The 43,362-nt window shown below is 75.1% G+C and carries 36 protein-coding genes (1 of these 36 cut by a window edge); 17 read left to right on the top strand and 19 right to left on the bottom strand.

The features are described 5' to 3' along the window. Nucleotides 1–82 precede the first annotated feature (82 nt). Entirely contained in the window at nt 83–646 is a 564-nt protein-coding gene (locus ACFVVL_RS16940; protein WP_387675790.1) for a universal stress protein, read from the bottom strand. 131 nt (nt 647–777) lie between these two features. Next, nucleotides 778–1,464: a TetR/AcrR family transcriptional regulator gene (locus tag ACFVVL_RS16935; RefSeq protein WP_387675787.1), complete on the bottom strand. Its 687-nt coding sequence runs from the start codon at nt 1,462–1,464 to the stop codon at nt 778–780. Between the two features lie 70 nt (nt 1,465–1,534). Here ACFVVL_RS16935 and ACFVVL_RS16930 point away from each other — a divergent pair, with 70 nt between their 5' ends. The 8 genes from ACFVVL_RS16930 to ACFVVL_RS16895 all read left to right on the top strand — a co-directional run bounded on the left by ACFVVL_RS16930 (nt 1,535) and on the right by ACFVVL_RS16895 (nt 13,285). Further along, a complete protein-coding gene (locus ACFVVL_RS16930; protein WP_387675784.1) occupies nt 1,535–2,161 on the top strand; it encodes a DJ-1/PfpI family protein in 627 nt (208 codons plus the stop codon). A 188-nt stretch (nt 2,162–2,349) separates the two neighbouring features. Further along, nucleotides 2,350–3,444, top strand: coding sequence for a substrate-binding domain-containing protein (locus ACFVVL_RS16925; protein WP_387675781.1), 1,095 nt, complete (start codon nt 2,350–2,352; stop codon nt 3,442–3,444). Nucleotides 3,445–3,928: 484 nt separating this feature from the next. Further along, the gene (locus ACFVVL_RS16920) at nt 3,929–5,452 is read left to right on the top strand and encodes a carboxyl transferase domain-containing protein (RefSeq protein WP_387675778.1); all 1,524 of its coding nucleotides are present in this window, start codon (nt 3,929–3,931) and stop codon (nt 5,450–5,452) included. A gap of 332 nt (nt 5,453–5,784) precedes the next feature. Beyond that, complete coding sequence (locus ACFVVL_RS16915; protein WP_387675776.1) at nt 5,785–8,406, top strand: DUF6923 family protein; 2,622 nt, start codon at nt 5,785–5,787, stop codon at nt 8,404–8,406. A 625-nt stretch (nt 8,407–9,031) separates the two neighbouring features. Then, nucleotides 9,032–9,421: a transglycosylase SLT domain-containing protein gene (locus ACFVVL_RS16910; RefSeq protein ID WP_380287795.1), complete on the top strand. Its 390-nt coding sequence runs from the start codon at nt 9,032–9,034 to the stop codon at nt 9,419–9,421. 227 nt (nt 9,422–9,648) lie between these two features. Continuing rightward, entirely contained in the window at nt 9,649–10,869 is a 1,221-nt protein-coding gene (locus ACFVVL_RS16905) for an ROK family protein (protein ID WP_387675773.1), read from the top strand. 96 nt (nt 10,870–10,965) lie between these two features. After that, complete coding sequence (locus tag ACFVVL_RS16900) at nt 10,966–11,991, top strand: hydroxyacid dehydrogenase (protein ID WP_387675770.1); 1,026 nt, start codon at nt 10,966–10,968, stop codon at nt 11,989–11,991. A 1-nt stretch (nt 11,992) separates the two neighbouring features. Then, entirely contained in the window at nt 11,993–13,285 is a 1,293-nt protein-coding gene (locus ACFVVL_RS16895; RefSeq protein WP_387675767.1) for a sulfatase, read from the top strand. A 7-nt stretch (nt 13,286–13,292) separates the two neighbouring features. On the opposite strand, the gene ACFVVL_RS16890 is transcribed toward ACFVVL_RS16895, so the two are convergent. After that, the gene (locus ACFVVL_RS16890; RefSeq protein ID WP_380287787.1) at nt 13,293–13,748 is read right to left on the bottom strand and encodes an HD domain-containing protein; all 456 of its coding nucleotides are present in this window, start codon (nt 13,746–13,748) and stop codon (nt 13,293–13,295) included. Nucleotides 13,749–13,881: 133 nt separating this feature from the next. Between ACFVVL_RS16890 and ACFVVL_RS16885 the strand changes: the two genes are divergently transcribed. Then, on the top strand, nt 13,882–14,802 hold the full coding sequence (locus ACFVVL_RS16885) for an AEC family transporter (RefSeq protein ID WP_387675764.1): 921 nt from the start codon (nt 13,882–13,884) through the stop codon (nt 14,800–14,802). Between the two features lie 83 nt (nt 14,803–14,885). Here ACFVVL_RS16885 and ACFVVL_RS16880 read toward each other — a convergent pair whose 3' ends face one another. Beyond that, complete coding sequence (locus ACFVVL_RS16880) at nt 14,886–16,625, bottom strand: glycoside hydrolase family 3 protein (protein WP_387675761.1); 1,740 nt, start codon at nt 16,623–16,625, stop codon at nt 14,886–14,888. Nucleotides 16,626–16,719: 94 nt separating this feature from the next. Further along, nucleotides 16,720–18,009: an MFS transporter gene (locus ACFVVL_RS16875; RefSeq protein WP_387675758.1), complete on the bottom strand. Its 1,290-nt coding sequence runs from the start codon at nt 18,007–18,009 to the stop codon at nt 16,720–16,722. A 98-nt stretch (nt 18,010–18,107) separates the two neighbouring features. On the opposite strand from ACFVVL_RS16875, the gene ACFVVL_RS16870 reads away from it, so the two are divergent. Continuing rightward, a complete protein-coding gene (locus ACFVVL_RS16870) occupies nt 18,108–18,761 on the top strand; it encodes a TetR/AcrR family transcriptional regulator (RefSeq protein ID WP_387675755.1) in 654 nt (217 codons plus the stop codon). A 184-nt stretch (nt 18,762–18,945) separates the two neighbouring features. Here the strand turns inward: ACFVVL_RS16870 and ACFVVL_RS16865 are convergent, their stop codons facing one another. The 8 genes from ACFVVL_RS16865 to ACFVVL_RS16830 all read right to left on the bottom strand — a co-directional run bounded on the left by ACFVVL_RS16865 (nt 18,946) and on the right by ACFVVL_RS16830 (nt 29,111). Continuing rightward, nucleotides 18,946–19,194: a hypothetical protein gene (locus ACFVVL_RS16865; protein ID WP_387675752.1), complete on the bottom strand. Its 249-nt coding sequence runs from the start codon at nt 19,192–19,194 to the stop codon at nt 18,946–18,948. Between the two features lie 59 nt (nt 19,195–19,253). After that, nucleotides 19,254–21,275, bottom strand: coding sequence for a PQQ-binding-like beta-propeller repeat protein (locus ACFVVL_RS16860; protein WP_380287777.1), 2,022 nt, complete (start codon nt 21,273–21,275; stop codon nt 19,254–19,256). Then, a complete protein-coding gene (locus tag ACFVVL_RS16855) occupies nt 21,272–23,101 on the bottom strand; it encodes a dipeptide ABC transporter ATP-binding protein (RefSeq protein ID WP_387675749.1) in 1,830 nt (609 codons plus the stop codon). Before ACFVVL_RS16855 ends, ACFVVL_RS16860 begins: the two co-directional genes overlap by 4 nt. A 2-nt stretch (nt 23,102–23,103) precedes the next feature. After that, nucleotides 23,104–23,946, bottom strand: coding sequence for an ABC transporter permease (locus ACFVVL_RS16850; RefSeq protein ID WP_380287773.1), 843 nt, complete (start codon nt 23,944–23,946; stop codon nt 23,104–23,106). Beyond that, entirely contained in the window at nt 23,943–24,902 is a 960-nt protein-coding gene (locus ACFVVL_RS16845; protein WP_380287771.1) for an ABC transporter permease, read from the bottom strand. Before ACFVVL_RS16845 ends, ACFVVL_RS16850 begins: the two co-directional genes overlap by 4 nt. Nucleotides 24,903–25,007: 105 nt before the next feature. Further along, nucleotides 25,008–26,573 (bottom strand): ABC transporter substrate-binding protein, encoded by a 1,566-nt coding sequence (locus ACFVVL_RS16840; protein ID WP_387675745.1) that lies wholly within the window; start codon nt 26,571–26,573, stop codon nt 25,008–25,010. 39 nt (nt 26,574–26,612) lie between these two features. Then, nucleotides 26,613–27,437: a polysaccharide lyase gene (locus tag ACFVVL_RS16835; protein ID WP_387675742.1), complete on the bottom strand. Its 825-nt coding sequence runs from the start codon at nt 27,435–27,437 to the stop codon at nt 26,613–26,615. Nucleotides 27,438–27,521: 84 nt separating this feature from the next. Beyond that, nucleotides 27,522–29,111: a DUF3604 domain-containing protein gene (locus ACFVVL_RS16830; RefSeq protein WP_387675739.1), complete on the bottom strand. Its 1,590-nt coding sequence runs from the start codon at nt 29,109–29,111 to the stop codon at nt 27,522–27,524. A gap of 284 nt (nt 29,112–29,395) precedes the next feature. Between ACFVVL_RS16830 and ACFVVL_RS16825 the strand changes: the two genes are divergently transcribed. Further along, nucleotides 29,396–30,391: a hypothetical protein gene (locus ACFVVL_RS16825; protein ID WP_387675736.1), complete on the top strand. Its 996-nt coding sequence runs from the start codon at nt 29,396–29,398 to the stop codon at nt 30,389–30,391. A gap of 110 nt (nt 30,392–30,501) precedes the next feature. On the opposite strand, the gene ACFVVL_RS16820 is transcribed toward ACFVVL_RS16825, so the two are convergent. Then, entirely contained in the window at nt 30,502–30,936 is a 435-nt protein-coding gene (locus ACFVVL_RS16820; protein WP_387676005.1) for a MarR family winged helix-turn-helix transcriptional regulator, read from the bottom strand. A gap of 116 nt (nt 30,937–31,052) precedes the next feature. Between ACFVVL_RS16820 and ACFVVL_RS16815 the strand changes: the two genes are divergently transcribed. Beyond that, entirely contained in the window at nt 31,053–31,964 is a 912-nt protein-coding gene (locus ACFVVL_RS16815) for an alpha/beta fold hydrolase (protein ID WP_387675733.1), read from the top strand. Nucleotides 31,965–32,533: 569 nt separating this feature from the next. Here the strand turns inward: ACFVVL_RS16815 and ACFVVL_RS16810 are convergent. Continuing rightward, complete coding sequence (locus tag ACFVVL_RS16810; RefSeq protein WP_387675730.1) at nt 32,534–33,349, bottom strand: TetR/AcrR family transcriptional regulator; 816 nt, start codon at nt 33,347–33,349, stop codon at nt 32,534–32,536. Nucleotides 33,350–33,456: 107 nt separating this feature from the next. On the opposite strand from ACFVVL_RS16810, the gene ACFVVL_RS16805 reads away from it, so the two are divergent. Next, nucleotides 33,457–34,950, top strand: a complete 1,494-nt coding sequence (locus tag ACFVVL_RS16805) for an MFS transporter (protein WP_387675727.1) — start codon at nt 33,457–33,459, stop codon at nt 34,948–34,950. On the opposite strand, the gene ACFVVL_RS16800 is transcribed toward ACFVVL_RS16805, so the two are convergent. Next, entirely contained in the window at nt 34,944–35,207 is a 264-nt protein-coding gene (locus ACFVVL_RS16800; protein WP_376090492.1) for a dsRBD fold-containing protein, read from the bottom strand. The two genes, ACFVVL_RS16805 and ACFVVL_RS16800, sit on opposite strands and share 7 nt — an antisense overlap. A 388-nt stretch (nt 35,208–35,595) precedes the next feature. Between ACFVVL_RS16800 and ACFVVL_RS16795 the strand changes: the two genes are divergently transcribed. Next, nucleotides 35,596–36,603, top strand: a complete 1,008-nt coding sequence (locus ACFVVL_RS16795; protein WP_387675723.1) for a DMT family transporter — start codon at nt 35,596–35,598, stop codon at nt 36,601–36,603. Between the two features lie 18 nt (nt 36,604–36,621). After that, nucleotides 36,622–37,317: a DUF6629 family protein gene (locus ACFVVL_RS16790; RefSeq protein ID WP_387675720.1), complete on the top strand. Its 696-nt coding sequence runs from the start codon at nt 36,622–36,624 to the stop codon at nt 37,315–37,317. Between the two features lie 474 nt (nt 37,318–37,791). Here the strand turns inward: ACFVVL_RS16790 and ACFVVL_RS16785 are convergent, their stop codons facing one another. Beyond that, a complete protein-coding gene (locus ACFVVL_RS16785; RefSeq protein ID WP_380287753.1) occupies nt 37,792–39,195 on the bottom strand; it encodes an MFS transporter in 1,404 nt (467 codons plus the stop codon). Beyond that, nucleotides 39,192–39,824 (bottom strand): ArsR/SmtB family transcription factor, encoded by a 633-nt coding sequence (locus ACFVVL_RS16780; protein WP_387675716.1) that lies wholly within the window; start codon nt 39,822–39,824, stop codon nt 39,192–39,194. The genes ACFVVL_RS16785 and ACFVVL_RS16780 overlap by 4 nt, the downstream gene beginning before the upstream one ends. Before the next feature lie 377 nt (nt 39,825–40,201). Here ACFVVL_RS16780 and ACFVVL_RS16775 point away from each other — a divergent pair, with 377 nt between their 5' ends. Together ACFVVL_RS16775 and polX are read left to right on the top strand one after the other, a co-directional pair. Next, nucleotides 40,202–40,963, top strand: coding sequence for an ATP-binding protein (locus ACFVVL_RS16775; protein ID WP_380287751.1), 762 nt, complete (start codon nt 40,202–40,204; stop codon nt 40,961–40,963). A 167-nt stretch (nt 40,964–41,130) separates the two neighbouring features. Further along, on the top strand, nt 41,131–42,861 hold the full coding sequence (gene polX, locus ACFVVL_RS16770; protein WP_380287750.1) for a DNA polymerase/3'-5' exonuclease PolX: 1,731 nt from the start codon (nt 41,131–41,133) through the stop codon (nt 42,859–42,861). A 297-nt stretch (nt 42,862–43,158) separates the two neighbouring features. On the opposite strand, the gene ACFVVL_RS16765 is transcribed toward polX, so the two are convergent. After that, on the bottom strand, nt 43,159–43,362 hold the final stretch of the coding sequence (locus tag ACFVVL_RS16765; RefSeq protein WP_380287749.1) for a response regulator. It continues 480 nt past the right edge of the window; the window shows 204 of its 684 coding nt (coding positions 481–684); the start codon falls outside the window, past its right edge — the gene reads right to left on this strand; the stop codon is at nt 43,159–43,161.

The raw sequence follows: 43,362 nt of genomic DNA, 5'->3' as shown, positions 1-43,362 counted from the left end.
CGCCTGACGAGAGATCATCTCCCTCGCGACAGGAAGAACACTACCAGCTCAGAACGGGTGCCCGAACCGGACCGGGGCGCGGTCAGGCGGTGACCGTCAGGCGGGTGCGGGGGTGGCGCCGCAGGGCTTCCAGTTCGCGTTGGAGCGGCGGCTTGGGGACGGCGAGGACCGGGCAGCCGGCGTGCCGGGTGCAGTAGGCGGTGACGGAGGGACGCAGGGCGCGGGCGAGGGCGCCGCGGCTGCCGGCGCCGAGGACGAGGAGGTCGTCCGGCCGGTCGGCGCAGCGGACCAGGGCCTGGCCGGTCTCGCCGCGGACGGCGATGCTGCGCAGCCGCACGCCCGCCCAGGCGCCGCCGAAGGCGCGGTCCAGGGCGTCGCGCAGCCGGGCGGCGGCCGCGTCTCGGCAGGCGGAGAGGAGCGGCGGGCAGGGCGCGCGGCGGTAGCCGAACTCACCGCCGGCCGGGGTCCAGCAGTGCACGGCGAGGACCTCGGCGTCCAGCCGCCGGGCCTCGGCGACGGCGCGGTGCAGGGCGGCGAGGCTGCCGAGCGAACCGCTGACGCCGACGACGACGCGGCCGCGGCCGTCGTCCTCGGGCTCGCGGGGTGTGCCGGGGAGGTCTGTCCGCTCGGTCGGCTCGTCCGCCATGGTGCTGTCCGTCCTCAGGGGTGGTGGCCGGTGTCGTCGGGTCCAGCCAAGCCGGGGAGGACGGGGACGGGCGGTTCGTTGACGGAGCCCTGACGCGGGCGGGGCCGGTCCGTACGGGTTCCTGACGCGCCCTACGCCGTGCCGGGCCCGTCGGCCTCCCAGAGGTCGGCGAACATCCGGTCGAGGTGCTCCTCGCCGATCGGCGGGACGGGCAGCGGGTGGGCGGCCCGGGCGCGGAAGCCGTCGAGCAGCAGGGCGAGGTGGCGGCGCCACAGGTCGGGGCGCAGGTCGGCGGCGGCGGGCAGGGCGCGGCAGAGCGGGCCGAGCATGAACAGCAGGTCCATGGTGACCACGTCGGCGCGCATGCTGCCCTGCTCCTGCGCGCGGGCGACGAGCGCGCCGACCGTCACGGCGTTGCGCCGGCTGATCTCGATCATCCCGGGGACGGTCGGGATGGCCTGGGTGACCAGGTCGTTGATGCCCCGGTCGGCGGCGACCACTTCGAAGATCCGCGCGAAGTAGCGCTCGATCGCGCTCCAGGCGTCCTCGGCGGCCAGCGCCTCGGCGCCGGCCTCGTCCAGCAGGTGGGCGGCGTCCGCGAAGACCTCGCCGATCAGTGCCTCGCGGGTCGGGAAGTGCCGGTAGAGGGTGGCGTTGCCGACGCCCGCCTCCTTGGCGATCTGGTCGAGCGGCACGTCCAGCCCGTGGTCCGCGAACAGGGTGCGGGCGGTGGCGAGCAGCAGATCGCGGTTGCGCTGCGCGTCGCGCCGCAACCGCCCCGGGGGGTTCGGTCCGCCGCCCGTTCTGCTCGTCGCCATGCCCCGACCCTAGCAACCCGGGCGTTTATTCCCGGACGGAAGCACCGGGACCCTGCTTGAATCCGGAGCCATGGACACCAGCACCCAGGCCGACGGGCCGCCCGGCCGGCTCCGCCACATCGCGATCCTGTTGTTCCCCCGCGTCGAGGAGTTGGACGCCATCGGCCCGTGGGAGGTGCTCGCCTACTGGACGCGGAACTTCCCCGAGGACGGCTGGCGGGTGTCGTGCGTCTCCCGGGACGGCGGGCCGGTGGAGTGCGCCAAGGGACTCACCGTGCAGGCGCACCACTCGTGGGCGTCGATGCCCGCCCCGGACGTGGTGGTGCACCCGGGCGGGCAGGGCACCCGGCCACTGCTCGCCGACGAGGAGCACCTGGCGCGGGTGCGGGAGCTGGCCGCGTCGGTGCCGCTGATGACCAGCGTCTGCACCGGCGCGCTGGTGTACGCGAAGGCGGGTCTGCTGCGCGGGCGGCCGGTCACCACGCACCGGGCCTCGCTCGACCTGCTGGCCGAGCTGGAGCCGACCGCCGAGGTGCGGCGCGAGGACCGGTTCGTCGACGACGGGGACGTGATCACCTCGGCGGGGATCTCGGCGGGGATGGACATGTCCCTGCACCTGGTGGCCCGGCTCGCCTCGGTGGAGCGGGCCCGGCAGGTCCGGCACGGGATCCAGTACGACCCGCGGCCGCCGGTGTAGCCGGGCGCGGGCGGGGCAGTGGCCGCGGGGCCACCGGTGGAAGAACAGCCGGTGGCGCGAGGGTCCGGTCGGCGGGGTGACCTGCGGGGGCCGCGTACGCCGGATTCCCGGGCACTTCCGGGGGCGGGAGCGGTGGACCGAGGATGCCCGTGGTGCGACCGTCCGCCCTCACCCGCAAGGGAGTTCGCATGCTGATCCGCCTCACCGCCCGGGCCGTCCCGGCCCTCGCCGCCGCCTGCGCGCTGGCCCTGACCGCCACCGCCACCGCCGGGGCCGACCCGGTCACGCTGCCGGCCGCGACCGACGTCGTCGGTGTGGGAGCCGGCGTGACCGAGACCCTGTTCACCCAGTTCTCCACCGACTACAACGCCGCCCTGGCCGCCGCCGGCGACACCACCTCACCCCGCCTCCACAGCTGGGACACCGGCGGAACCGCGCAGATCACCCCCAAGGCGGGTGCGAGCCCGATCGCCCGCCCGGACCGCACCGGCGCGGCCCTGGCGGCGCTGAACACCACCACCAGCGGCACCGTCGACTTCGTCCGCACCAGCCGTGTCCCGAACACCACCGACCTCCCCGGCAACCTGTTCGTCGCCATGGCGTGGGACGCGGTCAGCTGGGCCGCGCCCGCCGGCGGCAACGCCCCGCAGAACCTGACCACGTCCGACCTCTCCAACATCTACAACTGCCGCGTCACCAAGTGGAAGCAGATCAACCCCGCGCTGCCCGACGCCACCATCGTCCCGGTTCTCGCCGGCCACCTCTCCGTCGACCGGTCGGGCGTCACCGGCACACCGATGGAGTCCTCGGACTTCTTCCTCAAGGCCATCAAGTACCCGCCCGCGGGCACGGACGGCCCGAGCGACCGCTCGTGCGTGCGCGTCGTCGCGCGGGGGGACCAGGGCTGGGACCCGATCCTGCACGACCCCAACGCGATCGTGCCCTACTCCGTCGGCCGCTTCGTCGGCCAGGTCTACGGCGGACACTCCGGCCCCGGCGACGACCCCGTCGTCCTCACCGTCCGCGACATCGACGGAATCGCCGCGGTGGACCCCGTCGCCCGTCAGATGGCCCTCGGGTTCTCGTCCTCGTCCTACGGACGGTGGCTCTTCAACGTGGTGCGCGAAGCCGACTGGACCAGGCTCCCCGCGACGAACACCCTGCGCAACGTCTTCGGCACCTACGGGTGGATCTGCAGGAGCCCCGTCGCCGCCGCCGCGATCAAGAGCTATGGCTTCCGGGTCCTGCCCGTCGGAGCCTGCGGCTCGACGCGCCACGCCTGACCCGCCCCGCCGCCGGCCCCGGGCGCGTGCCGCGTCCGGGGCCGGGGCCGGCGGGGAGTGCGGGAGGTCGGCCCGCGAGGCGGTGCGGGAGGCTCAGGCGCAGACGTCGCGCCCGTACTCCTCGCAGCTCGGCCGGAATTCGTCCGGCCGGTCGCGGCGGAGTTCCTCGTAGCGGCGCACGAAGACGTCCAGCGCCGCGTGGAGCGTGCAGCCGGACGCGTCCGTGATCGCCTTGACGGCGCGGACGATCCGGCGGTCGAGGATGTCGCGGTCGAGAACCTCGCGGTCCAGGCTCTCGGGCAGGTCGTCCAGGCGCCGACCGTACCCGCGGGCCCCGTTCCCGCGCCGCTCGATCTCGCCCGGGGCGCCGCGGCGAGGCTGTCGGTCTCCTCACACCCGGCGCCCAATCCCCCTGCCCGCTCCGCCCTCCGCCTAGGGTGATCTTCCTCGGCGCGGATCCGGATCGGGCGATGGGGTGGAACAGATGGGCGTTTCCCTGACGGCTCAGCAGTTGATCGGGCTGCTGGTCGACCCCGGCAGCTACCGGAGCCGGGACGAACCGGCGGCCGGCGACGCCGCTCCCGCCGACCCCGGCTACCGGGCGAGCCTCGCCCGGGCGCGGGAGCGCACCGGCGTGGACGAGGCGGTGCTCACCGGTGTCGGCCGGATCGGCGGGGAGCCGGTGGCCCTGGTCGCCTCCGAGTTCGGCTTCCTCGGCGGGTCCATCGGCGTGGCCACCGCCGAACGGATCACCCGCGCCGTGGAACGGGCCACCGCCGAACGCCTCCCCCTGATCTCCCTGCCGGTCTCCGGCGGGACCCGGATGCAGGAGGGGTCGGCCGCCTTCCTCTGCATGCTGCGGATCACCGCCGCCGTCCAGGCGCACCGGGCGGCGGGCCTGCCCTACCTCACCTATCTGCGCAACCCCACCATGGGCGGGGTGTTCGCGTCCTGGGGCACGCTCGGGCAGCTGGTCCTCGCCGAACCGGGGGCCCGGCTCGGCTTCCTCGGCCCGCGCGTGTACGAGGAACTGCGGGGCGTGGAGCTGCCGCCCGAGGTGCAGCGCGCCGAGACGCTGGCGGAGCGCGGGCTCGTCGACGCGGTGGTGGCACCGGAGGAACTGCGCGAGGTGCTGCGCCGCTCGCTGTCCGTCCTGACCCGCCGGTCGCTGCCCCCCGCCGGGCCCGCCGTCTCACCCGCCGCCGCGCCCGCCACCGCCGAACCGGCCGAGCGCCCCGACGCCTGGCAGGCCGTCCTCCGCACCCGCCGCCCCGACCGCCCGGGCACCCGCGAGCTGCTGCGCCGCACCGCCGAGGAGCTGGTGCTCCTCGACTCCCCCGGCGGCCGGGACGGCGCCCTGGTCCGCGCGCTCGCCGTGCTGGACGGGCAGCCCGCCGTGGTCGTCGGCCAGCAGCGCCGGACCGGCACCCAGGAGCGCCCCTTCACCGCCGCCGACCTGCGGGCCGTCCGCCGCACCGCCCGCCTCGCCGAACAGCTCGGCCTGCCCCTCGTCACGGTGGTCGACACGGCGGGCGCCGAGCTCTCCGTCCAGGCCGAGCTGGACGGCGTGGCCGTCGAGATCGCCTACTGCCTCACCACCCTGCTCGCGCTGCGCACCCCCGTCCTCGCGGTCCTCCTCGGCCAGGGCTCGGGCGGCGGCGCCCTGGCCCTCCTCCCCGCCGACCGCGTGCTCGCCGCCGCCAACGCCTGGCTCGCCCCGCTCCCCCCGGAGGGCGCCTCGGCCATCGTCCACCGCGACGGCGGCCACGCCCCCGACCTCGCCCGCAGCCAGGGCATCACCGCCCACGACCTCGCCGCCGTCGGCCTGGTCGACACCGTGGTCCCCGAACTCCCCGACGCCGCCGACGAACCCGCCGCCTTCTGCGCCCGCCTCGGCAGCGCCGTCGCCGCCGCCCTCACCACCCTCACCGCCACCCCCGAAGCCACCCGCCTCACCGCCCGCGCCACCCGCCACCGCCGCCTGGGGGACGTCCTGCCCCCGGCCTGACCGTCAGATGAACAGCTGGTCGGCCCCCACGTCGCCCCGCCGGGCCCACGCCCGGCGGGGCGACGTGCTGGGGGCGGGACCGGCGGTGGGCCGATGCCGGATCAACCACCCACATCAGACACATCGATAGTTTGTTCACACATACGACAAATTTCCATGATTCGGTGCTTAACTCCCCTCTCAGAATCAGGTCCCCACTGCCCTGATCCCGGTGCGTGCACGGAGGTCTGACGCCGTGCGCGCCGAAGCTTCCGACCTGGAGGGACGTCCGAAGTGAACTGGTCAAAGCGGATACCCGTATCCATACCGCCGCACGTGCCGGAGGGGATCGCGTGAGCGCCGTGACTCGCCGCCCGGGGCGGCCACGCCGCTCACTCATCGGGTTGCTGGTGATGGCCCTGCTGATCGGAGCAGGCTCCCTCACGATCCCGTTCCTCTCCGCGCCGCAGTCGCACGCGGCGGCGGGTGACCCGTTCAACCCGGCGGACCCCCAGGTCTTCATCGCGCAGGACATTCCCACCCGCCTCTACAAGGCAGTCACCGGCGCGTCCGGCAGTGTCACCTTCCAACCGGAGGGCACCGCCGCCGCGATGGGCTACAACGCCATCAGTTACAACCCGGCGGACAACTACCTGTACGGAATCGCCGCCGACAGCACGATCGTCCGCATCGGGCAGGGCGGCGTCGTCACCCGCTCGGGAACCGGCCTCGCGCAGGGCTGGCCGAACGTGGGCGCGTTCGCGCCGAACGGCAGCCTCTACGCCGCCTGGAGCGGGGGCGACACGGCCTGGCGGATCAATGTCACCACCGGCCAGATCATCGAGACGTTCAAGCTGCCCACGGTGGCGACCGTGTCCGACTTCACGTATGCGGGCGGATTCTTCTGGAGCGCCGCCCCCGACGGCACGATCATGCGGTTCGACCTCCTCGGTGCGACCAAGACGGTCACGGCCTCCCCCTCCCCCTCCCCCGTGAAGGCGAGTGCCTCGGGGTTCGGCGCCGCCTGGACGTTCGGCAACGGCAACATCGGCGTCTCCGACAACTCGTCCGGAACCGTGTACCAGGTCAAGATCACCAATCCGGCGGCGGCGAACCCCACGTTCACCCTCGTCTCCACGTCGCCCGGGCCGTCCAGCGGCAACAACGACGGTGCGGCCTCGGCCGGTCTGCCCACGGACTTCTCGCTCGTCAAGAGCGGACCGGACCTGGTGAAGCCGGGCACCGTCGTGACGTACACACTGAAGGTGAAGAACAACGGGCCCGGCAACGCCAGCGGCTACACCGTCTCCGACACCGTCCCCGCGCCGCTCACGAACGTGAAGACCGCGACGCCCGGCTGCACCGTGGCCGGCAACACGGTGACGTGTGTCGGCGGGCGGACCCTCGCGGGGGTCGAGAACACCATCACCATCACGGCGGACAGCCCCGCCACGATGACCGGCTGCGTCACCAACACCGGTTCGGTGCTGGCCAATGAGCAGGACCCGACGCCGGGCAACAACCAGTCCTCGGTGAAGACCTGCGCCGTGGCCCCGGCGCTGACGGTGAAGAAGTCGGCCGACCCGGGCACCGTGAGCAAGGTCGGCGACAGCGTGAAGTACTCCTTCGTGCTGACCAACACCGGCAACGTCGAGCTGTCGGACCCGGGTGTCACCGAAACGGCGTTCTCGGGCAGCACGCCGCCGGCCGTCGGCTGCCCGGCCGGTCCGCTGGCCCCGGGGGCGTCGCTGACCTGCACCGCCACCTACACCGTCGCCCAGACCGACCTGGACGCGGGCTCGATCAAGAACACCGCGACCGCGCACGGCACCGAGCCGGGGTCCACCACCCCGACCGTCTCCCCGCCGGACTCGGCGACGGTGACCGCGACGTCCGACCCCGGCCTGACGGTGGTCAAGTCCGCCACGACGAGCCGGCCGGACCAGCTCGTGCTCGGTGAGGAGATCGCGTACAGCTTCGTGGTCACCAACACCGGCAACGTCACCCTCAAGGACGTCAAGGTCGACGAGACCGCGTTCACCGGCACCGGCACCCCGCCGGCCGGACCGCCGCCGGTGTCCCCGCCGTCCGAGGTGGAGCTGCCGCAGGCGCCGAAGCCGGCGCTCGCGGTGGTCAAGTCCGCCGAGACCGAGAAGCCCGGCCGACTCGTCGCCGGGGAGAAGGTCACCTACACCTTCACCGTCACCAACACCGGCAACGTCACCGTCAAGGACGTCAAGGTCACCGAGGGCGAGTTCACCGGCACCGGCAAGCTCTCCCCCGTCATCTGCCCGAAGGAGACCACTGCGCTCGCGCCCGGCGCCACCGTCACCTGCACCGCGACCTACACGGTCACCCAGGCCGACGTCGACGCCGGAACGATCAGGAACACGGCCACGGCCACCGGCACCCCGCCCAAGGGCGAGCCCCCGGTCTCCCCGCCGTCCGGGGTCATCGTCCCGTCCGACGGGCGGGGCGCACTCGACCTCCGCAAGTCCGCCGAGGTCGTCGACGTCAACCGGAACGGGAGGACCGACACCGGCGACCGCATCGAGTGGAAGCTGACCGTGGCCAACCAGGGCACCGCCACCGTCACCGGCATCAAGGTCGACGACCCCACCGCCGGTGCGGTGACCTGCCCCGGGACCAGCCTGGCCCCGGGCGCGACGATGACGTGCACCACCCAGCCGCACACCGTCACGGCCGAGGACGCCCAGCGGGGCAAGGTCGTCAACACCGCCACCGCCACCGGCGCCGGGGCCGCCTCCGCCGAGGCCACCGCCACGGTGAAGGTCGAGCCCGGCAGCCCGGCGGCACCGGCGCCCGCGGTGCCCGCGGCGCCTAAGCCGTCCGGACCGACCGGCATCCTCGCCCGCACCGGCACCGCCGTCACGACGGTGGCGGGGATCGGAGGCGCCCTGCTGGTCGTCGGCGCACTCGTCCTCGCCCTGAGCAGGCACCGCCGCAACCACTGAACCGGCCAGGCCGGTGAGCCGGCGCGAGCGTAGAACCGGCTGACCGGCCCGCCCGAGCGGCGTGCCGCACCGATGCCCCGCCGGGTGCCGCGGAATCCATCCGCGGCCCTCGGCGGGGCATCGGCACGAGGGGCGCCGCCGCGCGACGTCGTGCGAGGTCGCCCGCAGTCGCGCGAAGTCCCCACCCCGGCACCCCCGTTGTGGTGCCGGTCTCAGATCCACCGCGACTCGGTGTGCAGCCGGCCATGGCGGTGGGTGACGTCCGGGGGCGGCGGGCGGTGAGTGCGCTCACAAGGATTCCCTCGGCACGACGGGCGGTAGTGCTCGGGCCGATACCGGGGCGGGGGTGGCGTAGCCGCAGGTCAGGGGCCTCGGCGGGGGGCCTTCGAATCGACGGCGCGCGAGATCGCTACGACCGGGCGTCGTAGCGGACGGGTCTTGGCAGCGGCCGAACCGGTCTGGCAACAATGGGTCTCGTCGCCGGCCGCACCCGGTACCTGTCCCACCGGGGTGCGGCTCTTCACCACGACTGTCCGGCGCACGCCCCGCGACCGTTACGGCCCCTGTCCGGCCACGGTCCGGGCGGGGCGAACGCCGGCCCAACCTGATTGAGGTCTTGTTCTTCATGCCCGCTTTCAAGCTTCGTATGCGTACCTCGGCCGCCGTTCTCGCCGGTGCCGCCGCCGTGACCGCCCTCGGTGCCGGCCTGGTGCCCGCCACCGCCTCGGCCGCGACGCCGCAGACGATCGCCGCACAGATCGTCCCGGCCAACCAGCTCAACTCGTTCAGCCAGATCATCGCCCACGAGTCCAGCTGGAACGTGACCGCGGTCAACCCGTCCTCGGGTGCGTACGGCCTGGCGCAGGCGCTGCCGGGTTCGAAGATGGCCTCGCACGGCGCCGACTGGAAGACCAACCCCACCACCCAGATCCGCTGGGCGCTGGACTACATGAACGAGCGCTACGGCAGCCCGAACAACGCCTGGGCGTTCTGGCAGACCCACCACTGGTACTAAGCCGACCAGGAGCAGTACCCGACTTCACCGGACCATCTGTCCCCCCTCACCCCGGGGTCGGACAGGGACCACCGGGGTGACCGACGGCCCGGCCGCGCGCAATCCGCGCGGCCGGGCCTTCGGGCGTTCCCGGGCCGGTCACGGCGGGGCCGCTCGGATATATTCGGGCCGAGACGAAGTCCCGCCCAGCGCTCGGGCTCCGCCCGGCCCCGCCCGAGGAGCATCCGGTGCCCCAGTCCCCCCGCACCCCGGCGACCGCCACCACGCAGACCGTGGCGCAGGTCAACCAGACCGTGCTGCTGGAGGTGCTGCGCCGGCACGGCTCGCTGTCCCGGCAGCGGCTGGCGGCCGAGAGCGGGCTGTCGACGGCGACCGTGCACCGGCTGGTCGAGGTGCTGCGGACGGCCGGCCTGGTGGTGGTCGAGGCCGAGCGGGCGCCGTCCAGCGGCGGCCGGCCGCCGCAGCTGATCCGGTACAACGCCGGGGCGCAGACCGTCCTGGCGGTGGCGATGCGCCCGCGCCGGATCGTCGGGGTGGTCACCGACCTGCACGGCGCCGTGCTGCACGAGGCCGAGCACCACTGGGCGGCGGGCCTCGGGCCGGAGCGCGGGCGCGAGCCGTCCGCCGAGGACCTCACCGGCCCGCTGCTCGCCCTGGTCGAGGGGCTGCGGACGTGGGCCGCCCGGCACGCGGGCGCGCCGCGCGCGCTGGTGGTCGGGGTGCCCGGGGTGGTCCGGGACCGGACCGGGCTGGTGGAGTTCGCCCCGGCGCTGGACTGGCCGGGGCTGCGGCTGCGCACCCTGCTCCAGGAGCGGCTGGGCGTCCCGGTGGCCGTGGAGAGCAACGTGGACCTGGTCGCCCTGGCCGTCCAGCACGGCGAGGCGGGCGCCGGGGTGGGCGACCTCGCCGCCGTGGTGGTCGGGATCGAGGTCGGCGCCGGGATCGTCCTGGGCGGCCGGCTGCACCGGGGCCGGCTGGGGTCGGCGGGGGCGCTGGGGTACCTGATGGGCGACCGCCGGGCGCTGGACCGCCCGCTCGGCCGCACCGGGGACACCCAGGCGCGGATCGGCGACCACGCCGTGGACCGGCGGATCGCCGAGGCCGGGCTCACCGTGTCGGGATCGTCCGCCGAGCGGGTGGCCGAGCTGTTCCGGCTGGCCCGCGAGGGCGTGCCGGCGGCGGTGCGGCTGGTGGACGAGTTCACCGACGACCTGGCCCTGCTGGTGGCCAATCTGACCAGCGTGCTGGGGCCCGAACTCGTCGCGCTGGGCGGGCGGTTGCTCTGGGAGAGCGGCGGCGAGATGCTGCCCGCGATCGAGTCCCGGCTGCAGGGCCGGGTGCCGGTGCTGCCGCGGCTGATGATGGTGCACTCGACCACCACCGAGCTGGTGGGCGCCGCCGCGGCGGCCGTCCGGCTCGTCGACGGGGCCACCTTCATCACCCGCTGAACCCACGGAACCCACGGAACCCACGGACCCGTCCGGGCCGGGCCGCCTCGGGGCCGCGCCCCGCCCCACTATTTCTCAGTGTGATAGAAACTCCTCGTGGCCACTCGACCCAAGGAGACCCGGATGTTCACGGCCGCCTTCGCCATGGACCCGGCCCGGTTCCCCGACGTCTACGGCCCCGAGGCGCGTGCCCGGGTGCTCGCACGCGCGGACCTCGTCGCGGACCCGGACGCCCCCGGCGGGGTCTGGTCCCCCGAGCGGCTCGCCGCGGCGCCGGACGCCCTGCGCGACGTCGAGGTGCTGTGCACCGGCTGGGGCGGGCCCGTGCTCGACGCGGCCGCACTGGAGCGGATGCCCCGGCTGGCCCTGGTGCTGTACGCGGCCGGATCGGTGCGCCGGATCGTCACCGAGGAGTTCTGGGCGGCCGGCATCCCGATCGTCACCGCCGCCCACGCCAACGCCGTACCGGTCGCCGAGTTCACCGTCGCGCAGATCGTCTACGCGCTCAAGGACGGCTGGCGGCACGTGCTCGCCGCCCGCGCCGCCCGCGCGCCCGTCCGGGTCGGCCGGGCCCCCGGCGCGTACGGCGCCACCGTCGGCGTGCTGTCGCTCGGCGCCATCGGGCGGCTGGTCTGCGAGCGGCTGCGCGGCTACGACCTGCGGGTGGTCGCCCACGACCCGTACGCCGCGCCGCCGCCCGGGGTGCGGGCGGTCGGCCTGGACGAACTCTTCGCCACCGCCGACGTGGTGAGCGTCCACACCCCGCTCGTCCCGGAGACCCGGGGGCTGGTCGGCCGGCGCCTGCTCACCTCGATGAAGCCCGGTGCCACGCTCGTCAACACCGCGCGCGGCGCCGTGCTCGACGAGCCGGCCCTGCTCGCCGTGCTCGCCGAACGGCCCGACCTGTTCGCCGTGCTGGACGTCACCGACCCCGAACCACCGCTGCCCGGCTCGCCGTTGTTCACCCTGCCGAACGTCGTGGTCACCCCGCACCTGGCCGGCAGCCAGGCCCTGGAGCGGCGGCGCCTCGGGGACCTCGTGACCGCCGAGTTCGAGCGGTGGGCCCTCGGCGGACCGCTCCACCGGGCCCTCGACCGCCACGGCTACGAACGGATGGCCTGACGTGGAGGACCGACGCCCCGACGTGCTGGTCGTCCTGACCGACCAGCAGACCGCCGACGCGATGAGCGCCGCCGGTAACCCGCACCTCGCCACCCCGCACATGGACGCGCTGGCCGCCGCCGGCACCCGCTACCGGCAGGCGTACTGCGCCCAGCCGCTCTGCGCACCCTCCCGGGCCAGCCTGCTCACCGGGCAGCTGCCCAGCGCGCTCGCCTTCACCGGCAACGAGGCCGCCGGCCCCGGCGGCGAAGCGCCGGAACCGCTGCTGGGCCGGGTGTTCGCCGAGGCCGGGTACGACTGCGCCTACGGCGGCAAGTGGCACCTCCCCGAACTCGACCTGCCCGCCGGCCGCGGCTTCCGCCGCATCCACCCGGCCGGTGACGACGCCGGACTCGCCCGCGCCGCGACCGGATTCCTGAGCCGGCCCCACCCCCGCCCGTTCCTGCTGGTGCTCTCCTTCCTGGAGCCGCACGGCATCTGCGAATGGGCGCGCGGCCAGCAGCCGAAGAGCGGCCCGCTGCCCGCCCCGCCGCCCGTCGCGCAGTGCCCGCCGCTGCCCGCCAACTTCCCGCCCGCGCCCTACGAGGCCCGGCTCCCCCGGCTCGCCCAGCGCGCCTGGGCGCACACCCACCCCACCGCCGAGTGGCGCGAGGACGACTGGCGGCGCTACCGGCAGGCCTACTACGCGCTGGTGGAACGGGTGGACGCGCACCTCGGCACCGTGCTGGACGCGCTGCGCGCGCACGAGCGCGCCACCGGCCGGGAGACCGTCGTGGTGTTCACCGCCGACCACGGCGACGGCGCCGGCGCGCACGGCTGGAACCAGAAGTGGGCGCTGTTCGAGGAGTCGGTGCGGGTGCCGTTCCTGGTCAGCGGCCCCGGCAGCACGCCGGGCGAGGTCAGCGACCGGCTGGTGTCGACCGGGCCCGACCTGCTGCCCACCCTCGGCGACCTCGCCGGGATCCCCCTGCCGCCGGGCCTGCCCGGGCGCAGCGTGCGCGCGCCGGAGCCCCGGGAGAGCGTGGTGGTGGAGACCCGCTGGGAGCTGCCCGGGTTCAACAACGCCCTCGGCCGGATGATCCGGGACGGGCGGCACAAGTACGTCTGCTACGCCTGGGGCGACCACCGGGAGCAGCTGTTCGACCTCGCCGGGGATCCGGGTGAGATGGTCAACCTGGCGGTGGACGCCCGGCATGCGGCCCTGCTCGACCGCTTCCGCACGCTGCTGGCCGGGCACTGTGCCCGGACCGGTGATCCGTTCGCGCGCTTCCTGCCGCCCGCCGAAGGGGATTGACGGTCCGTCAGTCGGAGGCGGGATCCAGCCCGAGCAGATCGCGGGTGCGGCGGTACTTGGCGGCGAGGCGTTCGGCGGTGGCCGGGTCCAGGCTCGCCAGCCGGGCCGGGTCGGAGTTGTGCGCGAGGTCGGCCCGCTTGACGACGAGCGCACCGGGGGTGGCCAGGATCCGCGCCGTGTACTCCTCCAGCGGCTCGCCGGGCCGCTTGGTGAGCGCGTCCACGATGGCCTTGGTGGTGTCGCTGAGGGCGGCGGCGGCCAGCCACTCGCGGGTCAGCGCGTCGTCCTCGATGGCGTCATGCAGCCAGCCGGCCGCGATCTGCTCCTCGCTGCCGCCGCGGCGCGCCACGCCGTGGGCGACCGCCGCCAGGTGCTCGGTGTAGGGGCGGCCGTTCTTGTCGGTCTGCCCCGCGTGTGCGCGCCGGGCGATCGTCTCGACCTCGGCCAGGCTCAGGTGATCCACGCCGCCATGGTAGGCCCTGTGCTCCGGGTCGCGCCGTCCGGCCGGGGGCCTGCCCGCGGCGGCCGTTCGCACGCCTGGTTGACTTCCGGCGTTCCGTCCGAGCCCCCGCACCGACGAACGCGCCGAGGAAGCCATGACGAGCCTGCACCCGCTGCTGTCCGGTTTCGCCCCGATCTGGGCGCTGACCGGCGTCGGCTACCTGCTCGGCCGCGGCGGGCTGCTCGGCGAGCACGCGGAGCAGGTCCTGAACCGGTTCGTCTTCCACGCCGCAATGCCCGCCGCGCTGTTCCTGCTGATCGGCCGCACCCCGCTGGACCGGTTCGCCAACGCCTCGATGGTCGCGTTCACCGCGAGCACGGTGGTGGCGGGCGGGCTCGGGCTGCTCGCCGCGCACCGGCTGTTCGGGCGCGGGGTGCCGGAGCGCACGCTCGGCGGCATGGCGGCCGGGTACGTCAACTCGGCCAACCTGGGCATCCCGGTGGCCACCCAGGTGCTCGGGGACGCCTCGTTCGTCGGCCCGGTGGTGCTGTTCCAGATCCTGGTGGTCACCCCGGCGGTGCTGACCGTGCTGGATTCCGGGCGGGCCGGCCTGCGGGCCGCGCTCACGCTGCCGCTGCGCAACCCGATCCTGCTGGCGGTGGGGCTCGGCGCCGTGGTGTCGGCGACCGGGTGGCACCCGCCCGCCGAGCTGCACCGGTCCTGCGAACTGCTCGGTGGCGCGGCCGTGCCGACCGCCCTGGTCGCCCTCGGTCTCTCGCTCTGCCACCCGCCCGCCGTCACCGGCGCCTCCCGCTGCCTGGAGGTCGGGACGGCGGTCGCGCTGAAGACCGTCGTCCAGCCGCTGGCGGCCTGGGCGGTCGGCGCGCTGGTGCTCGGCCTGCCGCCGCACCAGCTGCTGACCGTGGTGCTGTTCTCGGCGCTGCCGACCGCGCAGAACGTGTTCACCTACGCGCGCGAGTACGACCACGGGGCCGCCTTCGCCCGGCACACCGTCCTGGCCTCCACGCTGGTGTCGATGGCCACGCTGTCCCTGGTCGGCCGGGCCCTCGGCTGAGCGCGACCGGCCCGCCACCGGAGCGGCGGCGGGCCGGAGCGGCGGCGGGCCGGTGCGCGGGGCGGGCCGGTGCGCGGGGTGGATCAGCCCTCGTAGCGCAGACCGTGCCCGAAGCGGAACAGCGGGTCGGCGGTGTCGAACGGCACGTCCGGGCGGCTCGCCTCGACGGCCGCCATCGACGACGGCAGGTCGAACGGCAGCGAGCCCTGCGGCCGCTCCTCGCCGAACAGCACCTTCACGAAGGCGCGCTCCTCCGCCCCGAAGTTGACCGTCAGCGCGGCGGCGTGGCCCGCGATCCCGGTCAGGATCGCCGGGCGGTCCAGGTACACGTCGACCACGGTCGGCACGGTGGCGCAGATCCGCCGCACGCGCTCGATCTCCTCCTCGGGGAAGTCCAGCGAGCCCGCGTGGAAGAAGGACTCCAGCGCGCCCTCCTCGCCGCGCGGCTCGAACGGCGCCGCCAGGCGCAGCACCGCCACGTCCGCCTCCTCCGGCGTGGCGACGAGCGTCGCGCGCCCGCCCAGCACCTCGGCCGACACGCCCTCCGCGTAGACCTTCGGGCCGCCCGGGGCGAGCGGCAGCCGGGCCGGCCCCTCGGCGGCGTTGGCCAGCAGGACGGTCGCGGCCGCCTGGGCCGCCAGGCCCTCGGCGCGCGCCCCGGCCGCGCCCACCAGCGCTTCGGCGGCGGCCTCGTCCACGTACGGCCGGTCGAACAGGCCGAGCCGGAACTTCTCGCGCAGCAGCCGGCGGGCCGAGTCGTCGATGCGCTGCTCGGCGACCTTCCCGGCCTTGACCAGGTCCACCAGCGCCTGCGGGCGGATCTCGCCGCCGAACTGGTCGACCCCGGCCTCCAGCGACTTGAGCATGCGCTCCTCGTACGTCAGCTCTTCCACGCCCCAGAACTTGTCGTTGAGGATCGCCCAGTCGGTGCAGACGATGCCGTCGTAGCCGAGCCGCTCGCGCAGCAGCCCGGTGATGACGCCCTTGTTGAAGCCGAAGCCGACCTCCTCGTACTCGGTGCCGACCGGCATGCCGTAGTAGGGCATCATCTGGGCGACACCGGCCTCGATGACGGCCTTGAACGGCTCCAGGTGGTAGTCGAACCTGCCGCCCGGGTAGACCTGCTCCCGGCCGTACGGGAAGTGCGGGTCCTCGCCGTTCAACTGCGGGCCGCCGCCCGGGAAGTGCTTGGCCATCGCCGAGACCGACTCCGCCCCGAGCTCCTCGCCCTGCAGCCCGCGCACATAGGCGACGGCCAGCTTCGAGGTGAGGTCGGCGTCCTCGCCGAAGGTGGTGCTGATGCGCGCCCAGCGCGGCTCGGTGGCGAGGTCGATCTGCGGGTGGAGCGCGACCCGGATGCCGACGGCCAGGTACTCGCGGCGCACCGTGTCCGCCCAGCGGCGCACCAGCTCGGGCGAGCCGACGGCGGCGAAGCCGAGCGGTTCCGGCCACTGCGAGAACGGACCGGCCAGCAGGGCGGTGGCGGGGTTGTCGGTGAAGGAGTGGCGCGGGTCGCTGGAGATGGTCACCGGGATGCCCAGCGGCCGGTCGAGGACGGCGCGCTGGAGGTTGTTGTGCCAGGCGGCGAGGGAGCGCGCGTCGGTCGCCCAGAGGATGTTGAAGTGGTTGATGCGCCGCTCCAGCAGGGCCGCCATGGACGGCATGCCGAAGTGGCCGGGGTCGTCCATGGCACCGATGGTCCCCAGCGGGTGGAACATCAGGCCGGCCTTGTCCTCCAGCGGCAGGCGGCTCAGCAGGTCCTCGACGCGCTGGTCGACGGACAGGGTCGGGTCCTGGTAGGGGAAACGGGCGTCGGTGCTCATGAGGGGGCCTTTCTGGGTGGTGCGGGGGGGGTAACGCGGGGGGTCTTGGGGCGGGTGCGGGGGGGTAACGCGGGGGGTCCTGGAGCGGGTGCGGTCAGGCCGCGCTTCTGATCCTGGTCACGAGAAGCGCTCCGACCAGGCAGAACACGGCGGCGAGGCCGAACCAGAGGGAGTAGCCGGCTCCGCCGAGCAGGGCGTTGCCGACCGGGATGACGACCACGCCGGCCAGGAACGGCGAGAGCGAACTCGGAAGGGCGTTGGCGATGTTGAGCACGCCGAGGTCCTTGGCCGTGTCGTCCTGGCTGGGCAGCAGGCTGATGGCGAGCGCGTTGTCGACGGCGAAGAACAGGCCGGCACCGATGCCGAGGACCGCTTCGAGGACCAGCAGGGTCCCCAGGCCGGCGTCGCCCAGGTACGGGGTGACGGTCACCACGGCGAGGACCGCCGCCATCAGCAGCCCGCCGCCCATCACGAAGGGCTTGCGGCGGCCGACCCGGTCGGACAGCACCCCGCCGACGATGCTGGCGACGACCAGGGTGGCCACGCTCAGGCCGTTGGCCAGGGCGTTGTAGCGCAGCTGCTCGTCGGTGTCGTCCATGCCGAACTCGGCGGCCAGGAACAGGGTCAGATAGCCGGCCAGGGCGCCGTAGCCGAGCATGATGAGGAACTTGCTCAGCCAGGCCCAGCCGAAGTCCGGGTGCTTGCGCGGGTCGAAGACGAAGGAGAGCAGGAGGCTGCGCACGTTCAGCGGCTCGTCCGGCGGGGCCGTGCGGACCCGGTCGGGCAGCCGGGCGGCGAACCAGAAGCCGAGGACGACGGCGATGGCGGCCGGCACGACGAACCGCAGGACGTCGCCGGGCAGCACGGAGAGCAGGACCGAGCCGACCATGATGCCGATCGGGGTGACCGCGCCGACGATGCCGGAGACGCTGCCGCGCCTGGCCTCGGGCACGTGGTCGGCCACGGTCGCCCCGGCGGCGGCGAAGGCGACGTTGGCGGCGCCCTGGGCGGCACACCAGGCGATCAGCAGGAGCGGGATGCTCGGGGCCAGGGCGCAGGCCAGCAGGGCCACCGCCATGACCGCGACGCCGCCGACCAGGAACGGGCGGCGCATCCCGAAGCGGGAGGTGCAGCGGTCGGAGAGGCGGCCCGCGAGGGGCTGGCCGACCAGGGCGAACAGCGCGCCGGTCCCCGTCACCAGCCCGAGCTGGGCAGGGGCGTCGTCCAGGCCGACCAGGTCCTGGATCTTGACCGACAGTCCGCCCATCACGGGGGCGAGGACGGCCAGGTACATGCCGAACTGACCGAGGGCCAGTCTTCGGACGAAGCCGGGGGGTGCCTGCGGAGCGGGGGCCTCCGCGGGCAGCGAGGGGGAGTCGAGCATGGGGGAGCTCCTAGGGGAACCTGCCACGACGGCGTGGCGTGGGCCCAATTGCTACACACGTGTAGCTTTCTGTCAAGCAACCCTGCTACCGTTCCCCCATGACCACCTCAGGAGCCGGGGCGGCAGCGGTGTCCGGCGGTTACGCCAAGGGCCGCGCCCGCCGGGCCGCGATCATCCAGACCGCCGCCGAGCACTTCGCCCAGCGCGGGTTCAGGGCCGTCACGATCCTCGACCTCGCCGCCGCGTGCGACATCTCCCGGGCCGGTCTGCTGCGCTACTTCCCCGACAAGGACGCGCTGCTCCAGGCCGTGCTGGAGGACCGTGACCGCCTCGACCGGGAGCGCTTCCGGCCGTACACCCGGCTCGGCGGCGGCCTCGGCGTGCTGCGCGGGATGGTGGACCTCGCCGGGCACAACGAGCTGGTTCCCGGGCTCATCGAACTGTTCGTCCGGCTCTCCGGCGAGGCCTCCGACCCGGAGCACCCCGCCCACGCCTACTTCGCCGACCGCTACGAGCGCATCCGGCGCGGCACCGCCCAGGCCCTGCGCGCGGCCCGCGAGGCCGGCCACCTGCGCGGCGACGTGGATCCGGAGGAGGCCGCCGTGCGGCTCACCGCACTGATGGACGGGCTCCAGGCGCAGTGGCTCTTCGACCGGTCCGTGGACATGGCCCGCCATGTGCGGGCGGCGGTGCTCGCGCTGCTCGACGAGCCCGGCGCGGCCGCCTTCGACGCGCTCGCGCCGGCCGGCTGACGGCCGGCCGGGCGCAGCGGCCCGGGCAGGTGCCCGGCCCCACCACGCCCGCAGCCCCTCCGCCGCCCGTTCCTCGGCGAGCCGCCGCTTCAGCGCGGCGCGCCTGTCCGCCGCGCGGTGGCGGTCACCCGCGCCGCTCCCCCGGCCGCCGGTGCGGAGGGCACCGCCCGGGCACCCGCTTCCGTCAGGCCGCCTCCCCCGGCACGGGTTCCGGCCCGGCACCGGGGGAGGCGGCGGACACCTCGGCCGCCCCCTCCCGGCGGGCACGGGCGAGGTCCGCACGGCTGCGGATCGGCTCGGCGGTCGCCGTGATGATCCCGCACGCGCCGACACCGATCGCGGTCACCGCACCGGCGAGCGCACCGACGGTCGCCGCCGTGCCCGGGTTCAGCTCGCCCCCCGCCGCCCGGCGGTTCCGGGGGCGCGGTGGCACACCCGCCCCCCATGGCGGGCACCGCGGGCCGGCCCGGTGCGTCCGCGCGGGCCCCCGTCCTACCGTTCCCGGACGGCGATCAGCTCGCGGCCGCGCAGGGTGTACAGCACGCCGTCCTCGTCGGCCGCGACCCGGGCGCCGCTGTACCACTCGGCGTCCACCTGCACGAGCACGGTGGCGGCCAGGGTCACCGGGTCCAGCCGGAACAGCGTCTTCTCACTGATCCCGTAGACCCGGCCGCGGGCCACCAGCAGCCTCGGGTTGGCCGCGGTGACCGCCCGCAGGTCGGCCCTGGCGTCGATCACCGGCGGGCGGCCCGGCCGGGCGGTGCGCAGGTCGGCGGCGAAGGCCTGCCCGTTGACCGTGATCCCGAACAGCCGGCGCCCGTGCACCACCAGGCTGCTGATGCCCGAGCCGAAGTCGGTGGCCGTACGCCACAGTTCGCGCCCGGCCACCGGGTCCCAGGCCGCCAGGTCGCCGCGCGGGCCGGTGGTCCTGGCGTTGTCGCCGCCGAGGAAGGCCTGGCCGTGCCCGGCCGCCACCGCGCGCACCAGCTGCTCCGGGCCGAGCGGGTCCACGTGCACGGTGGGCCGCCCGCTGCCGGGCCGGTAGGTGACGAACGAGCCGCCGCCGGTGGTGTCGGCCTGCACGCCGAGCAGCAGCAGCCCGTGCTCGGCGTCCCAGCGCACCGTCTGCGGCCGGTTCTGCTCCTGCGGCAGCGCCGCCTCCTGGACCGGCGCCTCGTCGGCCCACGGCCGGTAGCGCCAGATCCCCTGCGAGGAGTAGACGCCCAGGTAGAGGGTGCCGTCGTCGAGGACCACCGTGTCCTTCGCCTCGCCGGGCACCGGGAGCTTGCGCACCGTCCCGGCATCGAGGTCGTGCAGCGCGACCGAACCGTTGCCGCCGACGTACACCCGGCCGTACCGGGCCGCCAGCGACATGCCGAGCTGCGCCTCGGCGGGCGCGCCGGCGGCCACCAGGTCGGTGGTGGTGACGGCGGCCGTGGCGGTGGAGAGGGTCCAGGCGGTGCCCCCCTCGGTGACGCCGGCCAGGGTGTCGCCGATCCGGCCGAGGCCCCAGGAGTTGCCGTCCGGGACCGGCACCGCGAAGGCCTCCGGGCCGTCCGTGCCGAGCCGGTGGCGCCAGACCGTGCCGTGCTCGGTGGAGGTGAACCAGACGGTGTCGCCGAGGCGCTGGAAGTTGGTGACGCTCTTGGTGCCGGGCACCGCGAAGGAGCGCAGCACGGTGTGGGTGGCCGGGTCCAGCAGCGCGACGTGCGCGGGCTTGCCCTCGGTGGAGACGGCGAGCAGGTCGTCGCCGAGGGCGGTGATCTGACGCACGATGGTGTCGGCGGCGAGCTCCGGCGGGGTGATGTCGGTGACCCGCCCGGTGGCCCGCTCGACCGCGAACAGCGAGGCGAGCGTGGCCCCGCCGCCGCCCGCGAGATTGCTGCCGACACCCAGGTAGGCGTGGGTGGCGGTGGCCTCGACGGCCCGGCCCTGGGTGGCGCCGGGGGCCGGTGAGGCGACCTCGGTGAGCACGCCGCTCGCCGGGTCGTAGGCGTACAGGCCGGGGCCGGCCGCCCGGCCCTTCTGCCGGCCGGTGGCGAAGACCACGCCGTCGGGGGCGACCGCGACGTCCCGCACGTCGGCGCCGGGCACGGCGGCGAGGCCGCGCACGCTGCCGTCGGCCGGGTCGAAGCGGTAGAGGTTGACGGCCTTCGGCGCGTCCGTCACCCCGAGGTACAGCAGGCCGCCGTGGGCGGCCGAGCCCTGCACGAAGTTGCCGGTCGGCAGGGTCGCGGTGCCGGTGACCCGTCCGGTCGGCACGTGGTAGCCGACCACCCTGGCCGGGGCCAGGTTGCGCGAGCCGATCCACAGCGTCTCGCCGATCAGGGTCGCGCTCATCAGCGGGAAGTCGGCGTTGCCGGGGCCGAGTCCGGTCACCTCGGGGGTGCCGGAGGGGCGGTTCGGCGCGGCCGCGGCGGGCGTCGCACCGGCCGCGCCGAGCGCGGTCAGGGCGGTCACGGAGCCCGCGCCGAGCAGGAGTTGGCGGCGGGACGGGCGGGCGGTCGGCGTCATGGCGCTCCTCGGAGGTGGGTCGGGGTTCCGTGCTGCCCGGCGGCGGCCAGCAGCTCACGGGTGTACGGGTGCTCGGGCGCGGTGAACAGCCGCTCGGCGGGGCCCTGTTCGACCACCCGGCCGTGCCGCATCACCAGCACCTCGTCGCAGAGGTGACGGACCAGCGCGAGGTCGTGCGAGATGAACACCAGGCCGATGCCGGTGCGGCGGCGCAGGTCGAGCAGCAGGTTGAGGATCTGCGCCTGCACCGAGACGTCCAGCGCGGAGGTGGGCTCGTCGGCCACCAGCACCTGCGGGCCGACGGCGATCGCCCGGGCGATCGCCACCCGCTGGCGCTGCCCGCCGGACAGCCGGTGCGGCAGCGAGTCCAGCAACGCGCCCGGCAGGCCGACGAGTTCGACCAGCTCGTCGATCCGGCCGAGCGGCAGCCCGTGGGCGAGCAGCGGTTCGGCGAGGGCGTCGCGGACGGTCATCCGCGGACTCAGCGAGGCGTACGGGTCCTGGAAGACGAACTGCACCCGGCGGCGCAGCGCGCGTTCCTCGGCCGGGGTGGCCGCGTCCCAGGAACGGCCGTCGACCCGGACGCTGCCGGACTGCGGGCGCAGCAGCCCGAGCAGGGCGCGGGCCAGCGTGGACTTCCCGGATCCGGATTCGCCGATCACGCCGACGGCCCGGCCGGGCGCGGCGGCGAGGCCGACGCCGTCGAGCGCGGGCGCGCCGCGGCGGCCGTAGCGGACGGTGAGGTCCTCGGCGACCAGGACCGGCTCGACGGCGCCGGCCGGTGCGGCGGTCTCCTCCGGGTCGACGGGCTCCCCGGCCGCCCCCGGCGGCTTCTCCCCCGGCGCCACCGGCCGGTGGCAGGCGAAGCCGTGCTCCCCCGCCGTCACCCACCCGGGCGTCTCCTGCCCGCACCGCTCCACCGCGGCGGCGCAGCGCGGCGCGAACGCGCAGCCCGGCAGTTGCTCCCCGGCGGCCGGCGGGCGGCCGCCGATCACGGCGAGCGGCACGCCGCGCGGACCGTCCAGCCGGGGCACCGAGGCCAGCAGCCCGGCGGTGTACCGGTGCCTGGGGGCCGCCGACAGCCGTTCGACCGGGGCGCGTTCGGCGATCCGTCCGGCGTACATGACCTGGACGGTGTCGCAGCTGCGGGCGACCACGCCGAGGTCGTGGGTGATCAGCAGGACGGCGGTGCCGGTCTCGTCGCGGAGCCGGACGAGCAGGTCGAGGATGCCGGCCTGGGTGGTGGGGTCGAGGGCGGTGGTGGGTTCGTCGGCGATCAGCAGGTCGGGGCGGTTGGCCATCGCCATGGCGATCAGCACCCGCTGGCGCATGCCGCCGGAGAACTCGTGCGGGCGGTCGCGGTAGCGGCGGCCCGACTCGGGGATGCCGACCAGGTCGAGGAGTTCGAGCGCGCGGGCCCGGGCGTCGGCCCGGCTCGCGCCGTGCACCAGGGCGGCCTCGGCGAGCTGGCGGCCGATCGGCATCCGGGGGTTGAGGTAGGCGAGCGGGTCCTGGAAGACCATGCCGATCCGCCGGCCCCGCACCGCGCGCACGGCGTCCTCGGGGAGGGTGAGCAGGTCGGTGCCGTCCAGGCGGACGGTGCCGCCGGTGGTGCGGCAGCCGGGCGGGAGCATCCGGTTGGCGGCGAGCGCGGTGAGCGTCTTGCCGGAGCCGGACTCGCCGACCAGGCCGAGGATCTCGCCGGGGCGCAGGGCGAAGTCCACGCCGTGGACCACCTGGTGGGGCCCGGCGGCGACCTTCAGGCCGGTGATCTCCAGCAGCGGCGACGCCGTCGCCGGGGCCGCCGGGGTGTTCGTCGTCGTCACGGTCACCGCAGCTTCTCCCGGTTGAACGAGTCGGCGAGCAGGGTCAGCCCGAAGACCAGCAGGCCCAGCAGCAGCACCGGCGCGAGGGCGTAACCCGGGTGCAGGAACAGGTACTTGCTGCCGGTGTTGATCATCGTGCCGAGCGAGGGGGTGGGCGGCTGGATCCCGAAGCCGAGCACGCTCAGGCCGCCCTCGATCTTGGCGGCGTGCGCCATCGCCACGGCCAGCAGCGCGGTGGCGGCGTCGGTGACATTGGGCAGCACGTAGCGGCGCAGGGTGCGGGCGCGCGGCACGCCGAGCACCCGGGCGGCCACCACGTGGTCACGGGCGAGCTGGGCCAGCAGCGCGGCGCGGGCCTGGCGGCCGAAGGCGGGCAGCGCACTGAGCACGACGGTGACCACGACGCTGCCGAGCCCGGGGCGGACGATCAGCGCGATGGCGAGGCCCAGCAGCAGCCCGTGGAAGCCGAGCAGCAGGTCGAAGAGCCGCTGGACGGCCTCGCCGAGCAGCCGGTTCAGCCCGCCGAGCAGCCCGAGCAGGGTGCCGAGCACGGCGGCGGCGGGCACGGCCAGCAGGCAGACCAGCAGTTCGATCCGGACCCCGTACAGCGCGCGGGCCAGCAGGTCGCGGCCGACCTCGTCGGTGCCGAGCGGGTGGGACCAGGACGGTCCGGCCAGCGCCTCGCGGCCCTGCTGGTAGGGGTCGGCGGGGAGCAGCAGCGGGCCGAGCAGCCCGAGCAGCACCACCAGGGCGACCAGCACCGCCCCGGTGCGGCCGCGCCGGCCGCGCAGCACGGCGGGCAGGGCGGGCCACCGGCTCCCGTCGACGGCGGTCGTGGTGCTCATCGGCCCTCCCCGGCGCCGGCCTTGGCGATCCGCGGGTCCAGCCGGCCGACCAGCAGCTCGGAGCCGAGCTGCACGACGACGGCCACCGCGACCGCGAGCATGATCAGGGTCTGTGCGACGGGGTAGTCCCGCTGGTTGATCGCGTCCAGCAGCAGCTGCCCGAGGCCGTGCCGGGCGAACAGCTGCTCGGCGACGACCGCGCCGCCGAGCAGCTCGCCCAGGTTGAGGCCGAACTCGACGCAGAACGGCGCCAGGCTGTTGGGCAGCACGTGCCGCAGCAGGATCCGCCGCGGCGGGGCGCCCTTGGCGATCGCGGTGAGCACGAACTCCTCCTGCCGGGTGCGCCGGAGCTCGGTGGCGAGCAGCCGGGCCAGCACCACCGAACCGGGAAGGGCGAGCGCCACGGCGGGCAGCGCCAGGTACTGCACCGCCAGGTCGGGCGCGGTGAGGAGGTCGCGCTCGCCGCCGGCCGGCAGCACCCGCAGCAGCACCGCGAAGACGAAGACGAACAGCACCGCCGTGACGTACACCGGCAGGGCGAGCACGGCCGTGGTGAGCGGGTCCAGCGCCCGGGCCAGCCGGCCGCGCCGCTCGGCGGCCAGCGCGGCGCCCAGCAGCAGGCCGAGCACCAGCATCAGCAGCCCGGCGGCGAGGGCGAGCTGGACGGTGGAGCCGAGGCTCTGGCCGATCATCCGGGTGACCGGTTCGCGGTAGTGGAAGGAGAGCCCGGGGTCGCCGCCGAGCAGCCCGCCCAGCCAGGTGAGGTACTGGGCGGGCAGCGGGCGGTCCACGCCGAGCTGGCGGCCGAGGTGGTCGCGCTGCTCCTGGTCGGCCTCGGCGCCGAGCGCGGCGGAGACCGGGTCGCCCGGGGCCAGGCGGAGCAGCAGGAAGACGGCCACCGAGGCGAGCCAGAGGGTGGCCAGGGCTCCGGCGGCCTTTCTGGTCCAGTACGGCACGGGGGGTTCTCCGGGGGGGGTGGGTGGGACGGCTGACGGCGCGGGCGGGACGGCCGGCGACCGGGACGGGCGGACGGGGGGACCGGGGGGACGGGGGACGGCGGCTCAGGCGTCCCGGTGGGTGTCGGTCAGCTTCAGGTAGCCCAGCGCGCTGGTGGACACCTCCCGCACCGAGGAGGCGAAGGCGTAGGTCTCCCAGGCGTGCGCCAGGGTGATGTGGAAGGACTGCGCGAGCAGGTACTCGGACAGCTCGTGGTTGACGTCGGCCCGGGCCTGCTCGTCGGCGGCCGCGAAGGCGCGCGCCTGGAGTTCGGCGTAGGCCGGGTCGGTGACGTGCGAGGTGTTGCGGCCCACCTGGAGCGGCCCGGAGACGGTGATCCCGCTGAGCGGCGAGACGCTGACCATGCCGTGGTTGGCCACGAACAGGCCCTCCAGCGTGCCCTGCTGGATCTTCGGCTGGAGCGCCGCGTTGTCCAGCAGCTGCACGTCGACGCCGAATCCGGCCTGCTCCAGGTCGTACTTCACCAGCTCGACGAGCGAGCTGAAGACCGGCGAGTTGGCGGCGGTGAGCGGCACCCGGGCGCCCTCCGCGCCGGCCTCGCGCAGCAGCCCGCGCGCCTTCTCGGGGTCGTGCCGGTAGCGGGTGACCTGGTCCGGGGTGACGCCCGGGGTGTTGGAGGGCCAGGGCAGGCTGCTGGCCTCGGCGTGGCCGCCGTAGACCTGGTCGACGATCCGCTCGCGGTCCACCGCGTACTGCAGCGCCTGGCGGACCCGGAGGTCGTCGAAGGGCTTGGACGCGACGTTCACGCCGAGGAACGCCTGCTGGTAGGAGGCCTTGGCGGACTGCACGGTGAAGCCGGGGTTGCCCGTCAGCACCTTGAGGTCGCGCCCGGGGACGGCGCCGATCAGGTGCCCCTGGCCGGACTGCAGGGCGGACAGCGCGGCCTGGCTGCTGGTCACCGAGCGGACGGTGATCCGCTCGAAGCGGGGGCGTCCGCTCTGCCAGTACCGCTCGTACCGGGCGAGGTCGAGCTGGTTGCCGCCCTTGAAGGACTGCCAGCGGAACGGCCCGGTGCCGTTGACGGTGTCGCTCGCCCGTCCCTCGACGTACGTCCGGGCGTCCACGACCGGGTTGAAGGCGAGCGCGTCGAACAGGTTGCTGGTGGGCTTGGCGAGGGTGAGGGTGACCTCGTTCCGCCCGCTGGCCCTGATGTCCGCGAGGCGTTCCAGCAGCGGCTTGACCTGGGAGGTCTTGGTGGCGCCGACCAGCGAGAAGACGACGTCGTCGGCCTCCAGCGCGCGCCCGTCGTGGAAGGTGACGTCCTCGCGCAGCTTGAGCACCAGCTTCAGCCGGTCCGCGCTCCACTCCCAGGAGGTGGCCAGCCAGGGCACCGGCTGGAGAGTCACCGGGTCGAGGTCGACCAGCCGGTCGAGGACGAGGTTGACGAAGGCCGGGGTGTCCGGGCCGCGGTGGAGCAGTTGGGTGGGGTCCGGCGCGCTGCCGTACACGATCTGCAGATCGGGCGCGGACGCCGCGGCGGCGGCGCCGGGGGCGGCGCCCGCGTCCGGGTCGGTGGCCGAGCGGCAGCCCGCCGCCAGCAGGGCCGCTCCGGCGCTCAGGCCGAGGAAGCCTCGTCGGGGCAGGCCGGGGTGACGGGCCGCTTCGCTCATGGTGCTGCTACCTCTTGGTGGTTGGGGGTTTCGGCCGGGTCAGAGCTGGGTGACGACGACGCTGTCGCTGTAGAGCACCACGTCGGGGCCGCCGGTCGGGTACGGGATGCCCTTGGCGGGGTTCCAGTTGGCGCGGTAGATCCCGGTCTTGAAGTAGGGGGCCTGGTTCTGGTGGTAGTTGTTGAGCCCGCTGTGCGCGCCGACCTGCACGCCGTCCCGGTACACCGTGATCGAGCCGGGCGTGGTGGCGGTGGACCAGGTGATGTCGAACGCCCACTGGTTCCAGTGCCCGAACTCCACGCTGCCGAGCGGGATCACCGCCTCGGCGACGGTCGTCGGGCCGGTCAGCCAGTGCACCTTGAGGCGCCAGCTGCCGTCCTTGACGGTGAGTGCGATCGGCGGCTTGGTGTCGCTGCCGTCGGAGAGCGGGTAGCCGTGCCACTGGGCGACGATGGTCTCGGTGGAGGTCTGCACCCAGTCGGCGGGCAGGTAGTCGGCGAGCGCGAAGCGGTAGCCGCCCCAGCCGAGGGCGTTCACGGCCACCTCGGAGCGGTAGGACACCCCGTCGTTGGGGACGCTGAAGCGGGCGGCGAGCCCGGAGCCGCCGGCGGGGGCGCCGGTGACGGTGATGCTCCCGTTGCCGTCGATGCGCTGGCGGGTCCAGTGCGAGACGGTGCCGGACTCGAAGTCGTCGGCGAACACGGTGGTGCCGGTGGCGGCCGCGGCGCCGCCGGTGGCGGTGGCGGTGGCGGCGAGGCCGGGCGCGCCGCTCGCGACGGCCGCCGGGGCGGCGAGGGTGCCGGTCAGCAGGGCGGCGGCCAGTGCGGTGCCGGCGGCGCGGCGCGCGGAGGTGGTGACGGACATGGTGGTGCTCCTCGGTACGGGTTCGCGTGAACGGTGGGCGGTGGGCGGTGACCGGGGCGGCCGGCCGACGGCGGTTGCCAGGCGTCAGCCGGCCCGTCGACAGGAGGCCGCCGGTCCGCCGGCACCACCGCTGCGGCCCACCCAGACCGGGCTCGACCAGGCCCACTGGTCGTTCAGCTGCCTCACCCGCACGTGGTAGAAGTCGCCGTCCCCGCCCGGCCGTTCGTCGACCAGGTCGAGGTCGGCGGAGAGCTCGCGCCCGGGCACCGCCCGGTCGAAGCGGTAGGCGCCGGAGACGAAGCCACCGAGGAAGCCGGTCCGCGGCCCCTCCCGCAACTCGCCGATCCGGTAGGAGGTTTCGGCGCCGTTGACGATCGCCGTCAGCCTGGTCCGGTCGTCGCCGGCCACGGCCAGCGAGAAGCCCTGGGTGGCGTCGGTCGCGGTGTTCGGGTTGCCCTCGGTCACGGTCCGCAGCCGCAGCTCGCCCGGCCCGGTGCGCCACCAGTCGGACGGCCGGTAGGTGGCGGGCTCGGCCTCGGCCGGCGCCACCGTCTCGGAGCCTCGCAACCGGGGCTGCACGTCGAGCAGTTCGCCGCCCTCCACGCGCAGGGTGACGTCCCAGCGCACCGCCGCCTCGCGCCGGCCCCAGCCGACGGCGAAGCCGAGCGTGCCGTCGAAGCCGCTCTCCCCGCCGGCGGCGGCGAGGAGTTCGGGCCGGGACAGGCGGTGGATCGGCACACCGTTGCGGACCACCTCGACGTGGTCGAGGGCGTCCCGGCCGCGCACCGTGACCCGGATCCGGCGGCGGTCGGCGGACGGCGCCTCGCCGCCCATCGGCACGCCGTTCACCGAGGTCGCGAGCAGGATGCGGTCCCCGGTGATCGCGTAGGTGCGGCGCGCCTGGACGGCGTCCCAGATCGCGGGCCGGGTCAGCTCGGGTGCCCAGACGGCGAGCCGGCCGTGGCCGTGACTGCCGGGGAAGGCGCTGTGGTGGTCGGTGGAGCCGATCAGGCCGAACCGGTGACCGAGCCGCAGCCCGTGCACGGCGGTGCCGGCGGTGTCGCGCGGCCCCATGGTGTGCAGGTAGGTGCGCGGCGCCTCGTCGGACTCGGCGCAGCCGTGCATCGACATCACCTCCACCACCGGCGCGAACTCCTCGGTGTACGCGGACCAGTCGATGCCGCGCCGCCCGGTGCCGTACCCGATGTGGTGCGGGAGCGCCCAGGTGCGCACGCCCTCGGCGGCCAGGGCGCGCAGCCGGACGCGCAGGCCCTCCAGGTCGGCGGCGCGGATGATCTCGCCGCGCGGGCCGTCGAAGTACACGCAGTGGTCGCCGTACGCGAGGCTGTGCCACTCGAAGGACTGGAAGGTGACGAAGCGGCCGTCCTCGTGGGCCGCAGCGGTGACCTCCTGGACGTGCTCCCAGCGGTCGGCGAGCCGGGCGAAGCCCTCGGTGTGATAGTCCACCAGCCCGGCCAGCTCGGGGGTGCGCTCGGGGAGGTCGTGCCACCAGCCGTGACCGGTGACGCTGGCGAAGTCGAGCTGGAGGCGGGCGTTGGCGTAGGCGTCCTCGATCGGGCCGTGGCCGTAGCTGATCCCGCAGTGGTTGTGGAGGTCGCCGACGTAGAGGCCGAGACCGCCGTAGCCGGGTGCGTCGGTGGTGGGGGCTGTCATCGGTGCGGGCTTCCTCTGTTTGATCGACTCTGAGAAGAAGTCTTTCCCGATCTTCGAGAGAGGGTCAAGACTAGTCCGGTCGGCGTTGCTCGATCGCCATCGGGCGAAACATGCGATTCATAGAATCACTCCATGTGACAAGCCGCTCGCTTCCCGATCGACCCTTCCTGACTCACGAGCAACACCGGCCGCCACTTTCTCTTGATCTGATAGAAAGTGACGGAGAATCCGCAGGAGAATCCGCAGGTCCCTACCCGCCTACCCGTGAGGACGACCCGCCGCCGATGACCGCCACCGCACTCCCCGCCGCACCCGACCTCTCCGGCTCCGCCCTGGTCCGCGCCCCCGAACGCCCCGAGCCCGGCTACTGGGCGGGCTGCCCGAGCGTCCGCTACGAACCCGACCACGACCGCTTCCTGCTCACCTACCGCGAACGCCGCCCGCGCGCCGCCGACCCCTCGGCCGACGGCCGGGACCGGGGCTGGCGCTGCGCGGTGGCCGAGAGCCGCGACGGCGTGGAGTTCCGCGACCTCTGGTCGGTGGAACGCGCCGACCTCGGCTCGCCGTCCATGGAGCGCTTCGCCCTGCTCCGGCGCGACGGCGGCTATCTGCTCCACCTCAGCTACGTCGACCCGGTCGACCGGCGCTGGCGGATCGACGCCCTGCGCGCCGGGACGCCCGAGGCCTTCGACCTCGCCGCCCGCACCCCGGTCCTCACCGCCGCCGGCACCGGCACCGAGGGCGTCAAGGACCCCTACCTGCTCGAACACGACGGCGGCGTACGGCTGTTCGCCACCGTCTCGCGCGCCCGCGCCTTCACCCCCGAGGAGCAGGCCCGGGCCCACGCCGCCGCCGACATCCACACCACCGGACTGACCGTCCAGCCCACCGCGCTCGCCGGCTCCACCGACGGCCTGCGGTTCACCGCGCCGCCCGGCCGCGCCGCCGAGGTCCTCGACGTCGGCCCGGCCGGCGCCTGGGACGCCTACGAGTCACGGATCACCGCCGTCCTGCCCGACGGCTCCGGCGGCTGGCTCGCCCTCTACGACGGCTCGGCCGACGCGTCCGGCAACTACGAGGAGCGCTGCGGGCTCGCCGCCTCCGCCGATCTGCGCGCGTGGCACCGACTGACGCCCGACGGCCCGTGGCTGGACGTGCGCTACGCCGACGTGGTCGCCGCCCGGGGCCGGTGGTACCTGTACTACGAGCAGACCCGCCCCGACGGCGCGCACGAACTGCGGGTCGCCGTCCTCGACGAGTTCGCCGGCCTGCGCCCGTAGGGGCCGCCCGCCGTCCGCCGCCGGAGCCCGGCGCCACTCCTCGCCGGGCTTCGCGCCGGTCCTCGTGTCGTGCACCGGCGCCTCGCCCCCGCGTCGCCCCCGTGTCGCCCTCATTCCGCCCGGGCTGCGGACACCACCTCGGTCATCGTCGCCAGGAACCGCTGCGCCACCGCGAGTTCGTCCTCCCCGAACGCCTCCATCGCGGCCACCAGATCGGCGATCAGACCGCCGAAGAAGCCCTGGCCCAGGGCGATCGCACGGTCCTCCACCACCAGCCGCACCTTGCGGCGGTCCCCCGGATCGCGCTCGCGCCGGACCAGCCCGAGCCGCTCCAGCCGGTCGACCAGCCCGGTCGTCCCGGCCGAGTTCAGCCCCAGCGCCTCGCCGAGCCGCCCCGGCGTGACCACCACTCCCGCCCGCGCGGCGTCCAGCAGGTGGATCAGCGCCCGCAGATCGGTCGGGTGCAGGCCGTTGCGTGCCGCGAACTCGGCGCCGAACAGGTCGAGTTCGATTGTCAGTCCGCGCAGCAGGTGGACCAGCCGCATCGGCGTCCGCTCCGACTCCACCTCATGTCCTTCCCTCGGAAGACCTCTGGACGTATTCTCTCGCTCAGCGAGATACATGCTCACCGAGCAAGCCCGCCAAACCCTGGGGGAAGACTATGTCCGCACGCCCTGCCGCCGGCCCCACCCCCTCCCCCGATCCCGATTCCGCTCCGTCCCTCGACGCCTTCCTCGCCGCCTACGACGAGGCCCTCGCCCGCTGGCCGCTCCCGGTCGAGGCGCTCACCGTCCCCACCCCCTACGGCACGGCCCGGGTCAACGCCTGCGGTCCGCGCGACGGCCGGCCGCTCGTGCTGCTGCCCGGCGGCGGCGCCACCGCCACCTGCTGGACCGCCAACGCCGCCGCCCTCGCCGCGGCCGGCCACCGGGTGCTCGCCGTCGACCTCCCCGGCGACCCCGGCCGCAGCACCCTCGACCACCCCCGCCTCGACGGCCTCCCCGCCCTGCTCGGCTGGCTCGACGCCGTCCTCGACGCGCTCGACCTGCCCGCCACCGACCTCGCCGGCCACTCCTACGGCGGCTGGATCGCGCTGCGCTACGCCCTGCACGCGCCCGCCCGGGTGCACCGGCTCGCCCTGCTCGACCCCACCCAGTGCTTCGCCGGCTACCGGCCCGGCTACCTGCTGCGCGTGCTGCCGCTCCTGCTGCCGCCCCGCACCGCCGCCAAGGCCCTCGCCTACCTCGACCGGGAGAGCGGCGGCAGCGGCCTCGACCCGGCCTGGCGCGAGCTCTACGCGCTCGGCTTCGCGGGCTTCCCCGCCGCCCGACCGGTCACCGGCCGCCGCCCGAGCGCGGCGGAACTGCGCACCCTCGCCGCCCCCACCCTCGTCCTGCTCGCCGACCGCAGCCGCGCCCACGACTCCCGCGCCGTCGCCGCCCGCGCCCGCCGCGCCCTGCCCGGTGCCACGGTCGGGATCCTGCCCGACACCTCCCACCACACCCTGTTGAGCGCCCACCCCGAGGCGCTGAACCGCCGCCTCACCGAGTTCCTGGCCCCCGGCCGCCCCTGACGGGCCGCCGGCCGTCGGCCGACGGCCGGACCGGCCCAGGACCGGCTCCCGTCCGAGCAGCGCACCCACTCCAGCGCCCTCGTCGGGGACTGCCACGGCCACGCTCGACGTGTTCCGGCCGGCGGGCAGCATCCTGGAACCGGCCGGCGGTCCCGCCACGTGAACCCTGGTTGCTCCACCCCGCCGACGAGGTCAGCGCCGTCGACGCCTCCCCGGAGATGCTCGCGGCCGCCGCGCGTCGCGTGCCACGCGGCGCCCCGGTGCAAGGTCGCCGAGGCCGTCCTGCTCGCCCGGGAACCCGACCGCCGTCACGACGTCGTCGCCCTCATGCGGTGCCGGCTCTCGCACGTGCCGGCCGATCGGTGTGGCCGCCGCCCTCGCACCGGGCGGCCGGGTGTGCGTCGTCGACGACCGCCACCGGAATCCCGCGGAACCCGTCGACGGCCCGAGCTCCTCCACCATCCAGCGGCGCACCCCCGACGGGGCGGCCTACCGGATCGTGACGATCTCCTACGAGCCGGCGGAGCCGGAGCGGCGCCTTCGCGAGCTCGGCCGGGACGCCACGGCGCTCAGGGCCGCTCTCGGCTCCCGGCCTCCTGGCGGTCCACCAGTCCGCCGATCAGCGCCCCCAGCGACACCTCCAGGTCACCGCAGCGCTCACCCACCCCCACGAAGCCCACCTCGTCCAGCACCCGGCCCAGCGCGGGGTGCCGCTCGCGGTCCGCGGACTCGATGACCGCCCGCCGCTGGCTCGGCTCGCGCGGCGGGCTGACGGGGTGTTCGGAGAGCAACTCGCCGAGGACCAGGTGCCAGCAGGCACGGAACGCCGTCAGCGCGGGCTCGGGCCGCAGGCCGGCGGCCATCAGATCGGCGAGACAGGCGTCGTTGAACGCCAGCGCGTTCCGGGCGACCAGTTCGCCCCGAATCAGGATGTGCAGCACCCAGGTGTGGCCGGCCATGTAGTCGTGGGCGCCGAGCAGCCGGCGCAGCAGCCGCTCCTGCGGCGTCGCACCCGGCACGTCGACCGGCATGCCCTCGGCGATCTGCTCCAGGACGGCGATCAGCAGCGCCTCGCGGTCGGTCACGTGCCGGTACAGCGACGCGGGCGCGGTGCCGAGTTCGGTGGCGACGGCCCGCATGGTGAGGGCGTCGATGCCGTCCCGCTCGATCACCCGGCGCCCGGCGGCGACCACCCCCGCCGTGGTCAGTCCGGGGCGCGGCCGCTTGCGCCCGTACCGACCGTGCCCGGTCGCGACTCCCTCGGCGCCGGCCCCCTCGGCCGCCGTCGAGCCGCCCGGCGCGGCCGTACCGCCCCGCGCGCCCGTCGCGTCCGGCCCGTCCGCCTGGTGTTCGCCGACGCCCGGTCGGCTGCTCCGCTCTGACACCCCGCCATCCTGCCATGCCTGCGCCAAGCCCCTTCCGGCCTGGGCGTTTGCACCACCCTTCAGGTAAGGCTTACCTTACGCGAACAACGTTCGCATCGGAGGTCGCCATGCCCGGACCCGCTCCGTCCCGCACCACCACCCCACCCGCGTCCAGGACATCCCGCCCCGTCACCGCCCGCCCCGGCCTCGTCCTGGCCACCGTCTCCGTCTGCCAGCTGATGGTCACCCTCGACGCCAGCATCGTGAACATTGCGCTCCCCGCGATGGGCCACTCCCTCGGCTTCGCCGACAGCGCCCTGCCGTGGGTGGTCAATGCCTACGCACTCGCCTTCGGCGGACTGCTGCTGCTCGGCGGCCGGATCGCCGACCTCACCGGGCACCGCCGCGCGGTGCTCTGGGGCCTGGTGCTGTTCGGCCTCGCGTCGGTGCTCGGCGGGTTCGCCCGGACCCCCGCACAGCTGATCGCGGCCCGGGCCGGCCAGGGCGTCTCGGCCGCCGTCCTGGCACCGATCGGGCTCACCCTGATCATGGTGACCTTCACCGACGGGGCCGCCCGGGCCCGGGCCCTCGGCATCTGGTCGATGGTGACGGCGGGCGGCAGCGCGCTGGGCGTCCTGCTCGGCGGTGTGCTGACCGACCTGCTCGACTGGCGCTGGGTGTTCTTCGTCAACGCGCCGATCGTGCTGGCCGGCCTCGCCCTGGCGGTCCGTTCGGTGCCCGCCGTCCGCCCGCCGCTCACCGGCCGCCCCGACGTGCTCGGCGCCGCGCTCGGCACCGGCGCGATGACCGTCCTGGTCTACGGCCTCATGGCGACCGACCGCCACCCGTGGGGCTCGGCCCGGACGCTCGCCACGCTCGGCGCCGCCGTGCTGCTCGGACTGCTCTTCCTGCTCTGGGAGGCACGCTTCGCGCGGGCGCCGATCGTCCGGCTGGGCGTGCTGCGGGCCCGGACGGCGTGGATGTCGAGCCTGCTGGTGACGCTGCTCGGCGCGGGCATGCTGGTCGGCTTCTACTTCTGCTCGCTGTTCCTGCAGAACGTCCTGGACTACGGCCCGCTGGCGGCCGGCGCCGCGTTCCTGCCGTTCTGCGCCGGGACGGCGGCGGGCAGCATGGTCGCGGGCCGCCTCACCGCCCGCTTCGGCGGCCGGGCCACGCTCGCCGGCGCGCTGCTGCTCGCCGCGCTGGGAATGCTCTGGTTCGGCGGGCTCGGCCCGGACTCCGGCTATCCGACCGGCTTCGCCGGACCGTCGATCGTGACCAGCGTGGGCGTCGGCGTCTGCATGGTCGCCAACACCGCGATGGGCACCTCGGGCGTCGACCCGCGCGAGGCCGGGCTGGTCAGCGGGCTGCTCAACGCCGGGCGCCAGTGCGGCGGCAGCATCGGGCTCGCCGTGCTGTCGACCGTCGCGGTGGCCGCCACCCGCCGGGCCGCCACCGACGGGGGCGCCGGCGGGGGCGCCGGCGGGGGCGCCGACGCCGCGCGGGCCGCCCTCGCGGCCGGCTACGACCGGGCGTTCGTGGTCACGGCCGCCGTGCTCGGTGTGGCCGCCCTGCTCGCGCTGCTCCTCGTCCCGGGCCGCCGCGCCGCCGACCCTCAGTAGATCAGGTACCCGGGCCGGTGGCCCTCGTCCTCGATCTCCCCGTCGGCCTGGGCCTTCAGCTTGCGGGACAGCGCATCCAGCGCGCGTGAGGCCGCGACCTCCTCGCCGATCCTGGCGAGCGGGCGGTCGTCCACGCTCCTGGTCGACTCCCCGTGCGCGGTGAGGCCCGGGGCCCGGGCACCGGTCAGCCTCGCCTGGCATCCGGTGTGGACGCCGTCCTCCTCGAAGCTCAGCTCCACATCCCACTGGTTGTGCATGCCACACCTCCTGGCGCCGACCCCCGTCGCGCCTGATCGGGCCGGTACGGGCGGTGCTCCCGCGGCGGCCGCTCCCCCCAGCGTGCGCCCCCCGGTGCGGCGGCGGCAACCGGGCGCCGGGCCCGGGGCCGCCCCGCCCGGGGGTCCGCGCGGTGGGGCGGGTCGGTGGGGCGGGTCGGTGGGGCGGCGCGACGGGATGGCGCGACCCGCCGGGCGACGCGGTTCCACGGGTCGGCGCCCCACCCCGGCGGTAGGCTGGCCCCAACGCGCCGATGCCGCGGGACACCCCGCTCCGGATCGCCGGGCCACGCGGGCGGACCCGCCCGAGGAGCCGCCCCGGAGCCGGGCGGCGGTGCGGTGCGGTCAACAACCCTCGGGTGGTCCCTCCGTGGCGGTTTTCGTCCTGGCCCTGAGCGCCGCCTGCTTCCTGGGCCTCGGATTCGTCCTCCAGCAGCACGCGGCGCAGCGGGCCCCGCGTGCCGATCTGCTGCACTGGCGGCTGCTGCTGGACCTCCTGCGGATGCCCGAGTGGCTGCTCGGCACCGGCTTCATGGTCGCCGGACTGATCCTCTCCGCGCTCGCCCTCAACCAGGGCGAGGTCTCGCTCGTCGAACCCCTGCTCGCCACCAACCTCATCTTCGCGATGGCGCTCGCCCGGGTGCTGACCCGCCAGACGCTCGGGCGCTCCGGCTGGGCCGGGGTGCTGCTGCTCGCGCTCGGGGTGACGGCGTTCATCGTGGCGGGCCGGCCCACCGGCGGCGGCGCGCCGGCGAGCGAGCTGCGGCACTGGCTGGTGGTCGGCACGGTGGTCGGGCTCACCCTGCTGCTGATCTCCACGGCCCGCCGGCTGCCGCTGTTCGAGGAGGCGACGGTGCTCGCCCTGGCCGCCGGCCTGCTCTACGGGCTCCAGGACGCGCTGACCCGCACCACCACCCAGCGGCTCGACCACCAGGGGTTGGAGGCGGTGCTGCGCAGTTGGCAGCCGTACGCGGTGGTGGCGGCCGGGGTGGTCGGGCTGCTGCTGGTGCAGAGCGCCTTCGAGGCCGCACCACTGCGGATGTCCCTGCCCGCGCTGACGGCCGCGCAGCCGATCACCGGGATCGCCTGCGCGGTGGGGTTCCTCGGCGACCGGCTGCGGGTCACCCCCGGCGCCCTGGCCTGGCAGGCAGCCGGCCTGGTGGCCATCGTCATCGGGGTGGTGGTGATCGGCCGCCACCCGGCCCTGCCCGGTACCACCGGCGACGTCCTGGAGTCCATCGGCGAAGTGCCGGGCGACTCGGCGGACGACTCGGACGAGCCGAACGAGCCGAACGAGCCGAACGGGTCGGACGAGGGCCCCGAGGACGATCCGCCCACCGGCCCGCCACCCACCGACGCGTCCCCCGGCCCCCGCTGAGCGGGCTCGGGAGCCCCCATGTGCTGGAGTGCCCGGGCGGACCTCGTCATCGGCGGCGCGGTGACGGCCGCCGGTGTGCTCTGCCTGGTCCGCACCCACCGGGCCGGCCGGTCCGAACGCCTCCCGCTCGCCGCGCTGCCCCTCGTCCTCGGGGTACACCAGCTGATCGAGGCGGTGGTCTGGCTCGGCACCGGCGGCGATCCGCCGGCCGCCCCGGCCGCCTGGGCCCGCACGGCCTGGGCGGTGATCGCCCTGCCCCTGCTCCCCCTGCTGGTCCCGATCGGCGTGCGCCGCGCGGCCGTCGACGCCGGCCGGTCCCGACGGCGGCTGCTCACCGCGCTGGTCCTGCTCGGAATCCTGGTGGCCGTCCCGACGGCGCACGCCGTGGCCACCCATCCGATCGGCGTCACCGCCCACGCCCACACCCTCGACTACCGTATCGGCGTCCCGCACCCCGCACTCCTCCTGACGGGCTACCTCCTCGCCACCGTCGGCGCCCTGCTGGCCGGCGGTGACCGGCTGCTGCGCCGGCTCGGCCTGATCACCGGCATCGGCGCCCTGGTCTGCGCGCTCCTGTGGCGGATGGCCTTCGTCTCCACCTGGTGCGCGCTCGCCGCCGTCGCCTCCGTTCTCCTCCTCCACTGGACGTCCGTCCCCCGCACCTCCCACCCGCAGCGCCCGCAGCACCCGCACGGCGGCCCGCCCACGCCCTGACCCGCCCCGCCGACCGCCCCCGTGCCGCCGGCCCCGCGGGGATCACCGGCGGCCGAACAGCCGGTCCAGCTGGCCGTCGACGGCGGTGAGCACCTCCTCCGGGGTGATCGCCCTTCGAGCAGGGTGGTGAAGCCGGTGAGGGCGAGCAGCAGACCGGTCTCGACGGCCTGCCGGAGCAGTTGCTCCACGAGGGCGCGCCCGTCCTCGTCGTGCAGGGCCTCCAGGACGTGGGCGGCGCTCATCCGGCCGGTCACGCGGGCGTCCGGGTGCAGCGGGAGGGTCTCCCGGAGCATCATGCGGAGCACCTCGCGCGGGTGCGGGTGCTCGCCGAGCGCCCGCAGGCTCCGGCCGCCGCCCGGACGCCCCGCGGTGACCGTCCCCTCTCCCGAGCAGGCCTCCGCCCGGATCTGGGCGGACCGTGCCCCGGCCCCCTTCGACCTCGGCTGACCGTCACGTCCGCCCTGCCCGCCTCCGTCACTCGGTCGGGGCCACGGCCGCCGCACGGGCCGAGGCGGCCGAGGTGGGCAGGACGGGCGGAGCGGGCACCTTCTCCTCCGGTTCGCCGCTCGCGGCGGCGGCCGCCTCCGGGGCGCGGCCGCGCTTGCGGTCCATCTCCCGCCACTCCGGCCGCAGGCCCGGCAGGGTGGTGGCGAGGAAGTACAGACCGCCGCACACGAGCAGCACCGGTATCAGCCCCGACACCGCCACCGTCGCACCGGCCAGCAGGCCGCCCAGCGGGATCCCGGCCCAGGCGAGCGAGTCGCCCAGCGCGTTGACCCGCCCCAGCAGCTGACGCGGCACCCGCTCGAACAGGACGGCGCCGAGGATCGGGTTGATGAACCCGCACCCGAAGCCACCCACCACGAACACGGCGAGCACCACGCCCATCGGCACGTCCAGCGCCAGCACGACGAACCTCGGGGCGCCCGCCAGCAGGAAGCCGATGAAGAACACCGTGCGCCGGGGAAGCCGGTGGGCGACGGCCGCCGCGATCAGGCTGCCGGCCACCGCCGCGACCCCCCAGACCGTTCCGGTCAGGCCGATCGCGGCCGGTCCGCCACCCGATTCCCGGGCCCAGACCGGGACCAGCACGGTCAGGAACGCGGCGTCCAGGAGATTGGTCACCGCGATCATCACGATGATCGTCAGCAGCAGCGGTTCGCGCCGCAGGAAGGCGAAGCCCTCCCGGAACAGCTGCCAGTAGCCGCCGGGCGGCTCCTCCTCGGCGTCGGGCACGGCCGGGGCGGCGGCGTGACCCGTCCCGCGCGGCAGCGCGACGGCGATGACCAGCGAGCCGAGCGCGAAGGCGACCGCATTGACGGTCAGACCCGCCATCGGGCCGAGCAGGGCGACCAGCCCGCCGCCCACCGCCGGGCCGATCGTGCTGGCCAGCCGCTCGGTCACACCGGCCAGTCCGGTGGCCCGCTCCAGCGGGAACCGGGCCCGCTCGGCCGCCTCGGGGACCATGACCTCCTTGGCGAGGTCCCCCGGGCCGCGGGCGCCGCCGATCACCGCGACCATGACCAGCAGCAGCCAGAACGGCAGCAGCCCCAGCCCGTGCAGCAGCGGCACGAGGCCGGCCGCGACGGCGCTCACCGCGTCCGTGGTCCAGGAGACCACCCGCGGCCCGAGCCGGTCGATCACCGGGCCCACCAACGCCTTGACCAGCACATAGGGCGCGAGCTCGACGAACGCGACCACGCCGGTCATGGTCGCGCTGCCGGTGGTGGCGAGCACGAACCACGGCAGGGCGATGGCCGACACCCTGGTGCCGGTCAGCGAGATCGCCATCGCCGCCAGCACACCCGCCATCGGCTTCAGGCTGCGCGGCGCGGCCTCGCCCCGGGCCGGAGCGGAGGCCGTGGTCCGTGCGGTCATGACCGCCCCTCCGGTCCGTCACCGGCCGGGCCGCCCTGCGGCTCGGGCAGCACCTGGACGACCACGGCCACCCGGTCCGTGCCCTCCGGCACGGGCGCCCCCGGTTCGATCCGGCGGTAGCGGGCGACCACGTCGGCCAGCTCCCCGGCGAGTGTCCGGGCCTCCTCCGGGGTGAGCTGGAGCACCATGTCGCTGAGGTCCAGCGCGTGCCGCCACTCGACCGGCATCGTCTCCAGGGCGTTGAGGGCCGTCTGCGCGGTCAGGGTGTGCGCCGCCACGATCGAGCGCAGGTAGCCGAGCGCGGCCTCCGGCTCCTGCTCCGCGAGGTCGGGATCGGTCCACCACGTCACCTGGTGGACCGACTTCCACCAGCGGTCGCGAGCGTTGCCCCGCTCGGTGTCCTCGGCGACGAAGCCCGCGGCCGCCAGCTGGCGGAGGTGGTAGCTGGTCGCGCCGGAGTTCAGCCCCAGTTGCTCGGCCAGCCTGGTGGCGGTGGACGGGCCGTTCTTGCGGAGCAACCCGATCAGTTGCACCCGCACCGGGTGGGCCAGGGCCCGCAGGCCCCTGGCATCGATCACGACATCGGTCTGCGGGTCCGGACTGTGCGGCCACCTGCGGTCATCGGTCATGGCAGCACCATAGGACCGCAAAGACCTCTTCGCAAAGGTTTTTTGCGAAGAAATCTTTGCGGATTCGAACAGGGCGAGCGGCCGCGGGAGCGTCGGGCCGCCCGGCCGTCGGCACCGGTGAGGGCCCGGCGCCGCCGCGGCCCGGGACGGGAGGGGTGGGGGCGCACGGTGGCGGGTGCGCGCCGGTGTGGTGCTCCCGTCGGTCGGCGGGTGGTGGCCCCGCTGGTCGGAGGGGTGGCAGTGCCTTCTGGGGCCCCGGGGCCGGATTGTCACCCGGACGGCGGGGGCGCAGGCTTGGCGCAGGGCCGGGGAATCGGTCCGCACCGGCCCGTCGTGGAGGCGGCGGGTCCGGTCCGCGCGGGACGAGGGGCAGGACGATGACAGGCGGGAAGCTCTGGGGCTACGTCGCGTCGGGCGCCCGGGCGCTGGGCGGGCTCGGTCCGCTCGGGCGGTCCGGGGCGCTGGTGGGCGTGCGGTTGCTCAAGGGCGTCGGCGGGGGCGGGCGCCCGGAACCGGACGGGCGTGCGGTGGTGTTCGGCGGCGCGGCCGGAACGGCGGGCGCCGGTGGGGCGGGCCGTTCCGGGTCCGGCGGCATGGCCGGGCCGCAGCTGCTGTCGCGGCCGGAGCTGGAGCGGTTGCGCTGGACCGACCGCGCCGGCGGCTGCGTGCCGGACGCGCGGCACGTCCAGCCGGCCGAGCTGGTGGGGCGGGTGCTGCGGGGCGGCGGCCGGGCGGCGACGGTGACCGTGCGGGTGCCGGTGGGGCTGCCGGTGGTGGTCGCGGACTCCGTGCGGCTGGAGGCGGCGCTCGCCGGGCTGGTGGACCACGCGATCCGCCGCAATCCGCCGGGCGCCCGGGTGCTGGTCCGGGCCGATCCGTTCTCGGGGCCGTGGGCGGCGGAGCCGGCCCGGGTGGAGCTGCGGGTGGTGGACCGGGGCGCGTCGGCGCCGCCGGAGGCGCGGCAGTGGCTGCTCGGCGCGGTCCACGGGCGCGCGCCGGGCGGGGCGGTGGGCGGGCCCGAGCGGGTCGGGCCGTCGATCTCGGGGCTGGTCCAGGCGGCCGGGGGCCGGCTGGCGGTGGAGCAGACACCCGGCGGCGGGCTCACCGTGGTCGTGGTGCTGGCCGTCGCGCGGGAGTGAGGAACGGCCGACCCGGGCTGCCCCGGGCGGCGGGACCCGCCCCACCACCCGGGGCCCGACGGACCCGCCGCCCGGGGCGGCGGGTGACGACCGGGGAAGCGGGCATCCACGCCCGGCCGGCGCGCGTGCGCAGCGCCGGGCGGACCCGCGAAACCTAGACTGTCCCCATGGCCCGGCTCAACGACAAGGTCAGGGAGCTGCTCCAGGAGTACGCCGACCTGATCTCGATCACCGGTGGCGACGCCTTCCGCGCCCGCGCCTACGAGAAGGCCGCCCGGGCGGTCGGCGGCCATCCCGACGACATCGGCGGCCTGGACGTCAAGGGCCTCCAGCAGATCCCGGGCGTCGGGAAGTCCACCGCCGAGAAGATCGCCGAGTACCTCGCCGACGGGCGGATCGAGGCACTGGAGTCGCTCCGGGCCGAGATCCCCGCCGGGGTCCGCGCGATGATGTCGGTGCCCGGCGTCGGGCCGAAACGCGCCCTCGCCCTCTACCGCGACCTCGGCATCGCCTCCGTCGACGAGCTCGCCGAGGCGATCCGCGCCGACCGGCTGAGCGAGGTCCCCGGACTCGGCGAGCGCAGCGGCGAGAAGATCCTGCACGGCATCGAGCTGATGCGGCAGTCCGGCGGCCGGACCCTGCTGGACGTCGCCACCGCGCTGGCCGACCAGCTGGTCGCGGCGCTGAGCGCGGTCCCGGGGTGCACCCGCTGCGCGTACGCGGGGTCGCTGCGCCGGATGCGCGAGACGGTCGGCGACATCGACGTGCTGGCCACCGCCGAGGACTCGGCGCCGCTGATGGCCGCGCTCACCGCCCTGCCCTCCGTGGCCGAGGTGATCGGCACCGGGCCGACCAAGACCTCGGTGCGCACCACGGACGGGATCCAGGTGGACCTGCGGGTGGTCCCCGAGGAGGACTGGGGCGCGGCGCTGGTGTACTTCACCGGCTCGAAGGCGCACAACATCAAGCTGCGGACGATGGCGGTCCGGGCCGGGCTGAAGCTCTCCGAGTACGGGCTGTTCGAGGCCGAGGGCGGCGAGAAGATCGTCTCGGCGAGCGAGGACGAGGTGTACGCGGCGCTCGGCCTGCCGTGGATCGCGCCGACGTTGCGCGAGGACCGGGGCGAGATCGAGGCGGCCCTGCGCGGCGAGCTGCCGGAGCTGGTGACCGAGGCGGACCTCCGCGGCGACCTGCACACCCACACCGACCTGACCGACGGGCTGGCCACCCTGGAGGAGATGATCGACACCGCTGCCGCCCGCGGCTACGCGTACTTCGCGGTCACCGATCACGCCCCCGACCTGGTGATGCAGCGGATGACCGACGAGAAGATGCTCGCCCAGCGGGAACGGCTGCGCGAACTGGCCGGGCGCCACCGGCGGATGCGGCTGCTGCACGGCACCGAGCTGAACATCGGACCGGACGGCGGCGTGGACTGGCCGGCCGAGTTCCTCGCCGGGTTCGACGTCTGCGTGGCGTCCGTCCATTCGCACTTCGGCGCGGACCGGGACGCGCAGACCCGCCGGCTGATCCGGGCCTGCGAGAACCCGCACGTCCACGTCATCGGCCACCTCACCACCCGGCGGATCGGCCGTCGCGGGCCGATCGACGTCGATCTGGACGCCGTCTTCGCGGCCGCCGCCCGGACCGGCACCGCCATCGAGATCAACAGCTCGCCGCAGCGCCTCGACCTGCGGGACGAGGACGTGCTGCGGGCCAAGCGCCACGGGGTGAAGTTCGCGATCGACAGCGACGCCCACGCCACCCCACACCTCGCCTATCCCCGCTACGGGATCGGCACCGCGCAGCGCGCCTGGCTGACCACCGAGGACGTGATCAACACCTGGCCGTGGCAGCGCCTGAAGCGCTTCCTGCGCAAGGACGCGCTACAAGGCTGAGCCGCCGGCGTCGTGCCACCCGGACACCGGACGCCCGAATTCGGCTGATTTGGTGGATTTATTCCCGAAACCCCTGGTGCATCCGCCGCCCCGGGCGCATCATGGTGGTGGACCTGCGGGGTCAGAGGAAGTTCGACCGCAGGAGGCAGTGGCGACAGATCGAGACGGATCAGGGTCTGCCGCTGGTACCTCGGTCGACGATCGAACCGTCAGGCCGGAGGACGTGACGTCCGGAGGCCACCTCCACCCCGCAGGTTCCGCACGTCCGCCGCCTCCCGCCGCGCGGTGCGGCCCGCGTCAGCGTGCGGACGGCACCGCGTACCCCATCTCCCAGGCGTGCACGGCGATGCCGACGCGGTTCTGCACCCCGAGCTTGCGCTGGATGCTCGCCACATGGGTCTTCACCGTGCCCGGCGAGATGAACAGCTCGGCGGCGATGTCCGCATTGGTCCGCCCGGCCGCGACCTGTCCGGCGATCTCCACCTCCCGTTCGGTCAGCGC

Origin of the sequence: Kitasatospora sp. NPDC058115 (assembly GCF_042884635.1) — a bacterium.
Taxonomy (GTDB): Bacteria; Actinomycetota; Actinomycetes; order Streptomycetales; family Streptomycetaceae; genus Kitasatospora.
Note: the sequence above shows the minus strand (reverse complement) of the source record. Positions and strands in the feature narration are given on the sequence as shown.

Excerpts from the sequence above, each read along its gene's own strand:
- ACFVVL_RS16780 (WP_387675716.1), bottom strand. The coding sequence starts at position 39,824 with ATGACCGATGACCGCAGGTGGCCGCACAGTCCGGACCCGCAGACCGAT.
- ACFVVL_RS16790 (WP_387675720.1), top strand. The coding sequence starts at position 36,622 with ATGTGCTGGAGTGCCCGGGCGGACCTCGTCATCGGCGGCGCGGTGACG.
- ACFVVL_RS16880 (WP_387675761.1), bottom strand. The coding sequence starts at position 16,625 with ATGAGCACCGACGCCCGTTTCCCCTACCAGGACCCGACCCTGTCCGTC.
- ACFVVL_RS16870 (WP_387675755.1), top strand. The coding sequence starts at position 18,108 with ATGACCACCTCAGGAGCCGGGGCGGCAGCGGTGTCCGGCGGTTACGCC.
- ACFVVL_RS16875 (WP_387675758.1), bottom strand. The coding sequence starts at position 18,009 with ATGCTCGACTCCCCCTCGCTGCCCGCGGAGGCCCCCGCTCCGCAGGCA.
- ACFVVL_RS16860 (WP_380287777.1), bottom strand. The coding sequence starts at position 21,275 with ATGACGCCGACCGCCCGCCCGTCCCGCCGCCAACTCCTGCTCGGCGCG.
- ACFVVL_RS16850 (WP_380287773.1), bottom strand. The coding sequence starts at position 23,946 with ATGAGCACCACGACCGCCGTCGACGGGAGCCGGTGGCCCGCCCTGCCC.
- ACFVVL_RS16805 (WP_387675727.1), top strand. The coding sequence starts at position 33,457 with ATGCCCGGACCCGCTCCGTCCCGCACCACCACCCCACCCGCGTCCAGG.
- ACFVVL_RS16835 (WP_387675742.1), bottom strand. The coding sequence starts at position 27,437 with ATGTCCGTCACCACCTCCGCGCGCCGCGCCGCCGGCACCGCACTGGCC.
- ACFVVL_RS16885 (WP_387675764.1), top strand. The coding sequence starts at position 13,882 with ATGACGAGCCTGCACCCGCTGCTGTCCGGTTTCGCCCCGATCTGGGCG.
- ACFVVL_RS16775 (WP_380287751.1), top strand. The coding sequence starts at position 40,202 with ATGACAGGCGGGAAGCTCTGGGGCTACGTCGCGTCGGGCGCCCGGGCG.
- ACFVVL_RS16920 (WP_387675778.1), top strand. The coding sequence starts at position 3,929 with ATGGGCGTTTCCCTGACGGCTCAGCAGTTGATCGGGCTGCTGGTCGAC.
- ACFVVL_RS16800 (WP_376090492.1), bottom strand. The coding sequence starts at position 35,207 with ATGCACAACCAGTGGGATGTGGAGCTGAGCTTCGAGGAGGACGGCGTC.
- ACFVVL_RS16785 (WP_380287753.1), bottom strand. The coding sequence starts at position 39,195 with ATGACCGCACGGACCACGGCCTCCGCTCCGGCCCGGGGCGAGGCCGCG.
- ACFVVL_RS16820 (WP_387676005.1), bottom strand. The coding sequence starts at position 30,936 with ATGCGGCTGGTCCACCTGCTGCGCGGACTGACAATCGAACTCGACCTG.
- ACFVVL_RS16825 (WP_387675736.1), top strand. The coding sequence starts at position 29,396 with ATGACCGCCACCGCACTCCCCGCCGCACCCGACCTCTCCGGCTCCGCC.
- ACFVVL_RS16910 (WP_380287795.1), top strand. The coding sequence starts at position 9,032 with ATGCCCGCTTTCAAGCTTCGTATGCGTACCTCGGCCGCCGTTCTCGCC.
- ACFVVL_RS16940 (WP_387675790.1), bottom strand. The coding sequence starts at position 646 with ATGGCGGACGAGCCGACCGAGCGGACAGACCTCCCCGGCACACCCCGC.
- ACFVVL_RS16830 (WP_387675739.1), bottom strand. The coding sequence starts at position 29,111 with ATGACAGCCCCCACCACCGACGCACCCGGCTACGGCGGTCTCGGCCTC.
- ACFVVL_RS16815 (WP_387675733.1), top strand. The coding sequence starts at position 31,053 with ATGTCCGCACGCCCTGCCGCCGGCCCCACCCCCTCCCCCGATCCCGAT.
- ACFVVL_RS16925 (WP_387675781.1), top strand. The coding sequence starts at position 2,350 with ATGCTGATCCGCCTCACCGCCCGGGCCGTCCCGGCCCTCGCCGCCGCC.
- polX (WP_380287750.1), top strand. The coding sequence starts at position 41,131 with ATGGCCCGGCTCAACGACAAGGTCAGGGAGCTGCTCCAGGAGTACGCC.
- ACFVVL_RS16840 (WP_387675745.1), bottom strand. The coding sequence starts at position 26,573 with ATGAGCGAAGCGGCCCGTCACCCCGGCCTGCCCCGACGAGGCTTCCTC.
- ACFVVL_RS16935 (WP_387675787.1), bottom strand. The coding sequence starts at position 1,464 with ATGGCGACGAGCAGAACGGGCGGCGGACCGAACCCCCCGGGGCGGTTG.
- ACFVVL_RS16930 (WP_387675784.1), top strand. The coding sequence starts at position 1,535 with ATGGACACCAGCACCCAGGCCGACGGGCCGCCCGGCCGGCTCCGCCAC.